A 56,281-nucleotide genomic window follows, 5' to 3' on the forward strand; every position below is an offset into this window, starting at 1 on the left:
GCAATGAAAAAAGCCCCCATCTGCTTTTCAGCTCGATGGAGGCTTTTCGCGGAATTCTGTGGTGCCCACGGAGGGACTCGAACCCCCACACCTTGCGGCACATGGACCTGAACCATGCGCGTCTACCAATTCCGCCACGTGGGCACTGTTACTGCTTTTCTGCTGCGTGTTCTGCAACAGAGGCCAGAATCATAGGGGAGCGGCGCGCGCTCGTCAAGGACGAAATGCTGATTTTTGAGAAAGATTGCAGAAAACCGCAGCGCGGATTTGCTGCTTGCTTGTTTGCTCACACTTTCGTAAGCTCCTGAGTGCTGGCCCCGTCATCTGAGACCAAGGAGGTAGGCCATGGATACATTGAGCAACTGGTTCGGAAGCCAGGGCTTCATGCCGCACGGCCACTGTTTTTTATGGACGCCGTCCATCCTCTGGATGAGCGTGATTTCCGATGGCTTGATCGCGCTGGCCTACCTGACCATCCCCGTCACGCTGCTGTACTTCATCCGCAAGCGCCGCGATATGCCGTTCGACTGGATGTTCATCGCCTTCGGCGCCTTCATCCTGGCCTGCGGCAGCACGCACCTGGCCGACATCTGGGTGATCTGGCATCCCGACTACTGGCTGTCGGTGATCCTGAAGGCGATCACCGCCGCCGCCTCGGTGGTCACGGCGCTGGTGCTGGTGCGGCTGGTGCCGGTGGCATTGCGCATTCCCAGTCCTGCGCAGCTGGCTGCCGTCAACGCCGAGCTGCAGAAGGTCAACAGCGAGCTGCGCGCCGCCATGGAGCGCGCGGAGGTGGCCAACCGCGCCAAGAGCGCCTTCCTGGCCTCGATGAGCCACGAGCTGCGCACGCCGCTCAACGCCATCCTCGGCTACACGCAAATCCTCAAGCGCGACAAGGGCTTGACGCCGGCGCAGCGCTCCGGCGTCGGCACGATACAGCAGGGCGGCCAGCACTTGCTGGCCCTGATCAACGACGTGCTCGACCTGTCGCGCGTGGAGGCGGGCCGGATGGAATTCCATCCCAGGCCGGTGCTGCTGGGCGACTTGCTGTCGGTGGTGGCCGACATCATGCGTGTGCGCGCCGAGCAGAAGCAGCTGCACTTCGAGCTGGAACTGGTGGCCGGGCTGCCGGTGGCGATCAGCATCGACGAGACCCGGCTGCGCCAGGTGCTGCTGAATTTGCTGGGCAACGCCGTCAAGTTCACCGATCGCGGCACCGTGCGCCTGCGCGTGATGCCCATGCCGGGCGCTCCGCCCGGCATGGCGGCGCTGCGTTTCGAAGTGCGCGACGACGGCATCGGCATCGCGCCCGATCATGTGGAGACCATCTTCCGGCCATTCGAACAGGTGGGCGACACGGCGCGGCGCGCCGGCGGCACCGGCCTGGGCCTGGCGATCAGCGGCCAGCTGGTGCGCCTGATGGGTGGCGAACTCAAGGTGGAAAGCACGCTGGGGCAGGGGAGCCGCTTCTGGTTCGACGTCTCCGCGCCGCTGGCGGAGGCGCCGGCCCCGGCCGGCAGCGACGGCCACAACGCCACGGGCTACCTGGGGCCGCGCAAGACCATCATGGTGGTGGACGACGTGGCCACCAATCGCGCCCTGCTGCGCGACCTGCTGGGCGCGCTGGACTTCCGCATGCTGGAGGCCGACAGCGGCGTCGCGGCGCTGCGCCAGATGCAGGCCAACTTGCCGGACATGGTACTGCTGGATATGGTGATGCCGGACATGGATGGCATCGAAACCACCCGCCGCCTGCGCGCCGACGCCCGCACCAGCCACATGCCGGTCGTGATAATTTCCGCCAGTTCGACGCCGGAAGAGGAGGAGCGTTCGCTGCAGGTGGGGGCCAACGCCTTCCTTGGCAAGCCGGTCGACGAGCACGAACTGCTGCGCGAGATCGGCGCCCAGCTCAAACTGGAGTGGAGCACGGCGCCGGCTTGACAATGAAAAAAGCCCCCATCTGCTTTTCAGCTCGATGGAGGCTTTTTTGCGGAATTTGTGGTGCCCACGGAGGGACTCGAACCCCCACACCTTGCGGCACATGGACCTGAACCATGCGCGTCTACCAATTCCGCCACGTGGGCACTGATGCTTCTTAACAACTCTGCTATTATAGCGACGGGGAGAGTTTCGCGCCAGATGAACTTTCGTTCCATACTGCACATCAACCCTGTCTAGCAGTTCCCGCTTTGCCACCGTTTTTCAACGTTGTCGCTGCGAGAGACCAAGATTATAGAGGAATTTTGCGGGATGTCAAATGGCCCGACCTGAAAAATCCACCGGAATCCGCAACGCGATCCGCAAATTAGTCAATCAGGGCGTTTCCAAGTACACTACGCCTGTCGTCGTGTCATATATATGCACCTGACGATTTTGCCAGGCCGGATTTCCTCTGAACACTGTCAATAATAACTACAGAAATACTTTTGAACCAATCTACCCATACCATTCCCAGCCGGGAGGAAATTCTCGGCATCTTCCGCAGCGCCAAGGCGCCGCTCGATCTGCGCGCACTGTCGAAGTCGCTGAAGGTCGCGACCGAGGCCCAGGCCGTCCTGTCGCGCCGCCTGAACGCCATGCAGCGCGACGGCCAGATCATCTCCGACGACAGCGGCCACTTCTCGCTGGCCACCGAAACCGGTTTCATCTCCGGCCGCGTCAGCAGCCACAAGGACGGCTTCGGTTTCGTGATCCCGGACGAGCCGGGCGAGGACCTGTTCCTGCCTGAGAAGGAAATGCAGAAAGTGCTGCATGGCGACCGCGTGCTGGCCAAGGTGGTCGGCGTCGACCGCCGCGGCCGCTCGGAAGGCACCATCGTCGAGGTGGTGCAGCGCGCTAACACCCACATCATCGGCCGCCTGTTGAACGAAAACGGCGCCTGGATCGTCGCGCCGGAAGACCAGCGCATCGCCCAGGACATCCTGGTCGAAGGCTCGATCGGCAAGGCCAAGTCGGGCCAGGTCGTCAGCGTCGAATTGACCGAGCAGCCGATGCGCTTCAAGCAACCGGTCGGTAAGATCGTTGAAATCCTGGGCTCGCTGGACGACCCCGGCATGGAAATTGAAATCGCCGTGCGCAAGTTCGGCGTGCCGCACGTGTTCTCGGACGGCGCGCTCAAGCAGGCCAACAAGCTGCCGGACCACGTGCGCGACGCCGACCTGGCCGACCGCGTCGACCTGCGCGACGTGCCGATGGTCACCATCGACGGCGAAGACGCGCGCGACTTCGATGACGCGGTCTACTGCGAACCGGTCAAGATCGGCCGCAGCAACGCCTACCGCCTGATCGTCGCGATCGCCGACGTCAGCCACTACGTCAAGCCGAACGACGCGCTTGACGCGGACGCGCTGGAGCGCAGCACCTCGGTCTACTTCCCGCGCCGCGTGATTCCGATGTTGCCGGAGAAGCTGTCCAACGGCCTGTGCTCGCTGAACCCGGCGGTCGACCGTTTGACGCTGGTGTGCGACGCCGTCGTCACCGCCAAGGGCGAGATCAAGGCTTACCAGTTCTATCCGGCCGTGATCCACTCGGCCGCGCGCCTGACCTACACCGAAGTTGCCGACATCCTCGGCAACACCAAGGGCCCCGAGGCCGCGCGCCGTCCAGGCATCGTGCCGCACCTGCTGAACCTGTCCGAGGTGTACCACGCGCTGCTGAAGGCGCGCACCGAGCGCGGCGCGATCGACTTCGAGACCACCGAGACCTACATCGTCTGCAACCCGTCGGGCAAGATCGAGAAGATCATTCCGCGCACCCGCAACGACGCCCACAAGCTGATCGAGGAATGCATGTTGACCGCCAACGTCTGCGCGGCCGACCTGCTGATCCGCCACAAGCATCCCGGCACCTACCGCATCCACGCCAGCCCGACCGCTGAAAAGCTCAAGCAGGTGCGCACCTTCCTCAAGCAGGTGGGCCTGAACCTGAACGGCGGCGACAAGCCGACCGCCGGCGACTACGCCGCGCTGATGAAGCAGGTCAAGGAGCGTCCGGACGCCTCGCTGCTGCAGACCATGCTGCTGCGCTCGATGCAGCAGGCGGTCTACTCGCCCGACAACATCGGCCACTTCGGCCTGGCGTACGAGGCCTATGCCCACTTCACCAGCCCGATCCGCCGCTACCCGGACTTGCTGACGCACCGCGCCATCAAGGCCATCCTGCTGGGTAAGAAGTACGAGCCGAAAGTGGCCAGCACCAGCGTGCTGAACACCAACGTCTCGAACGCCACCCGCAAGCAGCAGGCCAAGGACAAGGCCGAGGGCAAAGAGAAAAAAGCCGTCGACCTGACCGTGTGGGACGCGCTGGGCGTGCACTGCTCGGCCAACGAGCGCCGCGCCGATGAGGCGTCGCGCGATGTCGAAGCCTGGCTCAAGTGCTACTTCATGCAGGACAAGCTGGGCGAGGAATTCACCGGCATCATCACCGGCGTGACCACCTTCGGCATCTTCGTGCAGCTGGACCAATTGTTCGTTGAAGGCCTGGTGCACGTGACCGACCTCGGCGCCGATTACTTCCAGTACGACGACGCCCGCCACGAACTGCGCGGCGAACGCACCGGCAAGAAGTTCCAGCTGACCGACCGCGTCAGCGTGCAGGTGGTGCGCGTGGATCTGGAAGCGCGCAAGATCGACCTGCGCCTGGCCGGTGCCGATGCGCCGCCGCCACGCGCCGAGAAAGGCGACGCGCCGTCCAAGGACCGCAAGACCAACATCAAGCCTGGTCCGGCCGTGCCGAAAGCGCAGCCTGCCAAAGGCCAGTCCGACAGGACTGGCGCCAAGCCGGCCGCGGCCAAGCCCGCCGCCAAGTCGCGCGGCGGACGCAAGACTAATGCCGGGGCGGCTGCTCCGGTAGCACCCCGAGCAGCGAAGACTGTCTCAAAAAGTAAAAAGAAGCGATAAATGAGTAAGAATAAAATGATTTTTGGTTTCCACGCCGTGACCTCGCGTTTGCGTCATGAGGCCTCGTCCGTGGAAGAGATTTTTGTCGACATGGGTCGCGATGACCGCCGCATGAAGGACCTGATCGCCAACGCCAAGGCGGCCGGCGTGCGCGTGATGCCGGTTGACTCGGCCCGCCTCGACAAGATTGTCGGCACCCGCCGCCACCAGGGCGTGATCGCGTTTGCCTCGCAGCTCGCGCTGGCGCGCAACCTGGACGAACTGCTGGACGCCATCGAAGGCCCGCCGCTGCTGCTGGTCCTGGACGGCATCACCGATCCGCACAACCTGGGCGCCTGCCTGCGCGTGGCCGACGGCGTCGGCGCGCACGCGGTGATCGTGCCGAAGGACCGCGCGGTGGGCTTGAACGCCACCGCCGCCAAGGTCGCCAGCGGCGCGGCCGAGACCGTGCCATACATCACCGTCACCAACCTGGCGCGCACCTTGCGCGACCTGAAGGACCGCGACATCTGGCTGATCGGTACCTCCGACGACGGCGAGAAAGGCCTGTACGAAGCCGACTTCACCGGCCCGACCGCGCTGGTCATGGGTTCGGAAGGCGAGGGCATGCGCCGCCTGACGCGCGAGACCTGCGACATGCTGGTCAGCATTCCAATGTTTGGTTCGGTCGAAAGCCTGAACGTTTCCGTCGCATCCGGCGTCTGTCTGTACGAGGCACGCCGCCAGCGTATCGCCAAAGAGATCTAAGCGATACGACCAGCCGGCGGCCTGCTACGAGGGCCGCTGGTTTTCCCTCCCTGCAAGCCGCCTCCCAGCAACCACCGACCGAATACGCTACCATGAGCGTTTCAGTTGCAATATCGTACACCCCATGTTCCATCATCTGCGCCAAGACATCAACAGCATCATCGAACGCGACCCCGCGGCCCGCAACGCCTGGGAAGTGCTGACCTGCTACCCCGGCCTGCAAGCCATCGTCATGCACCGCTGGGCGCACTGGTGCTGGACGCGCAGGATGAAATGGCTGGGGCGCTTCATTTCCTACCTGGCGCGCATCGTCACCGGCATCGAGATCCACCCGGGCGCCAGCATCGGCCGTCGCGTGTTCATCGACCACGGCTTCGGCGTGGTGATCGGCGAGACCGCCGAAGTGGGCGACGACTGCACCATCTACCAGGGCGTGACCTTGGGCGGCACCTCGCTGCACACCGGCACCAAGCGCCATCCGACGCTGGCGCGCGGCGTCATCGTCGGCGCCGGCGCCAAGGTGCTGGGCGGCTTCACGGTGGGCGAATACGCCAAGGTCGGCTCCAACGCCGTGCTGTTGAAGCCGGTGCCGCCGGGCGCCACGGCGGTCGGCAATCCGGCGCACATCGTGCAGAAGGAGCCGGCCTCGGCGGTGAGCGCCACGGCCAACCTGTTCAGCGCCTACGGCGTCACGCCGAACGGCGACGATCCGCTGTCGAAGGCGCTGCACGGGTTGATCAACCACGCCGTCAAGCAGGAAGAACAGATCGAACGCATCCTCGCCACCATGAAGGCGGCGGGCTTGCACTGTCAGGGCGTGCCCGACTGTGATAAATTGAATCCAGACCAACTCAACAAACTCGTTGAATAAGGAAGCCGCATATGGAATCGTCGCCCGATGGCGTGGAAGTGCTGGACCCGTTTGAAATCCGCGTGCTGGCCGTGCTGGCCGAGAAGGAGGCGCTGACGCCGGATAACTATCCGTTGTCGCTGAATGCGCTGGTCAACGGCTGTAACCAGTTGTCGAGCCGGGATCCGGTGATGGCGCTGTCGGAAGAGACGGTGGCCGACGTGCTGCAGCGGCTGATGCAACGCAAGTACGTCAATGGCATCACGCAGGCGGGCGCGCGCGTGACCAAGTACGAGCACCGCATGCGCATCAAATGGTCGCTGGAGCAGGACAAGCTGGCCGTGCTGACCATCCTGATGCTGCGCGGCCTGCAGACCGCCGGCGAGATCCGCACCCGCACCGGCCGCCTGCACGACTTCAAGTCGGTGGGCGACGTCGAGCTGGCGCTGCAATTCCTGATCGACAAATATCCGCCGCTGGTCTCGCGGCTGGCGCTGGCGCCCGGCACCAAGGAGCCGCGCTACGGCCAGCTGCTGGGCGGCGAAGACGCGCTGGCGCGGGAAGAAACCGCAGCCAGCCTGGGCGGCTCGGTCAGCGCGGCGGGGCAGGGCGGCCGCGTGGCCGCGCTTGAGCACGAAGTCCAGCAACTGCGCCAGCAAGTCGAAGACTTGACCGCGCAGTTCGCTGAATTCCGCAAACAATTCGAATAAACAATTTGGGGTCAAGTCTGACATTCGGACACGAGCTCTGCTGTAGCGCGTCGCTACAGCAGAGCTCGTGTCCGAATGTCAGACTTGACCCCAGCGGGTTTACTCGTAGGTGAACTCGATCAGGGCATCGTTCGAGTAGGCTTTGTCGTTCAGCGGCACCGAGTAGTTTTTCCCATCCTCGCCGACTTTGAGCTCCAGCCTGTGCGCGCCATCCACCAGCGTGGCGCTGGCGATCGCGCGGTCGCTGCGCATGCTCATATCGAAGTCCTTGAACGAGCACCAGTCGGTGGTCAGCATGAGGGTGTTGATCGTCGCGCGCACCAGGAAGGGGATGTAGTTCTTCGCGATCGCGACCAGCACCCGGCACTCCAGCCGGATGTCGCCCAGGCGCCGCATGTCGGCCGGCACGCCGGCGCTGCGCACGTCCGGCATCCAGCCGTAGTAGCTCTTCTTCTGGTTCAGCACCACGTCGGCGTTGTCGCGTTCCGCCTCCGCGCTGCGCGGCAGCGTGAAGCTGTGGTCCTCCGCCAGCGGCACCGGGATGTCGGTCTCGTTGCCGGACAGGCGCACCACCAGGTTGTCGAAGCTGCCAGCGGGCGCCTTCTTCTTGGCGTGCAGGCGGAAGCGCAGTTGCTGCGCATTCGGCGCCAACGCGTGCTCGCTGTCGAAGGCGTCCAGGCCGGACAGCATGTAGCGGTAAGGCTGCATTTCCGGGCTGCGGCTGCCGTTGATGATGACAACCTGCTCCGATCCGGTGTCCGTTTCCGCCGCCGTGGCCGGCAGCGCCGCCACGGCGGCCGCCAGCAGCGCGGCGCTCAGGAAGTGTTTGTCTGCCACGCTCAACCCTCTTCGCGGCGGCGACGCATCCACACGGCGGTGGCGATCATCGCCACGCCGGCCGCGACGCCGAGCCATACGCTGATGCCGCCCAGCGTGGCCCACGAGCCGCGGAAGATGGTCTCCGGCACCGCCATCCGGTGCGCTTCAAGCTGCAGCGGCACATGGTCGGCCTCGAACATGATCCACGATCCGGGAATCGCGCCCAGCAGGATGCGGTCGACGATGCGGGTGACGAACCAGCTGGCGTTGATGCCGATGTGCAGCATCTTTTCCGCCCACACCAGCAACAGCGACGTCACCAGCGGCGTGCCCACCGCCCACAGGAACACCTTGGAACGCGCCATGCTCGACACCATCAGCAGCCAGCCCACCGTCGGCAAGGCCCACAGGATGTAGACCGGCAGCAGGCCGACCAGGCGCAGCGGGGTCAGGTAGAGGTCCGGCGACATCAACATGGCGCCGAACAGGTTGGTGCCATGCGCCAGCACCGCGCCGCAAGCGGCGAACAGGATCAGCAGCGACAGCACGGTGCCGATCCCGAACGTGATCAGCGGCGCCACCACCAGGGCCAAGGCCACCTTGGACAGCACGGTCGACAGGTCCGACACCGGCAGCGATTTCCAGAACAGGATGCTGCGGTCGCGCCGCTCGTCGTTGAGCGCGCCCAGGCAGTAGAAGAACACCACAAAGCTCAGCACCATCAGCACCGGCATCGCCGACACCATGTAGGCCTGCGACATGGTCTCCACGATGCGCGTGCGCGCCGTGCCTTCGATGGTGACGGAGCCGATCGAGAGCGGGTTGCTGTCATCGTTGAAGTTCAGGTGGTTGCCCATGATGATGGAGCCGAGCGCCAGCGCCGCGATCAGGGCGGCGATGACGGCGGGGGCCCAGACCAGCATGCCCTTGTGTTCCCACAGCTCGCGCTTGATCAGCCATTTCATCGTTTTCATGCGTAGGTCCCTTTCATCGTTGCGACAAACAGGTCGGCGACGCTGGGCGTGCGCAGTTCCCCGAAGGTCGACAGTTGCAGGCGCGGCACGCCATCGAACAGCATGATGGGCTTGCCGAACACGGTGCGCTGGCTCATCGGCTGCAGCGCGTTGGCGGCCGCCACGAACTGCGGCTCGACCATCACTTCGGTGAAGCGCTCGCCCACCTCGTCCATCGACGCCGCCAGCGAGATCCTGCCGTCCTGGATGAACATCAGGTCGGTGAGGATGTGCTCGACCTCTTCGATCTGGTGCGTGGTGATCAGGATGGTCTTGTTCTCGTCGAAGTAGTCTTCCAGCAGGTTCTGGTAGAACTGCTTGCGGTACAGGATGTCCAGCCCCAAGGTCGGTTCATCGAGCACCAGCAGCTTGGCGTCGATCGCCATCACCAGCGCCAGGTGCAGCTGCACCACCATGCCCTTGGACATGGCCTTGACCTTCATGTTCGGGCTGAGCTTGGTGTTGGCCAGGTATTTCTCGGCCTTGCTGCGGTCGAAGCGCGGATGCACGCCTTCCACAAAGTCGATCGCGTCCTTGACCTTGAGCCACTTCGGCAGGATGGCCACGTCGGCGATGAAGCAGACCTCGTTCATCAGCGCCTCGCGCTGGCTGCGGGGGTCCATGCCCAGCACCGTCAGCTCGCCCTCGAACTGGGTCAGGCCGAGGATGGCCTTGAGCGTGGTGGTCTTGCCGGAGCCGTTGGGGCCGATCAGGCCGACAATGCGGCCCGCCTCGACCGTGAAAGTGGCGCCGTTCAGCGCGGCCTGCTTGCCGTAGGTCTTGCTGAGGTTGCCAGCCGTGATGACCGCGCTCATGACGCACCTCCGGGGGCGATAGGCTTGAGCAGGGTTTCCAGTTCCAGGCCCAGGCGGCGGATGCGTTCGAGCATCAGCGGCCATTCTTCGTTCAGGAAGCGTTCGCGTTCAGTGGCCAGCAGTTTGTCGCGGGCGCCGTCAGTGACGTACATACCTAGTCCCCTTCTTTTTTCTACGAGCGTTTCGTCCACCAGTTCCTGGTAGGCGCGAGATACGGTGATCGGATTGAGTTGGTAATCGGCGGCCACCTGCCTTACGGAGGGCAGGGCGTCGCCGGGCTTGAGCAGGCCGTCGAGCACCATGCCGATGACCTTGTCCTTGAGCTGCCGATAAATCGGCGCATTGTCATTCCAGCCTATCGTGGACATACATGTGGTCCCCTTGATGTGTGTTGATGGAGTGGTGTTGTAGTGAACTATAACACTAAGATTTGAAAAAGCAAGCGCTGCATGTCTTATGTTGTTTTTTTCATCAGTGTCAGCGCGTTGGGCAGGGCGGCGCCGCTGGCGGTGTTGTCGAAGATGGCCCAGCCGTCCTTGCCGGCCAGGTAGGCGGCGACGCTGTCGAGGTATTCGTCCGAATACGACGAGTAGTACATGCGCGGACTGCCGTGCAGCCGGGCGTAGACCATGTCGCCGGTCGGCACGTGCGGACCGGGCTGGCCGGCGGGCGGATCGGCGATCACCCTGGCGGCGTTGTGGGCTTGCAGCAGCGCGGTGCCCGTCGCTGTGAACCAGCTCGGGTGGCGGGCCTCGCAGGCGATGGCGCAGCGGAACAGGGTGGCCAGGCGGGCGAACAGCGCGTCGGCCAGTTCGGTATCCAGCGCGAGGCTGGGCGGCAACTGCACCAGCACGCAGCCCAGCTTGGCGCCGAGGCCGCCGGCCTCTCCGGCAAAGCGCGCCAGCAGCTCATTGATGTCCTTGAGCCGGTGGTCGTGCGTGATGCTGCGCGGTAGCTTGACCGAGAAGCGGAAATCGTCCGGCACGTCGTCGGCCCAGCGCGCATAGGTCGAGGCCTGGTGCGGGCGGTAGAACGAGGAGTTGATCTCGACCGCGTTCATGACCCGCGCGTAGCGCTGCAGATGGCTGCCCTCGGAGGCAAAATACGGTGCCGACGCACGGTCGATACTCCAGCTGGCGCAGCCAATTCGTGTGTGGGTCATAATGTGGGCGATCCGCTATTTTCAGAAAGACGATATGACCGATCTTAAACGTTACGCCCGAATTGCCGCGCCGCTCATGCTGGCGGGGCTGCTGGCCGCCTGCTCGACGCTGATCGGCCCGCGCCAGGTGGAGCTGCCGCAGGCGCGCATGCAGCAGAACCTGGACCGCAAGTTCCCCGTGCGCCATCGCGTGCTGGGCGTGTTCGAGGTGGAGCTGAGCCATCCGCAGCTGGACATCCTGGCCGAGAACGACCGCGTGGCGCTGACCCTGGACGTGAACGTGGTGCCGCTGCTGGCGCGCCAGTCGTGGCATGGCAGCATGGCCGTGTCGGGCCGCCTGAAGGTGGACAATGTGCGCAACGTCATCTACATCAGCGATGCGCACGTGGACCGCTTCATGGTCGATGGCATGGATGAAGGCAAGCAGAACCAGATCGCCAGCGTGGCCAACCTGCTGGGCGAGAACACGCTCAAGGATGTGCCGGTCCACACCTTCCGGCCGGAAGACCTGCGCTACGCCGGCGTGCAGTTCGTGCTGACAGGAATCAGCACCAGGCCCGGCGCGCTGGTCGCCAACCTGCAGCCGGCGCAATAAGCGTCAGAAGAAGCCGAGGTTGCGCGCGCTGGCGTTGTAGTTGGCCAGGTTGGGCAGCATGGCCAGCAGGTCGGTGTTCGACACCCCCAGCCAACTGCCCAGCGTGGCCGCGTATTGCTCGATCGACGTGGTCGGCAGCAGCCGGCCCTGGCCGACATCGTCCGGGCCGTTGCTGGCCACCACCGGCGCCTTGCCGTAGTAGCGGCCGCCCTTGACGGCGCCGCCCAGCATGAAGTGCATGCTGCCCCAGCCGTGATCCGAACCGTCGTTGTTGCCGCTCAGCGTGCGGCCGAAGTCCGACGCGGTGAAGGCCGTCACCTGGTTGGCCACGCCCAGTTCCATCGTGCTCTGGTAGAAGGCCGCCATGGCGTCGGCCACGCTTTTCAGCAGGCCAGGGTGCACCTTGACCAGGCCGTCGTGCGTGTCGAAGCCGCCCATCGACACAAAGAACACCTGCCGCTTGGCGCCCAGCGTCGAGGCGCAGGAGATCATGCGCGCCACCATCTTCAGCTGGTCGCCCAGGTTGTTATTGGCGGGGAAGGCCGTGTTGATGACCGGCGCGCCGGCCAGTGCCGAGGTCAGCACGTCGTTGGCCGAGATGGCCCGCTGCGTCACGCGCGCGTAATCGGACTGCATCAGGTTGTTGTGCTGCTGCGTGATCAGCGTGCGCAGCGCGCTGCTGCAACTGGCCGAGCCGAACAGCGGGCTTTGCAAAGCGCTGAACGGCACCGAACCCTTGGTCGACACCTGGTACTGCACCGCTTCCTTGCCGGACAGGTACACCGCGTTGCCGGAGACGTTGACGCAGGTGAAGGTGGCGTTGCCGTTGCCCGACTCGAACAGGTCGCCCATGCGCCCGCCCCAGCCCGAGGTCGCGCCTTCCGGCATCGACGATTGCCATTCGGATTGCTGGTCGTTGTGCGAGAACAGCTTGGACGGCAGCGGCACGGATTTGGCCAGGTACTGCTGCTTGCTGGTCGGCTGCACCAGCGTGCCGACGTTGAGCAGCACGCCCATCTTGCCGGCGTTGAAGATCGGCAGCAGCGGCGCCAGTTCCGGCGCCAGCGCGTACTGGTGGGCCACGCCGTTGACGTCGACCGGCGGCGCGGAAGTGTTGAGCACGGTGCCCGACAGCGCGCTCTGCTGGTAGGCCAGCGTCGGGCGCAGCGCGTAGTAGGCGTTGTAGCTGGCGGCGTCGTACGGCACCAGCGTATTGGCGTAGTCGTTGCCGCCGTACAGGAACACGCAGACGATGGCCTTGTAGTCGCTGGCGGTGGCGGCCGAGGCTTCGGCCATCGCGGCCAGGTTGACGGCCAGCGGCGCGGCCACGCCGCTCATGGCCAGCATCGAGGCGCGTTGCAGGAAGGCGCGGCGGGAAGAGTTGGTGGTCATGGCGGCTCCCTATAATTGAACGAGGTATTCCGGCGCGGCCATGACCAGCGTCAGCGCGGCGTAGATGCGGTTGTGCAGCGCGGCGTCGGTCTTGGCGGACATGGTGTCGATGGCGCCGCGGATCAGGCCCACGCTGGCGCTGCTCAGCTGTCCGGCCGCCAGCACCACGTTGATTTCGTCGACCAGCGCCTGGCCGTTGGCCGCCAGCGGCAGCAGGCTGCCGTAGTCCGGCAGCACGTCGCCGACGCCCTTGCTGACCGCGCGCTGCATGTAGTTGACGTAGCCGACCACCGAGGTCTCATTGGTCAGCTGGAACTCCGGGGCCACCAGCCCCGCCTTGGACACGGCGCTGTTGGGCGGCACGTAGCCGGGCCGGTAAAAGTTGAACACCGACGGCGAGCGCAGCGGGCTCTGGCCCAGCCTGCTGGACGCATCGCTGGTGTTGCCGATGGCCCAGGCGTCCGTGGCGGAGCTGGCGTTGTACGCGCGCGCCCAGCCGATGAAGCGCAGCATGGGCTCGCGCAGCTTGCCGGCGCCGGGCACGTTCAGGCTGTCGCCGCGCGCCTCGGGATCGAGCAGCAGCGCCCGCACCACCGCCGCCAGGTTGCCCTTGACGCCACGGCTGTCGCTGTTGAACACGGCGGCCACGCGCGCCACGTAGGCCGGCGAGGGATTGCTGGTCACCAGTTTCTGGATCAGCTGGCGGCTGATGAAGGGCGCCACGTTGGGATGGGCGTAGATGATGTCCAGCGCCGCTTTCAGCGCGTCGGCGCCGGACAGGCCGGCCGGCACGGTGCTGCCGAGGAAGGTGGAGGCGCCGGTCTCGTGCCGCTTGGCCACCTGCGCCATCGGCCGGCGCAGGAAGTCGGGCGTGTTGGCGTCCAAACCGGCCATGTCGAAGTCCCAGCCGGTGAACACGCGGGCCAGGCCGGTGATGTCGCTCAGGCCGTAGGTTTCCTTGGGCACGCCGTTGCTGTCCAGCTTGGGCGTGCCGTCGAGGTTCAACTGGATCAGGCCGATGCTGAACAGCTGCATCAGCTCGCGCGCGTAGTTTTCGTCGGGCAGGGCGCCGGTGGTGGGGTTCTGCTTGACGTTGCCGCGGAAAGTCAGGTACTGGCCCATCGGCGCGCTGGTCGAGATCGCGCCCAGCAGCGCGCGGTAATTGCCGAAGGCGTAGCCTTCCAGCAGGTCCAGGTAGGCCGCCGCCGAGAACGCGCGCCAGCCGGCGCCGACCAGTCCGTCAATCGCCACCACGCAGATTTCCGACAGCGCCAGCGTGACCCGCTGGCGCAGCGTGTCCGGCGCGCTGATCAGCTTGCGCCACGCGCAGGCGTCGAAACCGTTCTCGGAGTTGCGGTTGGCGAGGGCGTTGTAGCCCTTGGCGACCAGCCAGTCCCAGCGGTTGCCGGAACGCGGCGCGGCCAGCTGCGCGTCGATCCAGCCGGCGTAGCCCAGCGATTGCACTTTGGCGATCTCGGCGCGGTTGGCTCCCATCGAGGCCTGCGCCAGGAAGCGGGCGGCGGCGGCCGCGGTCGGTGTCGGGGTCATGACTGTGATCTCCAGGAAGGGCTCAGACATTGCTGTGTGGTAATTTATTCCGAGTCCGCTTGTTGTGCCATCGAAATTTTGTAACGAAGCATTTCGCTGCAACGTTTGCTTGATGGGATGGACACACTTTGCTCAGCAGGCTTGACGCCGTTTTCATGCATTTCGCGCCGTTCTGACGCATTTCGTCGCATCGCGCTCCGCGCCGGCGCCGCGCCCGGCATAGTGGCACCACCTTAACCAGCCAAGCGGAGCGAATCATGATTGCGCAAATCGTCAGCCACACACCTACCTACGTCTGGGCCTTGCTGGCCTTCCTGCTGTACCGTGGCGCGCTGGCCAGCCGCGACCGCGAGCTGGCGATGCGGGCGCTGTTCGTCATCCCGGCGGTGATGATCGGCCTGTCCTTGTCGAGCATGAGCGGACACGGCGCGCTGGGCGGCGGTGTCTGGGCGGTGTGGCTGCTGGGCGTGCTGGCCGGCGCGGTGGTGACGTGGCGGCTGGGCAGCGGCATCCCCGTTGTGGTCGACCGCGCCGCCGGCACCGTACTCCAGCGCGGCAGCTGGGCACCGTTGCTGCTGATGATCGCCATCTTCTGCACCAAGTACGCGGTGGCGGTGACCACGGCCATGCATCCCGAGCTGGCGCAGAACCCGGCGTTCGCCACGGCGGTGACCTTGTTGTTCGGCTTGTTCAACGGTGTGTTCGTCGGCCGCCTGGCGCGCTACGTGGCAGCCTGGATGGCCCAGCCGGAACCCGTCGCGGCTTAATGAATTTGCAAGTTTCCTTGTGGTGCGGGACAAGAGCTTCTACAATTCGCGACATCGATGAAATGTTGGAGTTGGCCTCATGACCATATTTGGAATTGGATTGCACGTGCTGGTGGCGATATTCTTCGCCGTCCACGTGATCCGCAGCGGACAGCAGATGTACTGGCTGATGATCTTGTTCATGTTTCCCGGACTGGGCAGCATCGTCTACTTCCTCGCCATCTACCTGCCGGACTCCCGCCTGAAGCACGGCGCCCGCAAGGTGGTGACGGCGGCGGCCCGCACGCTCGATCCGGGCCGCGAACTGCGCGAGGCGCGCGACGCCTACGCCTACACGCCGACCGCGCAGAACCAGATGCGCCTGGCCACCGCGCTGCTCGAGGCGGGCAACGCCGACGAGGCGGCCGCCACCTACGAAGCCTGCCTGCAGGGGCCGTTCTCGGGCGACCTGGAAATCCGCTTTGGCGCCGCGCGCGCCACGATGGCTTGCGGCCGCGCCGCCGCCGCGGTCACGCACCTGCAAACCATCCGCGCCGCCGACGCCAATTTCCGTGGCGAGCAAGTGTCGCTGCTGCTGGCCCAGGCGCTGGCCGCGGCCGGCCGCCAGGACGAGGCGAGGGCGGAGTTCGAGTTCGCGCTGGGCCGCTACAACAGCTTTGCCGCGCAGGCCGAGTTCGCGATCTGGGCGGCCGGCGTTGGCGATGCGGCACGTGCCAACCAGCTGCATGCCGAACTGCAGCGCACGATGGAACGCTGGACCCGCCACACCCGCGAGCTGAACCAGGAATTGATACGCCGCCTGAACGCGGCGATGGCCAACGTCAAGCGCTGATCATTTTTGCCGGGCGCTGTGGCCCGGGTTGTAGGCGCCGCCGGTCGCGGCGATAGCCTGGTTGAGTTTGGCCATGGTCTCGGCTGGCACGTCCTTGCTGCACAGGATGTAGCGCTTCATCCCCGGCGGCATGTCGGGGAAATCGCGGCGCACCGCCGTCTGCGGCGTGGTTTCGCGCGCACGGAAATAGTCCCAATCCTCGCGGTCCACAAACATGAACGAGGCGCGGCCCACCGTGAGCATCCGCATCATCAGCGTGGCCTCCACCGTGCGGCTCATGATGCGGTTCTTGCTGCCCTTGATCATCTGGTCCAGCGCCGGGCCGTAGGACACGCCGTCCACCAGGCCCAGCGTCAGCTCGGGATCGTTCAGCAGCGAGCTCAGCGTGGGATGCGCGGCCACCTTGTCCACATAGGCCGGCGCGATCAGCACGCTTTGCGGCAGGTCTTCATGGATGGCGGCGGTGAACTGCGCGACCTCCTCGCGCTCGGGCAGCCGGTACCAGCTGATCGAGCAGTAGTTCCTGGCGCCGTGCTTGAAATTGGCCCAGATGCGCTTTTGCGGCTCGGTGATGAACTGCGCGGGGACGCCGGCGACATTGAAGATATTCTTCACGCGCTCCAGCAGGAATCCCTTGGGCTCGCCGTTCTCCTGGTAGTGATAGGGCGGCTTGTCGCGCCAGACCACCGTCAGCGGCTGCGGTGCGCACCAGGCGCTGCCGCCCGAAAGCACCGTCGCGGCAAGAAGACTACTTTGAAAAAAGGCACGGAAGGTCATGCGCCGATTATAGGGCCATCCGCTGTGCCAAAACCATAAGTGTGGCAAACTGTTGCTCCTTTGATAAATGGGAGACCCATGAACGCCTTGTTGCCCGCCTTTGTCGCCGCCAGCGACGTCATCGATTTTCACCATCCGGACGTGGAGCGCCTGGCGCGCTCGCTGCGGGCCGACACGCCGCGCGCGACGGCGCAGCGCTGCTTCGAATGGGTGCGCGACCGCATCGAGCACAGCATCGATTACCAGCGCGACGAGGTCAGCTGCGATGCATCCCAGGCGCTGGCGCTGGGCACCGGCCTGTGCATGGCCAAGAGCCATCTGCTGGTGGCGCTGTTGCGCGCCAACGGTATTCCGTCCGGCTTCTGCTACCAGCGGTTGACGCTGCGCGACGCCGGCTCGCCGTTCTGCACGCACGCCCTGGTGGCGGTCTGGCTGGAGGAGGGCGGCTGGTATCGCTGCGATGCGCGCGGCAACAAGGCAACCGTGCATTGCGAGTTCACGCCGGGCGCGGAGAACCTGGCCTTCCCGGTGGTGACGCCGGGCGAGCAGCTGTATCCGCAGGTGTGGGCGCAGCCCTGGCCCGAGCTGGTGCGCCGCATGCGCGAACTGCCGTCGATCGCGGCTTATTGCGCGGCGCCGATCGACGCCGCGCCGCCGCAAGACGGCGTGGCGATCACGCTGGGATGACGGCGCCGTCGAGGCCGTGGCGCGTGATGACGCCGTGGCTGTCGATGGCGATCCAGCCGCCGCGTGGCGGCGTGGCATCCGGCTCCCAGTCCGGCAGCACGTAGCGGCGCTTGCCATCGACGATGTGCAGGGCGGGGCGGTGGGTATGGCCGTGGATCATGACGTCGGTGCCGGTGGCGGCGAACACGTCGCGGATCGCCTGCGGCGTCACGTCCATGATCTCGTAGGACTTGGTGCCCTGGTCCTTGCGGCTGTTCTCGCGCATGCCGGCGATGATGGCCTTGCGCTGCGCCAGCGGCATTGCCACGAACTGCTGCTGCCACGCGGGCTGCCGGACCATGGCGCGGAATTCCATGTACTTGACGTCCTCGGTGCACTGGGCGTCGCCGTGCAGCACCACCAGGCGCTGGCCGCCGATCTCGGTCACGTGGGTTTCCGGCAGCAGGGTCAGGCCCGCCGCGGCGGCGAACTGCGCGCCGACCAGGAAATCGCGGTTGCCGGCGATCCAGTAGACGGCCACGCCCGCATCGCTCACGCTGCGCAGCGCGGCAATGATCCGTTGATGGAAGGGATCGCTGATGTCGTCGTCGCCGGCCCAGTATTCAAACAGGTCGCCAAGCAGGTACAACTGCTGCGCGCGCCGCGCGTGCCGCTCCAGGAAGTCGAAGAACGCCGTGCTGGTGGCGGGATGCGCGGGCTGCAGGTGCAGGTCGGAGATGAACAGCGCGCAGGCCTGGCCCGCGCGCATGTTGGCGTCGCTCATTAATTAAGCGGCCAGTTCGATCTTCTCGATGATGATGTCTTCCGCAGGCACGTCGGCGAACATGCCGCTGCGGGTGGTCTTGACCTTCTTGATGGCGTCAACCACTTCGGTGCCTTCGATGACTTTGCCGAACACGGCGTAGCCCCAGCCGTCCTGGCCTGGGTAGTCCAGGAAGGAGTTGTTCTTCACGTTGATGAAGAACTGGGCCGATGCCGAGTGCGGCGCCGAGGTGCGGGCCATGGCCAGCGTGTAGGTGTCGTTCTTCAGGCCGTTCTTGGCTTCGTTTTCGACGGTCTCGTCGGCTGGCTTCTGCTTCATGCCTGGCTCGAAACCGCCGCCCTGGATCATGAAGCCGTCGATCACGCGGTGGAAGATGGTGTTGGTGTAGTGGCCGGCTTCCATGTACTTCAGGAAGTTGGCTACCGATTTAGGCGCTTTCTCGTCGTTCAGTTCGACGGTCATGTTGCCCTTGTTGGTGGTGATGATTACGTTGGTCATGTTGTTATCCTGAGTAGTGGTAAAAATTACATCCGAAATACGGCAGGCCGCTATTTTACAGTTTTGGCTGGATTGGGGTCTTCAAAATCGTCGCCGACTTGATCACGACGGGGATCACCGGGATGTTCTGGAAGATGCCCTTGTCATCAACCAGCACGCCCTTGATCTTGTCAACCACCTCCTGGCCCTTGATCACCTTGCCGAACACCGTGTAGCCGAAGCCGTCGCGGCCGGGGTAGTTCAGGGCGTCGTTGTCGGCCACGTTGATGAAGAACTGCGAGGTCGCCGAGTTGGGATCGCCGGTGCGGGCCATGGCCAGCGTGTAGGTGTTGTTGGTCAGGCCGTTCTGCGATTCGATCGGCACCGGCGGGTTGGTTTTCTTTTGCTTGAGCTTCTCGTCGAAGCCGCCGCCCTGGATCATGAAGCCGTCGATCACGCGGTGGAAGATGGTGCCCTTGTAGAAGCCGGATTTCACGTAGGTCAGGAAGTTGTCGACCGACTTGGGCGCCTTGTCGTGGTTCAGCTCGACCACGATGTCGCCCATCGAGGTCTTGATTTCCACTTGCGGCGTGGGATTGGCCGGGGCCGGCGTGGCCGCCAGCGCGGCGCCGGACAGGGCGACGCCGGCAAATAAGGTCATCAGTTTGGCGAACAGTGATGGCTGGGTTTGGTGCATTGTTGCTTCCTCGTGGTGGTTTAAACTGGCTGACTTGCCAAAAATCCTCAGTCAGATTGGGTCTATGCTGTTTTTATCAATGCTATACTTGTTCATTCTACCCCTTAGAAGGTGGAAAGAATAACACCCGAGTGTCAGCCGGTCTCCAATGCGATACGACGAATGCCAGGTGCGCGCCCACTGCGCCGCGCCCGGTTCTCGTATTGCCCGGGGCCGCGGCACGCGCTTAAAAGAGAATACGCAAGAGCCCGATGAGCAATTTAAAGATTTACAACACGCTGGCGCGTGACAAGCAGACATTCGTACCCATCGAGGCAGGCAAAGTCCGCATGTACGTCTGCGGCATGACCATCTACGACTACTGCCACATCGGCCACGCCCGCATGATGATGGCGTTCGACGTGATGTACCGCTGGCTGATGGCCTCCGGCTACGAGGTCACGTACGCGCGCAACATCACCGACATCGACGACAAGATCATCAAGCGCGCGGTCGAGAACGGCGAGACCATCTCGCAGCTGACCACCCGCTTCACCCGCTACATGGACGAGGACACCGGCGCGCTGGGCATCCTGCCGGCCACGCTGGTGCCGCGCGCCACCGAATACGTGCCGCAGATGCTGGCGCTGATCGAGACGCTGGAATCGAAGGACCTGGCCTACCAGGGCGCGGACGGCGACGTCAACTACGCGGTGCGCAACTTCCCCAACTACGGCAAGCTGTCCGGCAAGTCGCTCGACGACCTGCGCGCCGGCGAGCGCGTCGACGTCAACACCGGCAAGCGCGATCCGCTGGACTTCGTGTTGTGGAAGGCCTCCAAGGAGTCCGAGCCGGACGAGGTCAAGTGGGATTCCAAGTGGGGCAAGGGCCGCCCGGGCTGGCACATCGAGTGCTCGGCCATGTGCTCGGCGCTGCTGGGCGAGCACTTCGACATCCACGGCGGCGGCGCGGACCTGCAGTTCCCGCACCACGAAAACGAGATCGCCCAGTCGGAAGGCGCGTTCGGCCACACCATGGTCAACTACTGGGTGCACAATGGCTTCGTGCGCGTGGATAACGAGAAGATGTCCAAATCGCTGGGCAACTTCTTCACCATCCGCGACGTGCTCAAGAAGTACGACGCCGAAGTGGTGCGCTTCTTCATCCTGCGCGCCCACTACCGCAGCCCGCTGAACTACTCGGACGCCCACCTGGACGACGCCCGCGTCGCGCTGACCCGCCTGTACACCGCGCTGGACGGCGTGGAAGGCGACGGCCTGCCGCTGGACTGGAGCGAGCCGTACGCGGTGCGCTTCGCCGAGGCGATGGACGACGACTTCAACACGCCGGTCGCGCTGGCCGTGCTGTTCGACCTGGCGAGCGAGCTCAATAAATCGAAATCGCCGGCCGTGGCGCGCCAGCTGAAGGCATTGGCCGGCGTGATCGGCCTGCTGGCCCGCACGCCGCAGCAGTTCCGCCAGGCCGCCGTCGGCGACACCGACGCCTCCGGCGACGCCGCCATCGACGAGCAGATCGCCAAGCGCATCGAAGCCAAGAAGGCGCGCAACTTCGCCGAATCGGACAAGATCCGCGCCGAGCTGCTGGCGGCCGGCATCATCCTCGAAGACAAGCCTGACGGCACGACCAACTGGCGCCGCGCATAATGGTCACCGCCAAGGATAACGAGGGCGCAGGCGGCCCGGTATCGGCCGTGCCGCCGTACTGGGAAGAGGCCAAGATCGAGCTCATGAAGCGGGACCGCATCATGAAAAAGCTGATCCCGCAATTTGGCGACCTGCACCTGGTCGGCCATGACGACCCGTTTACCACCTTGGCGCGTTCCATCGTCGGCCAGCAAGTGACCACCAAGGCGGCCGACACCGCCTGGAAAAAACTGCTCCAGGTCAGTCCGAAGTGCACGCCGGCGCAGATCATCAAGGCCGGCGCCGAGCAATTGGCGGGCTGCGGCCTGTCCAAGCGCAAGACCGAATACATCCTCGACCTGGCCGACCACTTCAAGAACAAGCGCGTCCACACCAGCCAGTGGGACCAGATGGATGACGAAGCCGTCATCGCCGAGCTGGTGCAGATCCGCGGCATCGGCCGCTGGACAGCCGAGATGTTTTTGATATTTAATCTGCTGCGGCCCAACGTTTTGCCGCTCGACGACCCCGGCCTGATCCAGGGCATCAGCCAGAATTATTTTTCCGGCGAACCTGTCTCCCGCAGCGATGCGCGCGAGGTGTCGGCCAATTGGGAGCCCTGGCGCACGGTCGCCACCTGGTACTTATGGCGTAGCCTGGACCCGGTTGCTGTAGAATAGATGCTCTAATCGCTGTGCGAGGCATTTTTGTGCCCGCATGGCTGAGAATAAACACGGAGGTACAATGACCAAAACGACTTTCCTCAACTTTGAGCAACCGATCGCCGAACTCGATGGCAAAATCGAAGAGCTGCGTTTCGTGCAGGACGATTCGGCTGTCGACATCTCTGAGGAGATCGACCGTCTGGCCAAAAAAAGCCAGCAACTGACCAAAGACATCTACGCCAAGCTGACCCCCTGGCAGGTCGCGCAGATCGCGCGCCACCCGCAGCGTCCATACACCATGGACTATGTGAATGAAATCTTCACCGACTTCCACGAACTGCACGGCGACCGCAGCTATGCGGACGACCTGTCCGTGGTGGGCGGCCTGGCGCGCTTCAACGGCCAGGCTTGCATGGTCATCGGCCACCAGAAGGGCCGCGACACCAAAGAACGCGCCATGCGCAACTTCGGCATGCCGAAGCCGGAAGGCTACCGCAAGGCCATGCGCCTGATGAAGCTGGCCGAGAAGTTCGGCATCCCGATCTTCACCTTTGTCGATACCCCGGGCGCGTTCCCCGGCATCGACGCGGAAGAGCGCGGCCAATCGGAAGCGATCGGCCACAACCTGTATGTGATGGCGGAACTGAAAGTGCCGCTGATCGCCACCATCATCGGCGAAGGCGGCTCCGGCGGCGCGCTGGCGATCGCGGTCGGCGATGCGGTGCTGATGCTGCAATACGCGACCTACTCGGTGATCTCGCCGGAAGGCTGCGCTTCGATCCTGTGGAAGACCTCCGAGCGCGCCGCCGATGCGGCCGAAGCGCTGGGCCTGACCGCGCACCGCCTGAAGGCCATGGGCCTGATCGACAAGATCGTCAGCGAGCCGCTGGGCGGCGCGCACCGCGATCCGAAGCAGATGGCCACGCTGCTCAAGCGCGCGCTGGCCGATTCGCTGCGCCAGTTCCACGGCATGAAGACCAAGGACCTGCTGGAAGCGCGTCACGAAAAGCTGATGAGCTACGGTAAGTTCAAAGAAACCACGCCGCAAGAGTAATCGCGCGCGGCACGACACCACGACCGGGGGCCCTTGCCCCCGGTTTGCATTTTGGAGCAGCAATTGAAGAAGCAACAGATCCCGACCTTGTCCTCAACCTTCGAACAGGCCGTCACGGCGGCGCTGGCGCAGCAGGGGCAGGGCGCTCCACGCATGGCCGTGGCCCTCAGCGGCGGCCTCGACTCGTCGGCGCTGCTCCACCTGGCGCAGGCCTACGCGCAGGCGCATGGCGTGGCCTTGTACGCCTTCCACGTCCACCACGGCCTCAGCGCCAATGCCGACGCCTGGCTGGCGCACTGCGAGCAAGCCTGCGCCGCGCTCGGTGTCACCTTCGAAGCGCGCCGCGTGCAGCTGGCCAACCAGCAGAAGAGCGGCACCGAGGCGGCTGCCCGCAAGGTGCGCTACGCCGCGCTGGGCGCGCTGTGCGCCGCGCACGAGGTCAAGCTGCTGCTGACCGCGCACCACCTCGACGACCAGGCCGAGACCGTGCTGCTGCAACTGCTGCGCGGCTCCGGCCCGGCTGGCCTGTCCGGCATGGATGCCGCCAACGCCGCGCCCGAGCTGCTGGCCAATCCCGGCCTGGTGATGGCGCGTCCGTTGCTGCCGGCCTCGCGCAAGCAACTGGCCGCGTATGTTGCCGAACACAACATCGCCTACATCAATGATGAATCCAACGACGACCCGCGCTTCGCCCGCAACGCGCTGCGCCACAAGGTGATGCCGGCGCTGGACGAGGCCTTCCCCGGCTACCAGGAACGCTTCGCGCGCAGCGCCCAGCACGCGCAATCGGCACAGCGCCTGCTGACCGAGCTGGCGCAGCAGGACCTGGCGCTGTGCCTGGTCGACGACTGCATCGACATCGCCAAGCTGCGCATGCTCAGCCTGGACCGCGGCTACAACATGCTGCGCCACTGGTTCGGCACCCGCCAGCTGCGCATGCCGAGCGCGGCGTGGCTGGCCGAGATGGTGGCCCAGCTGCTGGAAGCGCGCGACGGTGCTCAGCCGCTGGTCACCCATCCCGACTGCCACGTCCGCCGCCATCGCGACCGCCTGCACATCACGCCCAAGCTGGCCGACCTGGAGGGCACGCGCGAAGACGAGTTCGACAAGACGCCGGGCACCACCTTCCACTGGAACGGCGAAACCGAGCTGCCCTTTCCGGCCTACGGCGGCGTGTTGCATTTCGACCGCGCCGGCGAAGGCGAGGGCGGCCTGGACGCGGACTGGCTGCGCGGCCAGCCCCTGCTGATCGAATTCCGCAAGGGCGGCGAGCGCCTCAAGCCGGCCCACAACCGGCCGACGCGCGGACTCAAGTATCATTACCAGGCGCTGGACATTCCGGCCTGGGAGCGCTCGCGCCTGCCCGTGGTGAGCGCCGGCAAGCAAGTGCTGTTCGCGGCCGGGGTGGGCATGGACTGCAACCATCTGGTGGATGAAGGCGCTTCACGCTGGCGGCTGCGTTGGCAGGCTGTATAGACAATCGGGCTCATGTGCCGAATTTTGTATGTAGATATGTCTATTCGGTATGACATTATGAGTTTTTTGACTTGTTATTTTGCAGTGCGGCATGTAGAGTTAAGGGTTCCATTTACCTTTATTTGAGCGGAAAACTCACTGTTATGGCTTTAATCGTGCACAAATACGGCGGTACGTCGATGGGTTCGACGGACCGTATCAAGAACGTGGCGCGGCGTGTCGCCAAGTGGCATGACGCCGGGCACCGCATCGTCGTCGTACCGTCGGCCATGTCCGGCGAGACCAATCGCCTGATCGCGCTGGCCAAGGAAATCCAGGCCCAGCCGGATCCACGCGAGCTGGACATGATCGCCTCCACCGGCGAGCAAGTGTCGGTCGGCCTGCTGTCGATGGCGCTGCTGGCGATCGGCAAAAAGGCCGTGTCCTACGCCGGCTGGCAAGTCGCGATTAAAACCGATTCCGCTTTCACCAAGGCCCGCATCCAGTCGATCGACAACGAGAAGGTCAACCGCGACCTGGACGACGGCAAGATCGTCATCATCACCGGCTTCCAGGGCGTGGACGAGGACGGCAACATCGCCACCCTCGGCCGTGGCGGCTCGGACACCTCCGCCGTGGCGATCGCCGCCGCGATGAAGGCCGACGAATGCCTGATCTTCACCGACGTTGACGGCGTCTACACGACCGATCCGCGCGTGGTGTCGGAAGCGCGCCGCCTGAAGGCGATCACGTTCGAGGAAATGCTGGAACTGGCGTCGCTGGGCTCGAAAGTGCTGCAGACCCGCTCGGTGGAATTCGCCGGCAACTACCGCGTGCCGACCCGCGTCCTGTCGTCGCTGACCGACCCAATGCTGGACCTGGAAGTAGAAGCCAACTCGGGCACCCTGATTTCGTTTGAGGAAGACACACACATGGAACAAGCAGTCATCTCCGGTATCGCGTTCAACCGCGATGAGGCCAAAATCACCGTGCTGGGCGTGCCAGACCGTCCAGGCGTGGCGTACCACATCCTGGGCCCGGTGGCCGACGCCAACATCGAAGTCGACATGATCATACAGAATCAGTCGGTCGACGGTAAAACGGACTTCACCTTCACCGTCTCGCGCAACGACTACCAGCGCGCCATCGACGTGCTCAACAGCACCAAGGCGGAACTGGGCGCGGCCAGCATCACCGGCGACGCCAAGGTCTCGAAGATCTCGGTGGTGGGCGTGGGCATGCGCTCGCACGTGGGTGTGGCTTCGCAGATGTTCCGCACGCTGTCGGAAGAGGGCATCAACATCATGATGATCTCCACGTCCGAGATCAAGATTTCGGTGCTGATCGACGAAAAATACATGGAACTGGCCGTCCGCGCGCTGCACAAGGCGTTCGAACTGGAGAAGGCATAAATTTTTCGAAAAAATATCGTCAGGTAGCCTTGACCAAAGTGGTCTCGCTCTATACTATGACGGTCGTCTGCTCTAGCGCAGTTTGGTAGAAAAGACATAGTTGAGTAATCGACTAGGAGACGTGGCCGAGTGGCCGAAGGCACATCCCTGCTAAGGATGCATACGGCTTATACCTGTATCGTGGGTTCGAATCCCACCGTCTCCGCCAGAACAAGAAAAAGAGCCCCAGTGATGGGGCTCTTTTTTTTTGATTTGCATTCCCCATAGTGAGCTCGCTTGATTTCTGTCCGGTGGCCCGATAGGAAAAGCGACGCCGGTTGCCGTGATTACTCCTTAGGAAGCTGGGCGTTCAACATGATCACCTCGAGGCAGTCCGTCATGGCCGTCTGCACTCTTGCTGCCGGGTCCCAGTTCTTCGATTCGTAGGTGCGGTACTCCGGGCTTGGAGGCGCCGGCTCCGGTGTCCCCGGGGGCTGGTAAAACGTTGGGGGTAACACCGGGACCACACTTGTGTTGCCGACAAACTGTGCAACGGTTGCACCGGAAACGCAAGGGGTCCGGGAAAATCGCCATAAGATGAAGCCACCGCGCGGCGCGCCACTCGTGGTAGAGCTAACCGAAACCGATTGCAGACCGGGAGTGTCGGCGCCAACGTCTTCAGGCGAGTAAGTACATTGCCTCAAGGAGCCATATTCCGCGCAGTCCGATAGTAATAATTTCCGCGAGCTGTGTTGCTGCACGTGTTCCAGCGTGATCTCGCGTGGATGGGCTGCATAGTAGACGGCCGTCTTCAGCGCGTCCTCCGGCACGAATGCGGCGTGGTCTTCCTCGCCACCATAGACAGCCCCGTGCATCGATAAGAGCACCATAGCTCCACATGCGGAAGCGGATCGAATTATTCGCATAGAAAACTCTTAGCTGTAGTCGTTGATAAGAGTATAGACCTCATCATATTCGTGCTACCTGAGCGAGGGGCATGTCGAAGGTAGATAGGAACGTAGATAGACCTTCTTCTTTTGTCTTTTTCACTCTTGGGGGGGGGCGGACCCCGTCTCCGCCAGAATCAGACAAAAAGCCCTTGAGATTCAAGGGCTTTTTGTTTTTCCGGGCTGTTGGTGCACGCACTGTCCACAAACAGGCAGTTCCCTGCAAACCATCGCCCAGCGCCACCAAGTCCAGTTCTGCCTTGCGGGCCTTTGGGAACATTTCGGACTCTTCTTCTTTTACGTGATGATCGATCTGCTCGGATAGCACCTTGATTTTGGCGTCATATAAATCTTCGCCTGGCTTCGTGTTGAGGATGAGGAGACGCGGAGGTCCAGCCTCCGCGATGCAATTACTTGGACTTGGAACCGGGCGCAGGCTTGGCGGACGTGCTTTTGTTGCCCGACGATGTAGATTGGCTATTGCCAGAACTGGCGGACTTGTTGCCGGTGCTTTTTGCGCCTTTGGCTTCTTCCAATTTGCTGTTGCCGCCGTTTTTGCCGCCTTGGGTGGGTTTGCTCATGATGATCTCCAAAAGATTAAGTCGAACATTCGGCGCTAACTCTGCCTTGATTTCATCTTAGTTGACGCATCCAACGTTGGTGTAGGAGCACCTCTCATCGCGGTGTAGGTGGCTGGATGGCCGAAGCCGCTATCGAACGGAGTGTGCGAACTGATAAAAATTTCATTTTGACGGGCAATCATCCTACGCCGGCACCAGTGCGCGACTTATGACGATAGCGTCCGATTCCGCAAAGAATGGAACCACCGCCGAGCTGTAACACGCTGCGCGGCGGCCCCTACTACCGAGAGGAGATCATCATGACGGCATCAAATCAAAGCGGCAATAAAACGAGCGACACCAGCAAATCCCACACGGAGCAATCGGCCGCGTCCAAGCAGAGCGGTGCGAGCGGTTCCAAGGGCAGCGCCGAACTTGACAAGCAGGGAACCCAGTCCCGCTCGGCGGGGCACCGGCAGTCGCATAGCGGCGGCAACAGCCAGTCCGGCGGCAAGAACGATGGCGCCGACGGTCGCGGCACCGGATCGCGTTCGAAATAAGCGAGCGCCGGCGCCGCGCCTTGGCGGCCCTGGCTTTTATCCCGTCCGTCCGGCCGCCAGCCGGGCGGGTTTCTTGAGCCCTCTGGAGATCCCATGCGTGCACTAGTCTATCATTCCGCCCACGACGTGAAAGTCGATACCGTACCCGATCCGGTGCTGCAGCAACCGGACGACATCATCCTCAAGATCACCGCCACCGCGATCTGCGGCTCCGACCTCCACCTGTATCGAGGTAAGGTGCCCGGCATGAAAGAAGGCGATATCATGGGCCACGAATTCATGGGCGAGGTTGTCGAGGCCGGCCCCGGCGTCACCCACCTGAAAAAGGGCGATCGCGTGGTGGTGCCGTTTGTGATCGCCTGCGGCAGTTGCTTCTTCTGTGACATCAAACTCTATTCCGCCTGCGAGACGACCAATCCGGACCGCGGCACGATCATGAACAAGAAATCGCTCCTTTCCGGCGCGGCCCTGTTCGGGTTCAGCCATATGTATGGAGGCGTGCCGGGTGGCCAGGCGGAATTTGTGCGCGTGCCCAAGGCCAATGTCGGGCCGATCAGGATACCCGACACGCTGGAAGACGAAAAAGTACTTTTCCTGAGCGATATCCTGCCGACCGGCTACCAGGCCGTGCTGAACGCAGGCGTTGGTCCGGGCTCGAGCTTGGCCATTTTCGGCGCCGGCCCGGTGGGGCAGATGGCGGCCGCCAGCGCGCGTATGCTGGGTGCCGAGAAGATCTTCATGGTTGACCATCATGGCTATCGGCTTGATTTCGCTCGTCTCACCTACGGCGTTATCCCGATTAATTTCGACGACGTCGACGCGGCCGAGTTCATCATTGAAAACACCAACCATCGTGGTGTCGATGCGGTTGTCGATGCGGTCGGCTTCGAAGCGAAAGGCAGTGCGCTGGAAACCGCGTTGACGGCGATGAAGCTCGAAGGCAGCAGTGGCCAAGCGTTGCGCCAATGCATAGCGGCGGTCCGGCGTGGCGGCACCGTCAGCGTGCCGGGCGTCTACGCCGGCTTTATTCATGGCTTCCTGTTTGGTGATGCGTTCGAGAAGGGTATCGGTTTCAAAACCGGTCAGACACATGTGCAGCGCTTCATGCCAGAGTTGCTCAAGTTCATCGAGGAAGGCAAGCTCACGCCGGAGGCGATCATCTCGCACCGTATGACGCTTGAAAGCGCTGCTGAGGGCTACAAGATGTTCGATAAAAAAGAAGACGATTGCCGCAAGATTGTGCTGCTCCCTTGAGCCTGAAGGCTGACCTGGTTTTGACCATTGAGCGGCGCGTCGCCGTATTCGACCTCCGCGCCGTAGGCCATCGGGTACTCGAATTTGCCGTTCGGCCGCGGCAGGATTTCGGCACCCGCTTCCGTCACGCCGGGCAGATGGTCGTGGCCGGGCAGCCACGCTGATTGCTTCCCAGATTACCGACACGATCGAGGTTGGCTCTGGCTCGGTTTCGGGCCGCTTGGCGGCTTCGACCGCTGCGTTTGCGCGCCCCGAGGTGATGGTCTTCGCGAGCCACCAACGCGCGACAATGCCAACGTGTTCGTTGCTGGCAGGATTACCCCAGTCAGATTGACCCGCCCTCCATACCCTCGCGAACGCCGCGACCCTATCGTAAGACCCCTCGAACCCCAATTCCTTCAAGTCCTCGTGGATCTGTTTCAGCGTGCGCCAATGCTTGCGTGACTTGGCTGCCTCGGACTTGAGGAGCGCCGAAAGTTGGAAAGCGTATTTCTCGATTGCGCGGGTGGAACGCCGTTCGGCGCAGGCCGGCTCTATGGTGTCCGAGCGCAGATAGCGTCGGGCATGTTTCTGAAGATGCCCAAACGCCTGGCGATCTCTCTCAATGGGACTTGGTCGCGCGCCCCATCCTGCCCGCATAAAAAACGACAGAAAAATCCCCGCCGCTCTTTTTTTACGCGTTTATTTGTCTTTATGACCTAACTTTGGTACTCTGTACTAACAACTACTTCGTTAGGAGATCATATGGAAGACATGGCAACTGAACAGGAAGAGGCGCCTGACAAGGCGAAGCTCTCGCGCCGGGGTTTCCTCGGCATGGCGGCGTCGGTGACGGCGGGCGCGGCGGTGCTGCCCAGGATGGCCAGCGCAGCGCTGGCGGGCGATGAGCGCGATGTACTCGACGTCGCCATCATTGGCGCCGGACTGGCCGGACTCACGGCGGCCCGCGACCTGCGGCGCGCCGGCTGCGAATCCTTCGTCGTGCTGGAAGCGCGCGACCGCGTCGGCGGCCGCACGCTGAACCACGACCTCGGCAACGGCTATTTCTCGGAAGCGGGCGGGCAGTGGATCGGCCCGGGCCAGACGGCTGTCGCCGACCTGGCGCGCGAGCTGGGCGTTGGCACCTTCCTCACCTACTGGCAAGGCAAGATCGTCATGCTGGCGGGTGACGCGCGCGCCACCGTAGAATGCGACGGCGGCCTCAGCACGGATCCGAAATTGCGCAAGGAGCTGGAAGACCTGGCACGCGACGTGCCGACCGCCGCGCCGTGGACCTCGCCGCGCGCAGCCGAGTTTGACGCCATGTCGCTGGCTGACTGGCTGGCGAAAAAGAATCTCAGTCCGGAAGATCAACTCGGCTGGGCGCTGGGCGCGCAGCTGACGACCGGCACCACCCCAAACAAGCTCTCCTTGCTGCACTATCTCTCGCTGATCAATTCCGCCGGTTGCGATTACCGGAGGCTGGAGGCCGTCAAGGACGGCGCGCAGGAGAGCCGTATCGCCGGTGGTTCGCAGATCCTGTCCATCAAGATGGCCGAGGCGCTGAGCGACAAGCTGCGCATGTCCAGCCCGGTGCTGCGCATCGAGAACTGGCAAAACGGACCGGCCACCATCCACACCGCCAAAGGGGTGATCCGTGCGCGCAGCGTGATCGTGGCGCTCGGGCCGCCGCTGTGCCAGCAGATTGCCTTCGACCCTCCACTGCCGGAAAAACGCCGCGAAATGCAGCGCCGCTGGCCCGCGTTCGCGCCGATGCGCAAGACCGCGCACGTCTACAAGAAGGCGTTCTGGCGTGAGAAAGGCTACAACGGCGCTGTCATTCCAATGAATAGCCCGGTTCAATTTGCTTTCGATAACTCGCCGGAGGACGTCTCGTTTGGCGTGATCTCGGCCTTCATCAATCCCGGTGTGCTGCCGTCCGATAAAAAGGCGGCAGAGGCCGAGCTGTCGCGCATTTATGCCCGGGCTTTCGGTGATGAGGCGCTGCATCCCATCGCCTACCACGACCACGACTGGGGCAAGGCGGATCAATGGTCGCTGAGCTGCACCTCGCCGATCCCTCCCGGCTTTCTCACCAAGTACGGCGATGTGCTGCATCCTTCGATCGGCCGCCTGATCTGGGCGGGCACGGAAACCGCTGAAATCTGGATCACCACCATGGACGGCGCCATCCGCTCCGGCCATAAGGCGGCCTTGCAGGCGCTGCAAGCGGTGGCAGGGAGGAAGGCATGATGGCCAAGGCATCCCAACCGCGCAGCGTCGGCAAACGCATCCTGCTCCTGACGGGTGGCCTGCTGCTGGCTGCCACGGCGGCCGGCGCCATCTTCTACGGCCCGGAATTGCTGGGCCTGCTTCAGCTGAGCAAGCAGATCGATAAAATCGCCAGCGACAACACGCGCCTCGGCGGACCCTGGCCGCGCGCCAGCGAAGCCTGCGTGTCCTGCCACGGCTTCAATGGCAACGCGCAGGCGCAGACTTATCCGCGCCTGGCAGGGCAGCCGGAAGCCTATCTGAAGAAGCAGTTGCAGGCCTTCGTCAGCGGCGAGCGCAGCGATCCGACCATGACGCCGATGGCGCTGAGCATGTCGGAGCGTGAGCTCGACGGGCTGGCTGCGCATTTCTCCAGGATGCAGCGCTTGCCCAACGCGAGCTTCCGTGCCGATCCGGCGCAGGTGAAGCGCGGCGAGGCACTGGCCAAGGCCAACAACTGCGCGGCTTGCCACGGCCAGCAGCTGGAGGGCAAGGAAGCGTATCCGCGCCTGGCCGGACAGGGCTACGACTATTTGCAGACCCAGCTGACGCGCTTCAAGAGCGGAGCGCGGCGCGACGCCAGCGGCGCCATGCCGGCGGTGGTGGCGGCGCTGTCGACCCGGGATATCGACGATCTGGCGCAATTCATGGCTAGCCGATAAGGAAAAAGTAATGGACGATGACGTAACAACTCAAGGCGGGGGCGGGCGCATCAGCCGCCGCGGCTTTCTCGGCGTGGCCGCCTCCGTGACGGCGGCGGCGACCGCTGCGGTCCTGCCCGAAGCCGCCAGCGCCGCCGTGGCGGCCAGCGATGGGCGCGACGTGCTCGATGTCGCCATCATCGGCGCCGGCCTGGCCGGCCTGACGGCGGCGCGCGACTTGCGCCGCGCCGGCTGCGAATCCTTCGTGGTGCTGGAGGCGCGCGACCGCGTCGGCGGCCGCACGCTGAACCACGACCTGGGCAAAGGTTATTTCTCGGAAGCGGGCGGGCAATGGATCGGTCCCGGCCAGACCGCCGTTGCCGACCTGGCGCGCGAGCTCGGTGTCGGCACTTTCCCGACCTACTACCAGGGCAAGTCCACCATCCTGGCCAAGGGCGCGCGCGCAGCGGTCGATACCGAGGGAGGGTTCGGCACCGATCCCAAGATCGCGCACGAACTCGAACTGTTGGCCAGAAGCGTGCCGTCGGGCGCGCCGTGGAAATCGTCCCGTGCCGCCGAGTTCGACGGCATGTCGGTAGGCGATTGGCTGGCCAGGAAGAACATCGAACCGGCGGACCAGCTCGGCTGGTCGACCGGGCTGGCGATCACCGGCGGCGCCTCGCCAGCGCGGCTGTCGCTGCTGCACTGGCTGTCGATGGTCAATTCGGCCGAGTGCAATTACGACCGCCTGGAAGCCGTCAAGGGCGGCGCGCAGCAGACCCGCCTCTCGGGCGGCTCGCAAATCCTGTCGATCAAGATGGCCGAGGCGCTGGGCGACAAGATTCGCCTGTCGAGCCCGGTGCAGCGCATCGAGCAGTGGCAGAACGGGCCGGTGGCGATACAGACGGCGCAGGGCGTGATCCGCGCCCGCCACGTGATCATGGCGCTGTCGCCCGCGCTGTGCCAGCAGATCGCCTACGATCCGCCGCTGCCGGAACAGCGCCGCGAAATGCAGCGGCGCTGGCCGGCCTTCGCGCCGGGCCGCAAGACGGCGCACGTCTACAAGCGGCCGTTCTGGCGCGAGAAAGGGTTGAACGGCTGGATCTTCCAGCCGGGCGGGGCGGTGTTATGGGCTTACGACAATTCGCCGGAAGACCTGTCGTTTGGCGTGATCAACGCCTTCGTGCAAATCAGCATGCTGCCGTCCGACAAGAAGGCGGCCGAGGCTGAGCTGTCGCGCACCTACGCCCAGGCGTTCGGCGAGGAAGCGCTGCATCCGCTGTCCTACCATGAACACGACTGGCGCAAGGCCGACCCGTGGACGCTCAGCTGCGTCTCGCCGATGCCGCCGGGCTTCCTGACCAAATATGGCGAAGCCTTGCATCCGCCGGTGGGCCGCTTGATCTGGTCCGGCACCGAGACGGCCGATATCTGGGCCGGCTACATGGATGGCGCGGTGCGTTCCGGTCATAAGGCCGCGCTGCAGGCGCTGCGGGCCGTCGCCACGGGGAGGGCATGATGGGCAAGTTTCTGAAGCGCTCGTTCGTGCTGCTGGGCGGCGTGTTGCTGGCGGCGGGCGTGTACTACGGCCCGGATGTGTACGGCCTGCTGCGGGTGAGTCATGAGATCGACAGCGTTGCGCGTGACAACGCGCAACTGGCCGGGCCATGGCCGCGCTCCACCGACTCCTGCCTGTACTGCCACGACGGCCCGAAAGGCAATGCAGGCACGCAGCTGTATCCGCGCCTGGCGGGGCAGCAGGAAGCCTATCTGCGCAAGCAACTGAAAGCCTTTGCCAGCGGCGAACGCAACGATCCGACCATGACGCCATTTGCGCTGAGCCTGACGGACAAGGAGTTCGAGGCGATGGTGGCGAACTTCTCCCGGATGAAGGCGCAGCCGAATACCACTTTCCATGCCGACGCGGCGCGGGTGGCGCGCGGCGAAGCGCTGGCCAGGTCCAGCAATTGCGCGTCGTGCCACGGCCAGCAGCTGGAGGGCAAGGGCGAGTTTCCCCGCCTGGCCGGGCAGAGCTACAACTACCTGGTGGATCAGCTGACCAATTTCAAGACCGGCAAGCGCCGGGACGCGGCGGGCATGATGCCGGCGGTCGTCAGTGCGCTGTCGCCGGCCGATCTCGAGGACCTTGCGCAATTCCTCGCAAGCCGATAACAGAAGGAGCAGGAACATGACACACACAAGCAATGCAACGGACCCGCGCCGTTTTGTCGGCTGGCTGGCGGTGATCGGCGCGGTACTGGCCTGGCTGATGGCAGTCCTGGTGGCGGCCGCCGCAGGTTTTGATTCCGGCGTCCTGGATCGTCCGGCCATGATGGTGGCTTACCCGGCGGCGTCGCAAAACCTCTATCGCCTGTCGATGTGGGCCGACATCCTGGGCTGGTATGTGCCCTTCCTGGCCGTTGGCGGCTATCTGTGGCAGCCCATGCGCCAGCGTTTGGGCGCCGTGGCCGACATCGGCATGGCCGGGCTGGTGGTGTACGCGGTGCTGGGGATAGCCGGTGCGGGCTTGCTGAGCCTGACACTGACGCCCGTGGCGGAACTGGCTGCCCACGAGCCTTCGGCCAAAGCGACGGCCGAGGCCTTGTGGATCACCTTGCAAAGCGGCGCGCAAGGATTGTGGAACGCCGAGGCGCCGGTGCTGCTGCTGTGGGGAACCGCCACGGCACGCTTCCTGCGCGCGGAGAAGTGGGGCTACGGCCGCTTGCTCACGTTGGATCTTTGCCTGTTCGCGATTGAGTTCATTTTCAATCTTGGCGGCTGGCGCGACCTTGGCGAAACGGTCCAGATGGCCACGCTGGTGATTCATCCGCTGTGGCTGCTGCTGTTTGGCATCTCCCTGCTGCGCGCGTCCGCTCCGGTCCGGTTCGCCCATTATTCCGCTGCGCGCCAAGGATAAGGAGAGAAACCATGCATGCCAAAAGCTACGCCTTCTCGGTCGACGAAGCCAAAGCCAAGGCCGATCTGGAAAAGTACCGTACGCTGGGCGGCTGGGTGGAAAAGCCGGACGACCTGCAGGCGCCGCTGCAAGGCGCCGTCAGCGCGGACGTGGTCATCATTGGCGCCGGCTATGCCGGACTCTCCGCTGCACTGGAGCTGGCCCGCAAGGGCGCCCGGGTGGTCGTGCTGGAGCGCGAGTTCGCGGGCTATGGCGCCAGTGGCCGCAACGCCGGCTACCTGGCCGGCGCCATCGGGATTGAATACGAGATGTTCCATAAAAAGGTGGGCCGCGAGACGGGCGCCCAGATCGTCCGCTTCTATGAGGACGCGGTCACCTTTGTCGAAGGCAAGCTCAAGGAGTATCGCATCGATTGCGATTACCGGCAGTCGGGGATCATCCGCGCGGCCATCCATCCGGCCCAGGAGGGACGGTTGCGCAAGGGCATGCGGGTCGGTGCCGAACTGGGCTTCAAGTCCACCTTCCTGGACCAGGCCGCGATGGGCGCGCGCGGGATTCCACCGGCCTTCCTGTTTGGTGAATACACCGCGCATGGCGGCACGCTCCATCCCGGCAAGTATGTGATGGGATTGCGCCGCGCGGCGATCCGGGCCGGGGTGACGGTGTATGAAAACACCCCGATGCTGTCCTACACCGAAGGCCCGACGATCAGGGTGGAAACGCCACGCGGCAGCGTCAGCGCTCCGGCGATGCTGTTCGCCACCAACGCCTATACGCCTCAGAACGGGCTCCTCGCCGATAAAATCGTCCCGGTGCGGGTGTCGGCGATCGAGACCGAGCCGCTGTCGGCCGCGCAGCTGAAGTCCCTGGGCTGGCCGGGACGCGAAGGCATCATGACAGCGCACTGGGTCATGGAGAGCTTCCGGCTGACGCCGCACAACTCGCTGCTGGTGACCACCAAGCGGCTACAGTCCCCCTATGGTTCGAAAACGCCGAACGTGCCGGCCTACGACTCGTATGGCGAGCTCAGGGTCGCCCTGCATGACCGTCTGCCGGGCTTGAAAGACATCGCCGTGCGGGCCTGCTGGAGCGGCTATGTCAGCGCTGCCAACGATGCCCTGCCCATCGTCGGCGTGACCGGCGCGCATCAGAACGTCTACTACACCGCCGGCTGTTCCGGCCACGGACTGGCGCCGCAGTCGCTGGTCGGACACCTGCTGGCCGGGCGTATCCTCGGCGCCGACCACCCCTTCCTGGCGGCGCTGCAGCGCAAGGTCGCGCCGATTCTGCCGGAACCGCTGCAGTGGTGCGCGACCAGGGCGGCCCTGGGCCTGGTGGGCATGCTGGACGGTCGGGTGAACCGAAAGGCGAGGGCGGCGTAAGGGCGACATTGACTTTTGGGTATACATACCAAACAATCGTGTGTTTTCTTAATTCCTTACGACGATGACAAACACAAAAGAGCCCGACGAAAAGCCGGTGCGCAAAAAGCGCGGCACGGTCAGCCAGTCCGCCAGCGAGGCCGGGCAGGGTGGCCTGCGTGCCCAGGGCCTGCGCACCCGTAACGCGATTGTTGAAGTCGCCAAGGCGGTGCTGCTTGAAGGCGGCAGCCTGGAGTTCTCGCTGCGTGAGGTTGCGGCCCGGGCCGGGATCAGCATCAGCAACCTGCAGTACTATTTCCCGACCAGGATGGCGGTGCTGCGTGCCGTGGTTGAACCGGTGATTGAAAGCTATCTGAGCGAGTTGCGCAGTGCCGTGAACAGCAATCTGCCGCCCCAGCAAAGAATCGTCGCGCTTGCCGAACAGTCGGTGCGGGAAATCAAGAATCCCGAATCCTCGGCGCTGTGGTGGCACTTCGTATCGTTTGCCGTGATCGATGAGGAGTGTTCGCGGCTGCTCGATGATTGGTACGAGACCTTGACGCGCGAAGTGGCCCAGCTGATCCGCGCTGCGTATCCCGACTACAGCGCGGCGGACTGTCTGCACCGCGCCACCATCCTGATTGCCATCACCGACGGCCTGACCTATCAGCTCGGCGCCGGCCGCCGCAAGCGCGGTTACACGCGTGGCCTTGACGCGAAACTAATGGCGGCGCTCGATTGCCTGCTGAAGGCGCCGTTGACAGCGGATTCGTAAGCACAGCAGCCAAGCCGGCATCGCCACCAAGCGACAGGAAAACCCTGTCGCTTTTTTTTTCGCCCCGAAATACCACAGCCCCGTTGTTTTTCCATTTCACTGTTTGTCTCATTGACCTATATTTAGTATTATGACCTAACAATGACGCAGCAAGGGCCGGCTTGTTACCCGGCACTCAATCACAGGGAGACGAAGGTGGGCATCAAGATGACATTTTTCGGGACGGCGCTGTTGGTCAGCACAGCGCTCAGTGCAACCGCCGGCGAGCAGGAGGCAGCCAGGCTCGGCAAGGAATTGACGCCGGTGGGGGCTGAACGTGCGGGTAACAAGGAGGGGACGATCCCGGCGTGGACCGGCGGCGACATGGCGGTGCCGGCAGGATGGAAGCCGGGTGCCCTGCGTCCCGATCCCTATGCCGGCGACAAGCGCCAATTCTCGATCGACGCCTCCAACGTCGACCGTTACAAGGACAAGCTGGCGGCCGGCCAGGTCGAGATGATCAAGAACATCCCCGGCTACCGGATGGATGTTTACCCGGCCCATCGCTCCTGCGGCTACCCCGACTTCTTCTACGAGCGCACCAGGAAGAATGCGGTCAGCGCAAAGATGGCGCCCAACGGCCACGACATGGCCGAAGCCATCGGCGCCGCGGTACCGTTCCCGGTTCCGCACAGCGGCGCGGAAGCGATCTGGAACCACAAGCTGAGCTGGCGCGGGGAGGGCTTCCAGCAGCACTTCGCCACCTACATTCCGCCCAAGGGCAGCGACAGCATCGGCGAAGCGATTTCCCAGGACGAATGGGAGCTGGCGCCGATGTGGTCGCCGTCCAACAAGGGCATCGCCGACGCCCATGGCATTGAGTACCAGCTGCTCAATGTGTACACCAGCCCGCCGTCCATCGCGGGCGATGCCACGCTGGGGCAATACAACTTCGGCAAGCCGAACGACGTCTGGCTGTACTTTGCCAGCCAGCGCCGCGTGCGCCGCGCGCCGACCTACCAGTTCGACGCTCCGATCCTCAATACGGAAAACCTGCAGATCGTCGACCAGTACCTGCAGTTCAACGGCCCGCTGGACCGTTACGACTGGAAGCTGGCCGGCAAGAAGGAGCTCTACGTTCCCTACAACACCTACCGCCTGAATTCGCCGGCGAACAAGGTGGCCGATGTGGTCAAGCCGAAGTTCCTCAGCCGCGACCTGACCCGCTACGAACTGCACCGCATGTGGGTGGTGGAGGCGACGCTGAAGGAAGGCATGCGCCACATGTTCCCCAAGCGCACCTTCTACATCGACGAGGACAGCTGGACCATCCTGGTCGAGGACATGTATGACGCGCAGGGCAAGGTCTGGCGCACCACCGAGATGGGACCCTACATGGCATGGGAAGTTCCCGCCTGCGTATGGTCGGCCAACATCAGCTACGACCATGTGGCGGGCCGCGCCCTGATCGACCGCGTACAGGCCGGCGGCAAGGAAGCCGACTGGCTGGCTGCCCGCGAGGGCCGCCTGAAGGCGGGCACCTTCGAACCGGACGGCCTGCGCCGCGCCACGACGCGCTGACGAGGAGACGACTATGACAACGCGAGCAGCAGTGAATGGGCGCCTGGTCCCGAAGCGGACATGGCTGGCCGTGCTGGCCACACTGGGCGCCTGGACGGCGGCCGGAGCGGCGGAATGGCCGCTGGAGAACGGCTGGACGGTGAACCTGGATTCGACCGTGTCTATCGGCGCGGTGGTGCGTACCTCGAAGCCGGACTGCCGCAACATCGGCAACGACAATGGCGGCTGCGTGGGCGATGCGATCACGCCGCTGCAGGCGGGCAACCCGGCCGCCTACGCGACCAACCTGGACATCCTGCGCCTGAACCAGGACCTGGGGAACCTGCACTACAAGCGCGGGCAAGTGGTATCGGCCAACCTGCAATACACGGCCGACCTGTACGTGAAAGGCACTGATGGCTGGAGCGGTATCCTGCGCGGGGTCGTCAACCGGGACTTTGCCATCGACCGCACCAAGAACGGCCCGCTCGACCGCGACGCCAAGGACTTCGCGACCAGCAATCCGCGCTGGCTGGACGCTTATGTGACCAAGGAGTTCGACATCGGCGCGCAGCAGGCGCGGCTGCGCGTCGGCAACCAGGTGCTGAGCTGGGGCGAGGATTTATTCATCTCAGGCGGCGTGAATTCGATCAACCCGATCTACCTGCCCGCCGCGCACCAGCCGGGCACGCCACTGAAGAACCTGTTCATCCCGGCGCCCATGGTGTCGTTCAGCACCTCGCTGGGCCACGGCATGGGAATGGAGGCGTTCTACCAGTGGAAGTGGAACAGCTTTGTCTTCGACGCGCCTGGCACCTTCTTCTCGACCAATAACTTTGCCGGCAAGGGCGGCCGCGCCATTTACCTGCCCACCTCGGTGCTCAACGCCGGGGTCGCGCCGTACGGCATGGGACCTTTCCCGGCGGGGACGATCGGCAATACGGCCACCGTCATCACGGGATCCAATCCGGTCACCGGCCTGCCGTATGGCCGCCGCCTCGGCATAGACGAGCTGGGCGATCCAGCCGCCAATCCGGCGGGCGCCATGCTGGGCACGGGGAGCGTCATCCCGCGCGCCGGCGACCGCACGCCGCACAATGGCCAGGGCGGCATTGCGCTGCGCTACCACTTCCCCGACTCGGGCGACGAACTGGGCCTGTACTTCACCCGCTACGACGACAAGGTGCCGTTCGTCAGCTATCGGGTGAGCGGCACGGCGAGCAATCCCTTCGGCCTGGAGGGCTTGCTGGACTATGGCACCAACCGCAATCTGTTCGGCGTGTCGTACAACTTCCAGGCGGGCGAATGGGCCATCGGCACCGAGCTGTCGTTCCGTCCGCGCGACGGCGTCGCGATCGACCCGACCGCCGTCATCGATCCGCGCAATACCCATTATTGCAATGTCCTGGCGGATTTTTCGGCGGCGCCGGTGGGCTCGTATTGCCGCGGCTGGGTCGACACCCAGCACTATCAGCTGCACCTGACCGGCGTCCACATCCTGTCGCCATCGGGCTCGCTGGGCGGCGTGCTGCGCGCGCTGGGCGCCAGCGAGGGCAGCATCACGGCGGAGACGGCGGCGGCGTATTACCCCAAGCTCAAGCTCGACGGCAGCGTGCCATATGCCGCCACGGCGGATTACACGCTGCCCACCAGGGCGTCGTGGGGCGTGGTGGTGGCCGGTTCGCTGACCTATCCGAATGTGTTCGGCACGCGCGCATCGCTGTCGCCGGATATCGCGGTCTCGCAGGGCCTGTCCGGTGTGTCGGCCACGGCGCTGCCGGGCTTTGTCAAGGGTGCTGGCGCCGCCGTCGTGGGCGCCACCATCGACTTCAAGGTGAAGCCGGCGCTGAAGCTGCGCGTCGACTTCACACAGAACTGGGGCGGCGGCGCAAGCAATCTGCAGCGCGACCGTAATTTCATGTCCATCAGCCTGGCGTCGTCATTCTAATGCTCTCTCATCTCATTACCCGCCTGGAAACGGCCCTGTTCGGATACCGGCGGATCTTCCTCCTGACGCTGGCGGCGTTCACCGTCCTGATGGGCGTGCTCGCCAGCAGCTTGCACCTGGAGGCCGGCTTTGAAAAGCAGATGCCGCAAGGCCACGAGTACATCGAGACGTTTGAAAAGTACCGCGACCAGCTGTTCGGCGCCAACCGCTTGACCATTGCGGTCCATGCGCGCCAGGGCGACGTGTGGAACCAGGACGCGCTGACGCAGTTGCTGAAGGTGACCGACGCCGTCACCTATCTGCCCGGCGTGGAGCGCACCAGCGTGACTTCGCTGTGGACGCCCAACGTGTTTTTTACCGAGATCACGGAGGACGGCTTCCGCGCCGAGCCGGTGGCGGGCGGCGATATCGTGCCGGAAAAGCTGAACAGGGAGGTGATCGCGCAAATGCGCCAGCGCGCCACGGCGGGCGGCCATATCGGCACCCTGGTGGCGCGTGACCAGAGCAGTGCGCTGATCACCGCCGAACTGTCCGACACCGACCCGCGCACCGGCAAGAAGCTGGACTACATCCAGTTCAACCGGCTGCTGGAGGAAAAGATCCGGCGCCCGTTTGAAAACGCCAAGGTGGAAATCCAAATCATAGGTTTCGCCAAGCAGATCGGCGACATCGCCGACCGATCTGATGAAGTGACCCGGTTCTTTGCCGTGGCCTTCCTGCTGACCGGCCTGGCCGTGTACTGGTATTGCCGTTCGATCCGCCTGACCCTGCTGCCGCTGGCCTGTTCGCTGACTTCGCTGGTGTGGCAGTTCGGCACGCTGCGGTTGCTGGGCTTCGGGCTGGATCCGCTGGCGATCCTGGTGCCGTTCCTGGTGTTTGCCATCGGCGTATCGCACGGCATCCAGCAAATCAACTTCATCATCCGTGAGGTGGCCAACGGCGCCGATCCGGCGACCGCGGCGCGGCGCAGCTTTACCGGCTTGCTGATCCCGGGATCGCTGGCGCTGATCACGGCCCTGGTCAGTTTCATCACCCTGATCCTGATCCCGATTCCGATGATACGCGAGCTGGCCATCACGGCGGCCATCGGCGTGGGCTACAAGATCCTCACCAACCTGATGATGCTGCCGATTGCCGCCTCCTTCTTCCACTTCACCCCGGCCTTCGCGCGCGATGCGCTGGCGCGCCGGGAAAAGCACAACGGCTGGCTGCGGGCCGTGGCGCGCATCGCCAAGCCGCGCAACGCCTTGATGGTCACGCTGTTCGGCGCCGGCATTTTCGCCCTGGCGTTCTGGCAGAGCCAGGGCCGCCATATCGGCAGCCTGCAGCCCGGGGCGCCGGAGCTGCGCGCCGAGTCGCGCTATAACCGTGACGCTGCCGCCATCGTCGGCCGCTTCGACGTCGGCCTGGACTGGCTGACGGTGGTGTTCGAAGCCACGCCGGAGCACCAGGGCGAGGTCTGTTCGCGCGCCGGCCAGTTCCTGTACATCGACGAATTCACCTGGCTGATGCGCAGCGTGCCGGGCGTGGTGTCGGCCGATGCGCTGGCCGGACAGCTCAAGCTGTACAACGCGGGGCTGAACGAGGGCAATCCCAAGCTGGCCACGCTGACGCGCGACCCGCGCGGACTGGGCTCCCAGTTTGCCGGCGTGAACAACCGGATCGCGGGCCTGTCGTCCGGCGATTGCCGGGTGCAGGGCGTCAACCTGTACTTGCCGGACCATCGGGCCACGACCATCAAGAGCGTCGTGGATGCGGTGAAGGTGTTCCGCGATACCAACCATCTGGACGGTGTGAAGTTGCGCCTGGCCAGCGGCAACGCGGGCGTGCAGGCCGCCACCAACGAGGTGCTGGAGGCGTCGGAAACGCCGATGATGCTGTACGTGTACGCGGCCATCCTGTTGCTGGTGTTCCTGGTGTACCGCGACTGGCGCGCCATGATCGCCTGCTGCCTGCCGCTGACGGTGGCGACCTGGATCGGTTACTGGTTCATGAAGGAACTGGAAATCGGCCTGACGGTGGCGACCTTGCCGGTCATGGTGCTGGCGGTGGGGATAGGCGTCGATTATGCGTTCTACATTTACAACCGCCTGCAGGTGCAGCTGTCGCACGGCCTGCCATTTACCGAGGCGCTGGAGCTGGCCCTGACGGAAACCGGCCTGGCCACCGTATTCACCGCCATCACGCTGTCGGTGGGCGTCGCCACCTGGACCTTCTCCAGCCTGAAATTCCAGGCCGACATGGGTGCGCTGCTGACCTTCATGTTCCTGGTGAATATGGTGATGGCGATCACCTTGCTGCCTGCCTTTGCCGCCGTCCTGGAGTGGCTGATCCCGCGCACCGGGCCGGTGCGCATGCCCGCCGCCTTACAACACTAGAAGAGCCGCCATGACTTTATTCCGACAACTCATTCTGATCCTGATCGTACTGCGGGTCGCCTGCGGGGCGACAGCAGCCGAACCCCAGCGTTGGCCAACCCTGCTGCCGGCCCAGCGGGTGGCCAACGCGGCCGGGGCGCCGCTGCTGGCGGCGGCGCTGGCCGGCCGGCGCATCGTCGCGGTGGGCGATCACGGCGTCGTCCTGCTGTCCGACGATGGCGCGAACTTCCGCCAAGCCAGGGCGGTTCCTGTGCGCAGCATGCTGACCACCGTCCAGTTCATCGACGCGCGGCACGGTTATGCGGCGGGCCACGACGGCGTGGTGCTGGGCACGCAGGATGGCGGCGAGACCTGGAGCCTGCTGCGCGCGACGCCCGGCGTCGAGCAGCCCATCCTGTCGCTGCACTTTGTCACGCCGGATCATGGTTTTGCCGTCGGCCTGTATGGCTGGGCCATCGAAACCCATGACGGTGGACGCAGCTGGGCCGAACGCCACATCGGCAGCGGCGACGACGCCGACCGCCACCTGTACCACGTGTTTGCCTCGCCGCAGGGAACGCTGCTGGTGGCGGGGGAGGCCGGCACCCTGTACCGGTCCGGCGATGGCGGCGCGAGCTGGAACGTGATCGCCGTCGGCGGCAAGGGTTCGCTGTGGTACGGCACGGCGCTGGCGGACGGCACCTTGCTGGTGTGCGGCATGCGCGGCCATCTCTACCGCAGCCGCGATGACGGCCTGTCGTGGCAGGCGGTACGGGCGGACTCCACCCAGTCGCTGACCGGCATCACCCAGTTGGCGGACGGCAGCGTCGTGGTCGCAGGGATGGCCGGGACCGTCCTGAGCAGCAGCGACGGCGGCGCCACGTTCACGCCGGCGCAGCGGCCGGAGCGTGAGCCGCTCACCGCCGTGATCGCCGCGGGCGGCAAGCCGCCGGTGTTTCTGTCGCTGGCGGGGCTGGTGGCGCACTGAACTGCGCGTCGCCATTCAATGTTTCAATCACCTCAAACCAAATCATGAAAACAAAAACTCTCACCACACTGTTGACGCTTCCGCTTGTACTGTCGACCGCAAGGGCCGGGGACATGAGCGCTGCCGATGTCAAGGTCAGCGGCTTCGGCACCGGCGCGCTGACACGGACCAATACCAGCGACGTGCTGTTCTCGCGGCCGTTGCAGGCTGGCGGCGTGGGCACCAAGCCCCGGACCGGGGTCGATTCCAACGTCGGCCTGCAAGTCGATGCCGGCATCAATGGCTGGTTGTCCGTGACGGGGCAGGGCCTGGTGCGCAAGCTGGAAACCGATACCTACAATGCCACCGCAACGCTGGCCTTCGCCAAGGCCAGGCTGTCGGACAACGTGAGCGTGCGGGCCGGCCGCGTGCCGCTGGCCATCTTCCTCGTGTCCGACTACCGCAACGTCGGCTATGCCAACACCATGCTGCGGCCCTCGCAGGAAGTGTATGCGCAGGTGCCCAACGACAGCCTGGATGGCGCCGACATCGACTGGCGCCAGGATCTGGGCGCGTCCAGTCTGACCACCCAGTTCGCCTATGGCCGATCGAGCGCGAAGGTGGCCGGCGAGACCCTGACCTTTACCAATGCCCGGGTGCTGAACCTGATTCTCGACCAGGGCCCGTTCGCGGTGCGCCTGGGCCGCGCCGAGGCCACGCTGGCGCTGGAACAGGGCGGCTACGCGCTGCCGAAGGCCAAGGTGTCGTTCACGGCGCTGGGCTTGACGCTGGACTGGCGCAACGTCGTCGTCCAGTCCGAATTCACCAAGGCGCAGGCGCCGGGTGCCGACACCAAGGCCTGGTATGCCATGGGCGGCTACCGCTTCGGCAAGCTGCTGCCGTTCGTTAGCCATAGCAGGATGACGGGCGATATCACCCAGACCACCGACAGCGTCGGCCTGCGCTGGGATGCGTTCCGTTCGGCCGATATCAAGTTCCAGCTCGACCGTGTGAAACCGCGGGACGGCGGCCTGTTCAATCAGGCCGGACCCGCTTTCCGCGGCCCGGTCACTGTCGGCGCCATCGCCGTTGATTTTGTATTCTAAGGAGGCGGTCATGCGCAAATTCTTGCGTTCATCCGTGCTGGCCGCCATGGCTGGCATCGCAGGTTCGGCACAGGCCGAGGTGGCCGTCGTGGTCAACCTGAACGCGGCGGAGGCATCGCTGACGAAAGAGCAGGTGGCCCAGTACTTCCTGGGCAAGGCCGAGGCGTTCGCGCCGATCGACCAGCCCGAGAGCGCCGCCATCCGCTCGGAGTTCTACCAGAAGGTCGCCAACAAGGACCTGGCGCAGACGCGGGCGCTGTGGGCCAAACTGGTCTTCACGGGCAAGGCCATTCCGCCCAAGGAAGCGGCCGGCAACGCCGAGGTGAAGAAGGCCGTGGCGGCGAATCCGAAGGCGATCGGCTACATCGACAAGAGCGCCGTCGACGCCACAGTGAAGGTGATTTGCACACTTCCCTGATCCAGACCACCGTATTTCGAGACCATCATGAGCATCAAACGTACCATCTGGGCGCTGCCCGTCATTTCCATTCTTGTCCTTGGCCTCGGAGTCGGCGGCAGCGCGCTGATCGCGACCGGCGCCCTGCGGACCATAGACCGCACGGCCCGGGTGGACTATCCGCTGCTGGACCTGGTCAAGGATCTCCGGCAGGACATAGCAGGCATCACCGACGGCCTGCGCGATGCCGTCAATGAAGGCGAGCAGGGCCGCCTTGCCGCGATCGCGGAGCAGGCGGCCAGGATCCGCGGCCGGCTCGCCAAGCTGGCCGCGCTGGATGGGCAGGCTCCCGCCGCCGGCCGGCTGGACCGTGAGTTCGAGGGCTACTACCGGCCGGCGCTTGCGGCGACCCGGTTGATGCTCAAGCTGGACCAGGGCGATCTGCAAGCCTCGATGGCGGCGATGCAGAATGCACAAAGGCTGTTGCAGGCGGACCTGGTCCGGACGGGGGAGGAAGCGCAACGCCAGTTCCAGTCGGGGATCGAACGCAGCGGCGACGGTGTGCGACAGGTGCTGTGGACGATGCTGGCGGCCGCGCTGCTGGTCGCGGCAGGACTGGCACTGGCCTGCTGGGTGGTGGTCAGGCTGATATGGCGGCAACTGGGCGGCGAGCCGGAATACGCCCGCGCGATTGCGCAAGCCGTCGCCCGCGGCGACCTGTCGATGCAGATCCGCACCGACTGCGGCGACAGCGTCCTGGCCGCCCTGGGCGACATGCGCGAACGCCTGGCCACGCTGGTGGCCGGGATCAAGGGATCGGCCGAGACGATTGCCGCGGCCAGTGCCGACATTGCGCGCGGCAGTACCGAGCTGGCTGGCCGCACGCAGGCGCAGGCGGGGGATGTGGACTTCACCAACCGCTCGATGCGCGAGCTGACCTACACGGTGGAACAGAACATCCTGCACGTCGGCGACGCCAGCCAGTTGGCGGGCGATGCGACGCTGGTGGCAACGCGCGGTGGCGAGCTGGTCGACAGCGTCATTGTGACGATGGGCGCCATCAACGCCTCGGCGGCAAAGATCGTCGACATCATTTCCGTCATTGACGGCATAGCCTTTCAGACCAATATCCTGGCGTTGAACGCGGCGGTGGAAGCCGCGCGCGCCGGCGAGCAGGGGCGCGGCTTCGCGGTGGTGGCCAGCGAGGTGCGCAACCTGGCGCAGCGCAGCGCGGCCGCCGCGAAGGAGATCAAGGTCCTGATTGGCGATTCGGCAGCCAAAGTGGCGGCGGGCAGCGCCCTGGTGGACGAGGCCGGCGGCACGATGCGGCAGATCGTCGGCTCGATCCGCAAGGTGGAGACCATCATGGGCGACATCAGCGCAGCCGGGCAGCGCCAGGCCAGCGGCATCGAGCAGATCGGCCGGGCCATCGGCAGCATTGACGGGATGACGCAGCAGAATTCGGGGCTGGTCGAGGAGGCATCGGCCGCTGCCGGGGCGCTGTCGGACCTGACCGCGCAGTTGACCGAGACGCTGGCGGTGTTCCGGCTCGATGCGCGGATGTCGCTGGCCTCGGCCGCGCACCAGCCGGTGGCCCGGATTGAAGGTCCCGATGCAGCCTGACAAGCATGAGCGCACCCATGCCGCGATCATGCAGCAGGCGATAAGCGAGGCTTGCAAGAACGGGATGGAACGGCTCAGTTTCAGCGTGCTGGCGGAGCAGCTTGGCATGAGCAAGAGCGGCGTCTACGCGCACTTCGGTTCGGTGGACGCGCTGCACCTGCAGGTGGTCGAGGCCTATTGCCTGCGATTTGAACGGCAGACATTTGGCGCGGCGCTGGCGGTGCCGCCTGGCCTGCCGCGCTTGCGCGTCATCTTTGCCAACTGGTGCGGGCACATCGGCGCGGGCAACTGGCTGGAAGTCCCGCCGTTCGGCGGCGCCGGCGAGCCGGGGCAGGTGGCTGCACCGGCCAGGCAAAAGTGGATCAAGGCCTTGCTCGCCTGGCGCGCGCGGCTGGCTGCCTGCGTGAGTGACGCCATGGCGGCGCGGCAGCTGTCCGCCTGTACCAATCGGACACAACTGGCCGACGATATCTATGGCCTGATCGTCGTCCTGCACCATGAGATCAGGTTCTTCAACAACGCCGACGCCGTGCGCCGCGCGGTGGCGCGCTTCCGGTCGATGCTTAGTGCGGCCGGAGCGCGTGCCGAGCGGCGCCACGCTGCGGACCATCAAGGCGCCATCGCCCATTCGTGGATGGGGTTGCTGACAGATTAGGGCGCGAGCTGTCTTTTCAGGAACGCCAGTTGCAGCGCGATGCTTTGCCGGCAGACGGCTTCGCTGGCAAGGTGCAGCTCGAAGTGATTGCCGTCGACCAGGTGGAATTCGCAGTTCGCGATGCGCCTGGCGGCGCGCCGGGCGGCGGCGGCCGGGGTGACCGAGTCGCGTTTGCCGGCAATGATCAGGGTGGCCGCCTTCACCTTCCTTGCCGACCGGCCAGGGCTGTAGAAAGGCAGTTCCAGGAAAATGCGGGACAGCACCTTGTTCTCCCAGCTGTCTCCCGGAGGAATCAGGCGTGCATAGCCGTCCCAGCATTCCGCGCTGCACAGGGCCGCCACTTCACCGGGACGGCCGACAATGCGGCTGTAATGCGGTCGGCCAAAGGCACGGCCCAGCTGGTCGCGCAGCGCAGCCAGCATCAGGCAAAAGCTGATGTGCAGCGGCGCCTGCAGCACGCTGGCCACGCCGCTGACGTGGGGCACCTGGGCGATCACGGTGCGGATGCCGGGGTCGCGCGCGGCGGTTTCAATCACGTGGCCGCCGGAAAACGAGGTACCCCATAGAACGATCTTGTCGTGATCCACGTCCGGCAGGTGGCGGACGTGCCGGACCGCCGCCTTCCAGTCGGCCAGGTGCCGGCGCGGGCTGACCCAGTGCCGCGGTTGTCCTCCGCTGTCGCCGAAGTTACGGTAGTCGAACAGGTAGACCGCGTAGCCGTCCGCCACGAAATGCCGGGCGATGTCGGGCAAGGCGGCGGCACGGGTTCCGCCGAAGCCGTTGGCCATGACCACCACGGGCGGGCGCGACACCTGCGCCGGGAGCAGCAGCGTCCCGGCGCACAGGTCGCCCTCGCTGTCGAAAGGGGATTCGATGCTGTGCGGGTTCATGCTGCACGACGCGGCAGGGGGACAGCGTCGGATGGGGCGGGGCCGCGCAGTTCCAGCGTGGCGTCTGCGACTGGATCGTGCAGCAACATGGTGCGGTCGGCCTTCAGGTTGTTCACCACACGCCACGGCAGCGAACGGCCTTGGCGTGGCAGCAGATGCTGTCCGCGCTGGACGTAGCCCGATTGCATCGAGCCCAGGACGGATTCCTCCAGCTTTTCATCAGCGGGGGCGCGCGGCGTCATCATGTCGCTGCCCACGGCGTCCATGTGCCGCCACAGGCGGCACAGATAGTCCGCCGACATCTCGACCTTCAAGGTCCAGGGCGCGTTGGTGTAGCCGAACAGGTAGGCGAAATTCGGAATGTCCTGCAGCAGCACGCCCTTGTAGGTGAGGTGCTTGCTCGGTTCGACCTTTTGCCCGTCCACCGTCAGGACCATGCCGCCCAGCGATTGCAGTTCCAGGCCGGTGGCGGTGATGATGATGTCGGCTTCCAGGAGTTTGCCGGACTTCAGCAGGATGCCGTTTTCCGTGAAGGTCTTGATCTGATCGGTGACCACCGAGGCCTTGCCTTCGCGGATCACACGGAACAGGTCGCCATCCGGCACGGCGCACAGGCGCTCGTCCCATGGGTTGTACCTGGGAGTGAAGTGCTGCATGTCGACGTGCGGTCCGACCTGCTTTTGCACGTGGTTCAGCAGCCAGGAGCGGACCTGGCGCGGCCAGCGCCGGGCCGCCTTGTAAATCAGCTGCTGCAGGCGCAGGTTGCGCCAGCGCGCGAGGCCGTAGACCCAGCTCCGCGGCAGGAAGTAGCTGAGGAAGGCGGCAGGCTTGTCCCAGCCGGGCACCGTCATCACATAGCTAGGCGAGCGTTGCAGCATCGTGATATGGCCCGCCTGGCCGGCCATGGCGGGAATCAGCGTGACGGCGGTGGCGCCGCTGCCGATGACGACAATGCGCTTGCCGCGATAGTCGAGCTCCTCCGGCCACTGCTGGGGATGGACGAGCTGGCCCTTGTATTGTTCTTCACCGGGAAACTTGGGCCGGAAGCCCTGGTCGTGGTTGTAGTAGCCGGTACACGAGACCAGCTGCTTGCAGGTGAAGGTGAGCTTTTCGCCGGTGGTTTCATCGTGCGCGGCAACCGTCCAGCAACGCTGCTCGGTGGACCAGCTCGCCCCTTCGATCTTCGTGCCGTATCGGATCAGGCGGTCCACGCCGTGTTCGCGCGCCGTGTCTTCGATGTACTGGCGAATCGAGGGGCCGTCGGCCAGCACCTTGTGCTCACCCCAGGGCCGGAAGGAATAGCCGAAGGTGACCATGTCGGAGTCCGAGCGGATGCCGGGGTAGCGGAACAGGTCCCAAGTGCCGCCGATGGCCTGCCGCCGTTCAAGAATCGCTACGCGCTTGCGGGGGCATTCCTTGGACAGGTGGCAGGCCATGCCGATGCCGGACAGGCCTGCGCCAATGATCAATACGTCAAATTCGGGTGTCATGGACTATCTCCACTTTATTTATAGGTTGGGAATGCCGACTGTAGCGAGCGGAGGGAAAAGTTGCTTGACACGGCGAGACTATTTTTTTACATTTTAGGACATGAAACCAAACTTACGCGCAAGGGGATTGCATGGATATCAGGCGCTCATGCGCGAGCTTGGTTACGATCCCGCGCCACTGCTGCGCCGCTGTCACATAGACGAAGCGGCGCTGAGCCAGGACGATGCCCTGATCTCGCTGCGGGCCGCCACGCATCTGCTGGAGGCCAGCGCGGAACTGACCGGCCTGGGCGACTTCGGGCTGCGCATGTCTTCCCATCAAAGTATCGACGTACTGGGGCCGCTGAGTCTGGTCATTCGCAACGCGCCGACGGTACGTGATGCACTCCGTGATGTGATTCGCTATCTGTTCGTCCAGAGCCCGGGCATCGTTGTGTCGGTCGATGAGCGCTCGTCGCCGTTGGCCAATACGGTGGCCGTTTCCGTGGAAATTCGTCTGCCGGGCCAGGTTGTCGCGCACCAGAACAGCGACTTGTGTCTTGCGGATGCCCACAACTTCCTGCGCCTTTTCGCCGGGGCGGACTATGAGCTTTGCGCGGTCTCGCTGTCGCATCCGCCCATCGTCAGCCGCGCTGCTTACGAGCGCTTCTTTGGCGCCCGTCTGTTGGAGGAGCCTGGCGTGGCCACGCTGTTCATTTCGCGCAGGACCTTTGACGCCCATGTGCAGGGCGCCAACGCGTCGTTTCACCTGATGGCGGAAGACTACATTTTCCGCAACTTCGGGGTTGCCGAGCAAAGCGCGTCGGAGCGGGTGCGGCTGGCGTTGCGGCGCACGCTCGGGACATCGGACTGCGACAAGCCCAATATCGCCGCCTTGCTTGCGCTGCATCCGCGCACCCTGCAGCGCAGGCTGGAGGAAGAGGGCACCAGCTTCGGGGAAATCAAGGATGAAGTGCGCAAGCAGCTCGCGCTGGAATACTTGCGTGGCACCCGCATGGCGGTCGGACAGATATCCCTGATGCTGGGCTTCCCTGCGCAGTCGGCGTTGACGCGTGCCTGCCGTCTCTGGTTTGGCGCGACGCCGTTGGAACTGCGCGCGGAAAAGGCCGTCCCGTCCGACGATGCCTGATCCGGTTTTGTGGTGGAAATGAAACGGCAGGCCATTCCTGCCGTTTTTTTATTTTCTATATTTGGTTTGTTGTCCTAAATTTGGTAGGATGTACCTACTTTAGCAACGGCCCAAAAAACCTGCCATGGAATTGAAATATTACCTCTACTGTTTTGCCGATCTCGTGCTGATCGCGACATCTCTCATCTACGGCATCAAGTTCCTCAAGAAGGGCAATATCCTGCTCGGGGGAGAGTTGCTGGTTGTGACGTTCTCGGCGACCAACCTGCTGGTGAATGCCTTGACTGAAATACCGATGTACATGAACGTATCGCTGTTTTGCGATGCGTTCTCCCGGAGTTTCGGGATACCGGTCATTGGCATCGCCGGCTTGATGGCGGCGACGCACCGGTTCAAGCCTTCCACTTTCGTCGACGTGCTGCTGTTTGCGCTGGGCCTGGTGGTGACCGTGGTCGTCTGGGCCGGCGACTTCATGAAGGAACCCAAACCCTATCTCTATTTGGCGCTGTGGTCGGCGTTCTCGCTGTTCCTGGTGTACTTTGCCGTCAGGCTGGTGCGCGCGGGAGAGAAGGTCCAGGCACTGGGCGTCATCCTGGCCATGGCGTTTGCACAGGCTATCGCGAGCATCTACGACTTTTACCATATCCCGGGCGACGACGACCACGTGATTTTCTACACCTTCGCCTTGCTGGCCTGGTCTTTGTTGGGTGTTGCTATGTATCATGCATACTGCGCCTTGGAGCGCACCCAAAGCAGGCCGCAAACTCTCAGTTAATGGGTCTCCGCCATCCAGTCTCCGGATGGACTTCACCCAGCGGCCTGGAAGCTGCTGGGTTTTTTTATTGAGCGGAGAGATTATGAAAGTTAACTTTGCCGTGACGGCGGCGTGCGTACTCGGCATCCTGTATTTTTCCCAGAGTGTCATGCAGCCCATCGTGACCGCACTTGTGCTCAGTCTGGCGTTGGCGCCGTTGATACGCGCCATGGGCCGGGTGGGATTGTCGCGCGTGAATGCCACCTTTGCCGCGCTGGGGCTGGTGATCGTGGCCTTTGTCGGCGCCATGGCCGTGCTCGGCGCCAACGTGATGGCCTTGTCGTCCGACTTGCCGCAATACAGTGCCGAGATCCGCGCCAAGACCAAGCGGCTGGAAAAGATGGTGCAGCATCCGCTGGCACGCCTGGCGCCGACCCTGATGGACAGCGCACCTGCGGCGGCCGCGCCGGAAGCGGGGCCGCGTCCCTTGCCCGTCGAGATACGTGAACGCACCAGCACCCGGGACGCGATTGCCAAGGCGATCGGCGTGGTGTCCGGGCCCTTGGGCGAAGCGTTCCTGGTGCTGGTGCTGCTGATCTTCATCTTGCTGGACCGGGAAAACCTGCGCGACCGGCTGTTGCGCCTGGTCGGGCAACGCGACGTCAGCCGCACGATCCAGGGGCTGGAGGATGCGGCGGAAGGCGTGTCGCGGTTCTTCTTCACCCAGCTGGTGCTGAACCTGACGTTTGGCGTGGTCATCGGCCTGGCGCTCTGGCTGATCGGGATTCCCCACGCCGCGCTGTGGGGCAGTTTATGCGCGGCGCTGCGCTTCGTCCCCTACATCGGCGCGCTGATTGCGGGCGCGTCCATTGCGTTGTTTGCGGCGGCGGTGGATCCGGGATGGACACTGGCAGTCTATGCCATGGTGCTGTTCCTGATGCTGGAATTGCTGGTTGCCCATGTGATCGAGCCGCGGGTCTATGGGCAAAGTGTCGGCATGTCGCCCTTGGCGGTGATCGTGTCCGCCTTGTTCTGGGGCGCGATCTGGGGGCCGCTGGGCCTGCTGCTGTCGACGCCGTTGACGCTGTGTATTGTGGTCGCCGGCCGCTATATCAAGAGCCTGGAGCCCTTGAGCATCCTGTTTGCCGAGGCGCCGCATGCCGATGCGGCGCAGCGCTTCCACCACCGGGTGCTGAGCGGCGAGGCCGACGCCATCATTGACGACGCCCGCGTCTTCCTGCGCAAGGCGACGCTGGCGCGCTATTGCGACAAGGTGCTGTTGCCCGGCATGGCGCTGGCCAGCTCGGGCCTGCTCAGCAGACAGGTGGATCAGTTTCGCGCCACCGTCGCCATGGTCGCCGATACGCTGGCTGCCGGGCAGGCCAAGGGCAGTGGCCGTGGACGCAGGGTGTCCCTGTTGAATGAGAATATCGGCGCTCATCTGCGCCACCGGCGCGAGGAAAGGCTGGGGCGCTGGCAAGGGTCGCTGGACGTTCCCGCGCGGTCAGTCATCCTGTCGACGGCGCTGCCCGCCATGCGTGAAGAGTTCGTGAGCGAACTGCTGGTGCTGGTGTTTCGCGAGGCGGGCCTGGACGCGCGCAGCTATGTAATCAATCCCGGCGCGGGGCAGGACGACGACCCGGGCGCGGACCAGCTGATTTCCACGGTGTTCGTGTCCTATCCGGTGGAGAGCAGCCTTGATGCCTGGACCGCCGCGGTGGCCGAACTACGCTCCGCGCTGCCGGACGTCCCCCTGGCAACCGTTCGCCCGCGCCAGGACGTCAAGGTGGAGCAATCGCTGGTGGCCGCACAGGTGGATCTGGTGCTGCAAAGTTTTGAAGAGGCGCTGGCGTTCGTGGCGCCACGGCCTCCGGGTTGAAGGAACATCGGCCAGTCAGCACGGCCGCACGCAATTGCGCCCTGCGTGTTTCGCTTCATACAGGGCGGCGTCCGCGCGGGCGATGAGTTGCTCTCCCAGCAGTTCCGCGCTGGCTTGCGCGCTGTGGTCAAGGCTGGCAATGCCGATGCTGACGGTCCAGCGGATCGCTTCACCGTCGTCGCTGGCAAAGTGCATCGCCTCGACGTAAGCACGGATGCGCTCGGCCAGATGGGCCGCGCCCTCGGTGGTGGTGCCGGGCATGATGATGGCGAATTCCTCGCCGCCCAGGCGCGCCACCTCGTCGACGTCGCGCGCGTTGAGGGTGCAGGCGTCGGCCAGCGCCTTGATCGCCCGGTCCCCGGTCGGGTGTCCGTGGTTGTCGTTGATGCGTTTGAAATGGTCGATGTCCAGCATCAGCAGCGCGCACGGCTGGGACAGCCGCAGCAGGCGCGAAGTTTCACGCTGGAGCAGGTACTGGAAATGCCGCCGGTTGGCCACGCCCGTCATTGGATCCGTGTTGGACGCATCTTCCAGCGCCCGCTCGAGCAGGTAGCGCCGGTGGTAGCCCATGGCAAACGCCACGCAATTGCAGGCCAGGAAGATCGACGTGGGCCAGATGATCAGGCCGTACAGCTTGTCAGGAAATGGGTTCAGCCAGCCTGTCGACGCGAGCAGGAATGGGCTCAGCGTGACCAGCGCCAGCGCTGTCCAGTTGACGAACAGTGAGAATCCCAGGAAGAGCAAGGCCACCACCAGTGGATAGAACACAAAACTCATGATGGCGGTCGATAACCCGCCACTCAGCAGCCGCAGGATCGCGATATCGTGCAGTTGCGCCAGCACCAGGGCGATCAAGGCATACAGCGCCGCCCGCCGATGGCTGTCGGTGCGCCAGATGAACCAGGCGGGGATGAGCAGCCAGACGTAACATAGCCGCATCCAGATCAGGCCGGGCGCGGTTTGCGGATCGATGTTGAAATCGATCATCCATCCGCTGACACCCATGACCGCGGTGAGCAGAATGATCAGGCAAGTCTGGGGACGGTAGGCGAGGAATTTTCGTTGCAGGTATTCGCTGTCCCGGTTGTGCCGGAGGATTTCCGTCGCGTCTGTCATGCCGCTTCCTCAAGTGTTCTCCTTGCATGATCTTACCTCAATTCAACAGCGTGGCAGAATGTCTTCGCAAACCCGTCCAGCAGGGCATGACGCCGGCGCATTTCGGCCCGCTTTTTCGACGGGATCGCATCGAGGCAGGGCGCGCCGATCTCCTGGCACGCCAGGTCGAAGTCGCCATCGGCGCGGCGGCTGGCATGCAGTTCCTGCCACAGCTCGTCATAATCGGCATGCACCTTGCCTTGTCGCAGGGCGGCTTTCACGACGCGGTTTTGGTTGCCCACCATGCGCAGGCCCACGCAATGGTGCTGATGGGCCAGATGGCCAAGCAGGCGTACCAGCAAATTCTTGGGGCGCAAGCCGTGCAGCTCGCGGGTGGCTTCGCGGACCAGATGCAGTCCGTTCGCCCCTTTCGGTCCCTGCACGCAGCCGATGGCCAGCAGCATGCCCCGGTCTCCGGCGATGAAGGAGAAGGCACAACTGCTGACGACCATGTTCTCGTGCAGTAGCTGCAGTACGAGTTCGCCTTCGCGCTCCATCGGATCGACGGCGGCCAGCGCGAGCTGGAAGCGGCCGCCGGATTTTCCCGTGGTGGTGGCCAGGGTCGCGGGCACGCGTGCGGCGCGCAAGGTCAGTGGTCCCAGGCCGCTGGCAAACACAAAGCAGTAATGGTCGCGCAGGGCGGCCAGGCGCTGCCTTGGGGGCAGCGCCTGGCTCAGGTAAGGGCGGTAGACCTTGTAAATCAGCCGCGGCTTGACACGGGCAAGCTCGCGCAGCAGTGGTTGGGAGTTGAGCAACAGGAACCAGGCGCTGCTGGTGCTCCAGTTGCCGATGGCGCGCAGTGCCAGCTTGAGCAATTCGCGCACCCGCCGCAAGCCCGACAGGTCGGCGACAGCGGATCGGATGGTAATCTGGGTTGACATTTTTGTGCATGGGATAAAAAAAGGCAAGCGCCGGGCCGGAGCCCGGTGCTTGCCAAGGGGGAGGCGTGTGTCAGGCCGCGGGCGGGTATTCCGGCTTGCGCGGCGTACCAACGAGGCGGGCGGCCCAGCCGGCGATGCGGCCGTTGAACAGCAATTCGTAGAGGACCGGCACCAGGCCCAGGGTGATCAGCGTCCCCAGCAGCAGGCCGCCCATGATGGTGACGGCCATGCCGGTCCACAGGGTGCCCGCGAACAGCAGCAGCGGGATCAGGCCTGCGATGCAAGTCAGTTTGGTCATGATGATAGGCCGCAGCCGCGCAACGGCGGCGGCCACCACGGCTTCACGCATGGGCAGGCCAGCGGCCAGCTCCACTTCGATGCGCTCGAGCAGCAGCACCGCGTTGTTGACGATAATCCCGGCCAGCGACAGCAGGCCGAAGTTGGCCATGAAGCCGAGCGGCTCTCCGGCAATCACCAGTGCGGGGCCGGTACCAATCATGGCGAACGGGA

51 protein-coding genes, 3 tRNA genes and 1 pseudogene (1 of these 55 running past the window's edge) are annotated in these 56,281 nt (G+C 64.4%); 35 read left to right on the top strand and 20 right to left on the bottom strand.

Annotation, left to right across the window (positions count from 1 at the left end):
* Positions 1–59: 59 nt before the first annotated feature.
* Positions 60–144, bottom strand: a tRNA-Leu gene (locus GTP90_RS04695).
* Between the two features lie 201 nt (positions 145–345).
* On the opposite strand from GTP90_RS04695, the gene GTP90_RS04700 reads away from it, so the two are divergent.
* Positions 346–1,941: an ATP-binding protein gene (locus GTP90_RS04700; protein ID WP_161082403.1), complete on the top strand. Its 1,596-nt coding sequence runs from the start codon at positions 346–348 to the stop codon at positions 1,939–1,941.
* A 58-nt stretch (positions 1,942–1,999) separates the two neighbouring features.
* On the opposite strand, the gene GTP90_RS04705 is transcribed toward GTP90_RS04700, so the two are convergent.
* Positions 2,000–2,084, bottom strand: a tRNA-Leu gene (locus GTP90_RS04705).
* A 342-nt stretch (positions 2,085–2,426) separates the two neighbouring features.
* Here GTP90_RS04705 and rnr point away from each other — a divergent pair.
* The 4 genes from rnr (at position 2,427) to GTP90_RS04725 (ending at position 7,205) form a co-directional block, all read left to right on the top strand.
* A complete protein-coding gene (gene rnr / locus GTP90_RS04710; protein WP_161082404.1) occupies positions 2,427–4,898 on the top strand; it encodes a ribonuclease R in 2,472 nt (823 codons plus the stop codon).
* Positions 4,899–5,645, top strand: a complete 747-nt coding sequence (gene rlmB / locus GTP90_RS04715) for a 23S rRNA (guanosine(2251)-2'-O)-methyltransferase RlmB (RefSeq protein WP_117009938.1) — start codon at positions 4,899–4,901, stop codon at positions 5,643–5,645. It begins immediately after the preceding gene.
* A 124-nt stretch (positions 5,646–5,769) separates the two neighbouring features.
* Complete coding sequence (gene cysE, locus GTP90_RS04720) at positions 5,770–6,516, top strand: serine O-acetyltransferase (protein WP_161082405.1); 747 nt, start codon at positions 5,770–5,772, stop codon at positions 6,514–6,516.
* An 11-nt stretch (positions 6,517–6,527) separates the two neighbouring features.
* Entirely contained in the window at positions 6,528–7,205 is a 678-nt protein-coding gene (locus tag GTP90_RS04725; RefSeq protein ID WP_161082406.1) for a YceH family protein, read from the top strand.
* A gap of 99 nt (positions 7,206–7,304) precedes the next feature.
* On the opposite strand, the gene GTP90_RS04730 is transcribed toward GTP90_RS04725, so the two are convergent.
* The 5 genes from GTP90_RS04730 to GTP90_RS04750 all read right to left on the bottom strand — a co-directional run bounded on the left by GTP90_RS04730 (position 7,305) and on the right by GTP90_RS04750 (position 11,014).
* The gene (locus tag GTP90_RS04730) at positions 7,305–8,042 is read right to left on the bottom strand and encodes a hypothetical protein (RefSeq protein WP_161082407.1); all 738 of its coding nucleotides are present in this window, start codon (positions 8,040–8,042) and stop codon (positions 7,305–7,307) included.
* A 2-nt stretch (positions 8,043–8,044) separates the two neighbouring features.
* Positions 8,045–8,998 (bottom strand): hypothetical protein, encoded by a 954-nt coding sequence (locus GTP90_RS04735; RefSeq protein WP_161082408.1) that lies wholly within the window; start codon positions 8,996–8,998, stop codon positions 8,045–8,047.
* Positions 8,995–9,852, bottom strand: coding sequence for an ABC transporter ATP-binding protein (locus GTP90_RS04740; protein ID WP_161082409.1), 858 nt, complete (start codon positions 9,850–9,852; stop codon positions 8,995–8,997). The genes GTP90_RS04735 and GTP90_RS04740 overlap by 4 nt, the downstream gene beginning before the upstream one ends.
* Positions 9,849–10,220: a GntR family transcriptional regulator gene (locus tag GTP90_RS04745; RefSeq protein ID WP_161082410.1), complete on the bottom strand. Its 372-nt coding sequence runs from the start codon at positions 10,218–10,220 to the stop codon at positions 9,849–9,851. The genes GTP90_RS04740 and GTP90_RS04745 overlap by 4 nt, the downstream gene beginning before the upstream one ends.
* Positions 10,221–10,306: 86 nt before the next feature.
* Positions 10,307–11,014 (bottom strand): DUF72 domain-containing protein, encoded by a 708-nt coding sequence (locus GTP90_RS04750; protein ID WP_161082411.1) that lies wholly within the window; start codon positions 11,012–11,014, stop codon positions 10,307–10,309.
* A 34-nt stretch (positions 11,015–11,048) separates the two neighbouring features.
* Here GTP90_RS04750 and GTP90_RS04755 point away from each other — a divergent pair, with 34 nt between their 5' ends.
* Positions 11,049–11,609 (top strand): DUF1439 domain-containing protein, encoded by a 561-nt coding sequence (locus GTP90_RS04755; protein ID WP_161082412.1) that lies wholly within the window; start codon positions 11,049–11,051, stop codon positions 11,607–11,609.
* A 3-nt stretch (positions 11,610–11,612) separates the two neighbouring features.
* Here GTP90_RS04755 and GTP90_RS04760 read toward each other — a convergent pair whose 3' ends face one another.
* The gene (locus GTP90_RS04760) at positions 11,613–13,001 is read right to left on the bottom strand and encodes a DUF1501 domain-containing protein (protein WP_161082413.1); all 1,389 of its coding nucleotides are present in this window, start codon (positions 12,999–13,001) and stop codon (positions 11,613–11,615) included.
* Positions 13,002–13,010: 9 nt separating this feature from the next.
* The gene (locus tag GTP90_RS04765; protein WP_161082414.1) at positions 13,011–14,549 is read right to left on the bottom strand and encodes a DUF1800 domain-containing protein; all 1,539 of its coding nucleotides are present in this window, start codon (positions 14,547–14,549) and stop codon (positions 13,011–13,013) included.
* Positions 14,550–14,728: 179 nt separating this feature from the next.
* On the opposite strand from GTP90_RS04765, the gene GTP90_RS04770 reads away from it, so the two are divergent.
* Together GTP90_RS04770 and GTP90_RS04775 are read left to right on the top strand one after the other, a co-directional pair.
* Complete coding sequence (locus GTP90_RS04770) at positions 14,729–15,316, top strand: DUF6622 family protein (RefSeq protein WP_371875023.1); 588 nt, start codon at positions 14,729–14,731, stop codon at positions 15,314–15,316.
* A 79-nt stretch (positions 15,317–15,395) separates the two neighbouring features.
* Positions 15,396–16,148 carry a tetratricopeptide repeat protein gene (locus tag GTP90_RS04775; protein WP_161082415.1) on the top strand — a complete coding sequence of 251 codons (753 nt, stop codon included), beginning with the start codon at positions 15,396–15,398 and terminating at the stop codon, positions 16,146–16,148.
* Here the strand turns inward: GTP90_RS04775 and GTP90_RS04780 are convergent, their stop codons facing one another.
* Positions 16,149–16,925 (bottom strand): substrate-binding periplasmic protein, encoded by a 777-nt coding sequence (locus GTP90_RS04780; protein WP_161082416.1) that lies wholly within the window; start codon positions 16,923–16,925, stop codon positions 16,149–16,151. It abuts the gene before it with no gap.
* 78 nt (positions 16,926–17,003) lie between these two features.
* Between GTP90_RS04780 and GTP90_RS04785 the strand changes: the two genes are divergently transcribed.
* Positions 17,004–17,612: a transglutaminase-like domain-containing protein gene (locus GTP90_RS04785; RefSeq protein WP_161082417.1), complete on the top strand. Its 609-nt coding sequence runs from the start codon at positions 17,004–17,006 to the stop codon at positions 17,610–17,612.
* Here the strand turns inward: GTP90_RS04785 and GTP90_RS04790 are convergent.
* The 3 genes from GTP90_RS04790 to GTP90_RS04800 are packed head-to-tail and all read right to left on the bottom strand — an operon-like array spanning position 17,599 to position 19,549.
* Positions 17,599–18,375: a UDP-2,3-diacylglucosamine diphosphatase gene (locus tag GTP90_RS04790; RefSeq protein WP_161082418.1), complete on the bottom strand. Its 777-nt coding sequence runs from the start codon at positions 18,373–18,375 to the stop codon at positions 17,599–17,601. The genes GTP90_RS04785 and GTP90_RS04790 overlap by 14 nt on opposite strands.
* 3 nt (positions 18,376–18,378) lie before the next feature.
* The gene (locus tag GTP90_RS04795; protein ID WP_161082419.1) at positions 18,379–18,873 is read right to left on the bottom strand and encodes a peptidylprolyl isomerase; all 495 of its coding nucleotides are present in this window, start codon (positions 18,871–18,873) and stop codon (positions 18,379–18,381) included.
* Positions 18,874–18,928: 55 nt separating this feature from the next.
* Positions 18,929–19,549, bottom strand: a complete 621-nt coding sequence (locus GTP90_RS04800) for a peptidylprolyl isomerase (RefSeq protein WP_161082420.1) — start codon at positions 19,547–19,549, stop codon at positions 18,929–18,931.
* A 251-nt stretch (positions 19,550–19,800) separates the two neighbouring features.
* On the opposite strand from GTP90_RS04800, the gene cysS reads away from it, so the two are divergent.
* From cysS to GTP90_RS04830, 6 genes are all read left to right on the top strand, one after another.
* Positions 19,801–21,192 carry a cysteine--tRNA ligase gene (cysS, locus tag GTP90_RS04805; protein WP_161082421.1) on the top strand — a complete coding sequence of 464 codons (1,392 nt, stop codon included), beginning with the start codon at positions 19,801–19,803 and terminating at the stop codon, positions 21,190–21,192.
* Positions 21,192–21,851 (top strand): DNA-3-methyladenine glycosylase family protein, encoded by a 660-nt coding sequence (locus GTP90_RS04810; protein ID WP_117009955.1) that lies wholly within the window; start codon positions 21,192–21,194, stop codon positions 21,849–21,851. The genes cysS and GTP90_RS04810 overlap by 1 nt, the downstream gene beginning before the upstream one ends.
* Before the next feature lie 64 nt (positions 21,852–21,915).
* Positions 21,916–22,890: an acetyl-CoA carboxylase carboxyltransferase subunit alpha gene (locus GTP90_RS04815; protein ID WP_117009956.1), complete on the top strand. Its 975-nt coding sequence runs from the start codon at positions 21,916–21,918 to the stop codon at positions 22,888–22,890.
* Between the two features lie 63 nt (positions 22,891–22,953).
* Positions 22,954–24,366: a tRNA lysidine(34) synthetase TilS gene (gene tilS, locus GTP90_RS04820; protein WP_161082422.1), complete on the top strand. Its 1,413-nt coding sequence runs from the start codon at positions 22,954–22,956 to the stop codon at positions 24,364–24,366.
* Between the two features lie 143 nt (positions 24,367–24,509).
* On the top strand, positions 24,510–25,757 hold the full coding sequence (locus GTP90_RS04825) for an aspartate kinase (protein ID WP_161082423.1): 1,248 nt from the start codon (positions 24,510–24,512) through the stop codon (positions 25,755–25,757).
* A 115-nt stretch (positions 25,758–25,872) separates the two neighbouring features.
* Positions 25,873–25,965, top strand: a tRNA-Ser gene (locus GTP90_RS04830).
* A 740-nt stretch (positions 25,966–26,705) separates the two neighbouring features.
* On the opposite strand, the pseudogene GTP90_RS36805 reads toward GTP90_RS04830, so the two are convergent.
* A pseudogene (locus GTP90_RS36805) lies at positions 26,706–27,044 on the bottom strand (hypothetical protein); the annotation flags it as partial.
* Positions 27,045–27,093: 49 nt separating this feature from the next.
* Positions 27,094–27,264, bottom strand: coding sequence for a hypothetical protein (locus tag GTP90_RS04835; RefSeq protein WP_161082424.1), 171 nt, complete (start codon positions 27,262–27,264; stop codon positions 27,094–27,096).
* 299 nt (positions 27,265–27,563) lie between these two features.
* Here GTP90_RS04835 and GTP90_RS04840 point away from each other — a divergent pair, with 299 nt between their 5' ends.
* The 17 genes from GTP90_RS04840 to GTP90_RS04920 all read left to right on the top strand — a co-directional run bounded on the left by GTP90_RS04840 (position 27,564) and on the right by GTP90_RS04920 (position 47,593).
* Positions 27,564–27,803: a hypothetical protein gene (locus tag GTP90_RS04840; protein ID WP_161082425.1), complete on the top strand. Its 240-nt coding sequence runs from the start codon at positions 27,564–27,566 to the stop codon at positions 27,801–27,803.
* Positions 27,804–27,896: 93 nt separating this feature from the next.
* Positions 27,897–29,057 carry a zinc-dependent alcohol dehydrogenase gene (locus GTP90_RS04845; RefSeq protein ID WP_161082426.1) on the top strand — a complete coding sequence of 387 codons (1,161 nt, stop codon included), beginning with the start codon at positions 27,897–27,899 and terminating at the stop codon, positions 29,055–29,057.
* A gap of 744 nt (positions 29,058–29,801) precedes the next feature.
* Positions 29,802–31,289 (top strand): NAD(P)/FAD-dependent oxidoreductase, encoded by a 1,488-nt coding sequence (locus GTP90_RS04850; RefSeq protein ID WP_161082427.1) that lies wholly within the window; start codon positions 29,802–29,804, stop codon positions 31,287–31,289.
* On the top strand, positions 31,286–31,969 hold the full coding sequence (locus GTP90_RS04855) for a c-type cytochrome (protein ID WP_161082428.1): 684 nt from the start codon (positions 31,286–31,288) through the stop codon (positions 31,967–31,969). Before GTP90_RS04850 ends, GTP90_RS04855 begins: the two co-directional genes overlap by 4 nt.
* Before the next feature lie 10 nt (positions 31,970–31,979).
* The gene (locus GTP90_RS04860) at positions 31,980–33,467 is read left to right on the top strand and encodes a flavin monoamine oxidase family protein (protein WP_161082429.1); all 1,488 of its coding nucleotides are present in this window, start codon (positions 31,980–31,982) and stop codon (positions 33,465–33,467) included.
* Positions 33,464–34,120: a c-type cytochrome gene (locus tag GTP90_RS04865; protein ID WP_161082430.1), complete on the top strand. Its 657-nt coding sequence runs from the start codon at positions 33,464–33,466 to the stop codon at positions 34,118–34,120. Before GTP90_RS04860 ends, GTP90_RS04865 begins: the two co-directional genes overlap by 4 nt.
* Before the next feature lie 16 nt (positions 34,121–34,136).
* Positions 34,137–34,865: a hypothetical protein gene (locus GTP90_RS04870; RefSeq protein WP_161082431.1), complete on the top strand. Its 729-nt coding sequence runs from the start codon at positions 34,137–34,139 to the stop codon at positions 34,863–34,865.
* 11 nt (positions 34,866–34,876) lie between these two features.
* Positions 34,877–36,247 (top strand): NAD(P)/FAD-dependent oxidoreductase, encoded by a 1,371-nt coding sequence (locus tag GTP90_RS04875; protein WP_161082432.1) that lies wholly within the window; start codon positions 34,877–34,879, stop codon positions 36,245–36,247.
* Positions 36,248–36,311: 64 nt separating this feature from the next.
* A complete protein-coding gene (locus GTP90_RS04880; protein ID WP_161082433.1) occupies positions 36,312–37,001 on the top strand; it encodes a TetR/AcrR family transcriptional regulator in 690 nt (229 codons plus the stop codon).
* Between the two features lie 207 nt (positions 37,002–37,208).
* Complete coding sequence (locus GTP90_RS04885) at positions 37,209–38,561, top strand: DUF1329 domain-containing protein (protein ID WP_161082434.1); 1,353 nt, start codon at positions 37,209–37,211, stop codon at positions 38,559–38,561.
* A 13-nt stretch (positions 38,562–38,574) separates the two neighbouring features.
* Positions 38,575–40,488: a DUF1302 domain-containing protein gene (locus tag GTP90_RS04890; protein WP_161082435.1), complete on the top strand. Its 1,914-nt coding sequence runs from the start codon at positions 38,575–38,577 to the stop codon at positions 40,486–40,488.
* Positions 40,488–42,866 carry an efflux RND transporter permease subunit gene (locus tag GTP90_RS04895; RefSeq protein ID WP_161082436.1) on the top strand — a complete coding sequence of 793 codons (2,379 nt, stop codon included), beginning with the start codon at positions 40,488–40,490 and terminating at the stop codon, positions 42,864–42,866. Before GTP90_RS04890 ends, GTP90_RS04895 begins: the two co-directional genes overlap by 1 nt.
* 10 nt (positions 42,867–42,876) lie before the next feature.
* Entirely contained in the window at positions 42,877–43,833 is a 957-nt protein-coding gene (locus GTP90_RS04900) for a WD40/YVTN/BNR-like repeat-containing protein (protein WP_161082437.1), read from the top strand.
* A gap of 113 nt (positions 43,834–43,946) precedes the next feature.
* The gene (locus GTP90_RS04905) at positions 43,947–44,918 is read left to right on the top strand and encodes a hypothetical protein (RefSeq protein ID WP_254451730.1); all 972 of its coding nucleotides are present in this window, start codon (positions 43,947–43,949) and stop codon (positions 44,916–44,918) included.
* Between the two features lie 10 nt (positions 44,919–44,928).
* Entirely contained in the window at positions 44,929–45,336 is a 408-nt protein-coding gene (locus tag GTP90_RS04910; RefSeq protein ID WP_161082439.1) for a type 2 periplasmic-binding domain-containing protein, read from the top strand.
* 27 nt (positions 45,337–45,363) lie between these two features.
* Positions 45,364–46,938 (top strand): methyl-accepting chemotaxis protein, encoded by a 1,575-nt coding sequence (locus GTP90_RS04915; protein ID WP_161082440.1) that lies wholly within the window; start codon positions 45,364–45,366, stop codon positions 46,936–46,938.
* Positions 46,928–47,593, top strand: a complete 666-nt coding sequence (locus tag GTP90_RS04920; protein WP_161082441.1) for a TetR/AcrR family transcriptional regulator — start codon at positions 46,928–46,930, stop codon at positions 47,591–47,593. The genes GTP90_RS04915 and GTP90_RS04920 overlap by 11 nt, the downstream gene beginning before the upstream one ends.
* On the opposite strand, the gene GTP90_RS04925 is transcribed toward GTP90_RS04920, so the two are convergent.
* Positions 47,590–48,483 carry an alpha/beta hydrolase gene (locus GTP90_RS04925; RefSeq protein WP_161082442.1) on the bottom strand — a complete coding sequence of 298 codons (894 nt, stop codon included), beginning with the start codon at positions 48,481–48,483 and terminating at the stop codon, positions 47,590–47,592. The genes GTP90_RS04920 and GTP90_RS04925 overlap by 4 nt on opposite strands.
* Positions 48,480–49,973: a flavin-containing monooxygenase gene (locus GTP90_RS04930; protein WP_161082443.1), complete on the bottom strand. Its 1,494-nt coding sequence runs from the start codon at positions 49,971–49,973 to the stop codon at positions 48,480–48,482. The genes GTP90_RS04925 and GTP90_RS04930 overlap by 4 nt, the downstream gene beginning before the upstream one ends.
* Positions 49,974–50,121: 148 nt before the next feature.
* Here GTP90_RS04930 and GTP90_RS04935 point away from each other — a divergent pair, with 148 nt between their 5' ends.
* The 3 genes from GTP90_RS04935 to GTP90_RS04945 all read left to right on the top strand — a co-directional run bounded on the left by GTP90_RS04935 (position 50,122) and on the right by GTP90_RS04945 (position 53,735).
* Positions 50,122–51,102 carry an AraC family transcriptional regulator gene (locus tag GTP90_RS04935; RefSeq protein WP_254451731.1) on the top strand — a complete coding sequence of 327 codons (981 nt, stop codon included), beginning with the start codon at positions 50,122–50,124 and terminating at the stop codon, positions 51,100–51,102.
* Between the two features lie 124 nt (positions 51,103–51,226).
* A complete protein-coding gene (locus GTP90_RS04940; protein ID WP_161082445.1) occupies positions 51,227–51,877 on the top strand; it encodes a hypothetical protein in 651 nt (216 codons plus the stop codon).
* An 82-nt stretch (positions 51,878–51,959) separates the two neighbouring features.
* Positions 51,960–53,735 (top strand): AI-2E family transporter, encoded by a 1,776-nt coding sequence (locus GTP90_RS04945; RefSeq protein ID WP_161082446.1) that lies wholly within the window; start codon positions 51,960–51,962, stop codon positions 53,733–53,735.
* A gap of 15 nt (positions 53,736–53,750) precedes the next feature.
* On the opposite strand, the gene GTP90_RS04950 is transcribed toward GTP90_RS04945, so the two are convergent.
* The 3 genes from GTP90_RS04950 to GTP90_RS04960 form a co-directional block, all read right to left on the bottom strand.
* Entirely contained in the window at positions 53,751–54,851 is a 1,101-nt protein-coding gene (locus GTP90_RS04950; protein ID WP_161082447.1) for a GGDEF domain-containing protein, read from the bottom strand.
* 32 nt (positions 54,852–54,883) lie between these two features.
* The gene (locus tag GTP90_RS04955) at positions 54,884–55,771 is read right to left on the bottom strand and encodes a DUF535 family protein (RefSeq protein ID WP_161082448.1); all 888 of its coding nucleotides are present in this window, start codon (positions 55,769–55,771) and stop codon (positions 54,884–54,886) included.
* 70 nt (positions 55,772–55,841) lie between these two features.
* On the bottom strand, positions 55,842–56,281 hold the 3' portion of the coding sequence (locus GTP90_RS04960; protein WP_161082449.1) for an efflux RND transporter permease subunit. The gene runs 2,671 nt beyond the window's last position; only the last 440 of its 3,111 coding nucleotides appear in the window; the start codon falls outside the window, past its right edge — the gene reads right to left on this strand; it ends in the stop codon at positions 55,842–55,844.

This window comes from Duganella vulcania (assembly GCF_009857655.1).
Classification (GTDB): Bacteria; Pseudomonadota; Gammaproteobacteria; order Burkholderiales; family Burkholderiaceae_D; genus Rugamonas; species Rugamonas vulcania.

Excerpts from the sequence above, each read along its gene's own strand:
- GTP90_RS04700 (WP_161082403.1), top strand. The coding sequence starts at position 346 with ATGGATACATTGAGCAACTGGTTCGGAAGCCAGGGCTTCATGCCGCAC.
- rlmB (WP_117009938.1), top strand. The coding sequence starts at position 4,899 with ATGAGTAAGAATAAAATGATTTTTGGTTTCCACGCCGTGACCTCGCGT.
- cysE (WP_161082405.1), top strand. The coding sequence starts at position 5,770 with ATGTTCCATCATCTGCGCCAAGACATCAACAGCATCATCGAACGCGAC.
- GTP90_RS04725 (WP_161082406.1), top strand. The coding sequence starts at position 6,528 with ATGGAATCGTCGCCCGATGGCGTGGAAGTGCTGGACCCGTTTGAAATC.
- GTP90_RS04735 (WP_161082408.1), bottom strand. The coding sequence starts at position 8,998 with ATGAAAACGATGAAATGGCTGATCAAGCGCGAGCTGTGGGAACACAAG.
- GTP90_RS04740 (WP_161082409.1), bottom strand. The coding sequence starts at position 9,852 with ATGAGCGCGGTCATCACGGCTGGCAACCTCAGCAAGACCTACGGCAAG.
- GTP90_RS04745 (WP_161082410.1), bottom strand. The coding sequence starts at position 10,220 with ATGTCCACGATAGGCTGGAATGACAATGCGCCGATTTATCGGCAGCTC.
- GTP90_RS04750 (WP_161082411.1), bottom strand. The coding sequence starts at position 11,014 with ATGACCCACACACGAATTGGCTGCGCCAGCTGGAGTATCGACCGTGCG.
- GTP90_RS04755 (WP_161082412.1), top strand. The coding sequence starts at position 11,049 with ATGACCGATCTTAAACGTTACGCCCGAATTGCCGCGCCGCTCATGCTG.
- GTP90_RS04760 (WP_161082413.1), bottom strand. The coding sequence starts at position 13,001 with ATGACCACCAACTCTTCCCGCCGCGCCTTCCTGCAACGCGCCTCGATG.
- GTP90_RS04765 (WP_161082414.1), bottom strand. The coding sequence starts at position 14,549 with ATGACCCCGACACCGACCGCGGCCGCCGCCGCCCGCTTCCTGGCGCAG.
- GTP90_RS04775 (WP_161082415.1), top strand. The coding sequence starts at position 15,396 with ATGACCATATTTGGAATTGGATTGCACGTGCTGGTGGCGATATTCTTC.
- GTP90_RS04780 (WP_161082416.1), bottom strand. The coding sequence starts at position 16,925 with ATGACCTTCCGTGCCTTTTTTCAAAGTAGTCTTCTTGCCGCGACGGTG.
- GTP90_RS04785 (WP_161082417.1), top strand. The coding sequence starts at position 17,004 with ATGAACGCCTTGTTGCCCGCCTTTGTCGCCGCCAGCGACGTCATCGAT.
- GTP90_RS04790 (WP_161082418.1), bottom strand. The coding sequence starts at position 18,375 with ATGAGCGACGCCAACATGCGCGCGGGCCAGGCCTGCGCGCTGTTCATC.
- GTP90_RS04795 (WP_161082419.1), bottom strand. The coding sequence starts at position 18,873 with ATGACCAACGTAATCATCACCACCAACAAGGGCAACATGACCGTCGAA.
- GTP90_RS04800 (WP_161082420.1), bottom strand. The coding sequence starts at position 19,549 with ATGCACCAAACCCAGCCATCACTGTTCGCCAAACTGATGACCTTATTT.
- cysS (WP_161082421.1), top strand. The coding sequence starts at position 19,801 with ATGAGCAATTTAAAGATTTACAACACGCTGGCGCGTGACAAGCAGACA.
- GTP90_RS04810 (WP_117009955.1), top strand. The coding sequence starts at position 21,192 with ATGGTCACCGCCAAGGATAACGAGGGCGCAGGCGGCCCGGTATCGGCC.
- GTP90_RS04815 (WP_117009956.1), top strand. The coding sequence starts at position 21,916 with ATGACCAAAACGACTTTCCTCAACTTTGAGCAACCGATCGCCGAACTC.
- GTP90_RS04825 (WP_161082423.1), top strand. The coding sequence starts at position 24,510 with ATGGCTTTAATCGTGCACAAATACGGCGGTACGTCGATGGGTTCGACG.
- GTP90_RS04835 (WP_161082424.1), bottom strand. The coding sequence starts at position 27,264 with ATGAGCAAACCCACCCAAGGCGGCAAAAACGGCGGCAACAGCAAATTG.
- GTP90_RS04840 (WP_161082425.1), top strand. The coding sequence starts at position 27,564 with ATGACGGCATCAAATCAAAGCGGCAATAAAACGAGCGACACCAGCAAA.
- GTP90_RS04845 (WP_161082426.1), top strand. The coding sequence starts at position 27,897 with ATGCGTGCACTAGTCTATCATTCCGCCCACGACGTGAAAGTCGATACC.
- GTP90_RS04850 (WP_161082427.1), top strand. The coding sequence starts at position 29,802 with ATGGAAGACATGGCAACTGAACAGGAAGAGGCGCCTGACAAGGCGAAG.
- GTP90_RS04855 (WP_161082428.1), top strand. The coding sequence starts at position 31,286 with ATGATGGCCAAGGCATCCCAACCGCGCAGCGTCGGCAAACGCATCCTG.
- GTP90_RS04860 (WP_161082429.1), top strand. The coding sequence starts at position 31,980 with ATGGACGATGACGTAACAACTCAAGGCGGGGGCGGGCGCATCAGCCGC.
- GTP90_RS04865 (WP_161082430.1), top strand. The coding sequence starts at position 33,464 with ATGATGGGCAAGTTTCTGAAGCGCTCGTTCGTGCTGCTGGGCGGCGTG.
- GTP90_RS04870 (WP_161082431.1), top strand. The coding sequence starts at position 34,137 with ATGACACACACAAGCAATGCAACGGACCCGCGCCGTTTTGTCGGCTGG.
- GTP90_RS04875 (WP_161082432.1), top strand. The coding sequence starts at position 34,877 with ATGCATGCCAAAAGCTACGCCTTCTCGGTCGACGAAGCCAAAGCCAAG.
- GTP90_RS04880 (WP_161082433.1), top strand. The coding sequence starts at position 36,312 with ATGACAAACACAAAAGAGCCCGACGAAAAGCCGGTGCGCAAAAAGCGC.
- GTP90_RS04885 (WP_161082434.1), top strand. The coding sequence starts at position 37,209 with ATGACATTTTTCGGGACGGCGCTGTTGGTCAGCACAGCGCTCAGTGCA.
- GTP90_RS04890 (WP_161082435.1), top strand. The coding sequence starts at position 38,575 with ATGACAACGCGAGCAGCAGTGAATGGGCGCCTGGTCCCGAAGCGGACA.
- GTP90_RS04895 (WP_161082436.1), top strand. The coding sequence starts at position 40,488 with ATGCTCTCTCATCTCATTACCCGCCTGGAAACGGCCCTGTTCGGATAC.
- GTP90_RS04900 (WP_161082437.1), top strand. The coding sequence starts at position 42,877 with ATGACTTTATTCCGACAACTCATTCTGATCCTGATCGTACTGCGGGTC.
- GTP90_RS04905 (WP_254451730.1), top strand. The coding sequence starts at position 43,947 with ATGAGCGCTGCCGATGTCAAGGTCAGCGGCTTCGGCACCGGCGCGCTG.
- GTP90_RS04910 (WP_161082439.1), top strand. The coding sequence starts at position 44,929 with ATGCGCAAATTCTTGCGTTCATCCGTGCTGGCCGCCATGGCTGGCATC.
- GTP90_RS04915 (WP_161082440.1), top strand. The coding sequence starts at position 45,364 with ATGAGCATCAAACGTACCATCTGGGCGCTGCCCGTCATTTCCATTCTT.
- GTP90_RS04920 (WP_161082441.1), top strand. The coding sequence starts at position 46,928 with ATGCAGCCTGACAAGCATGAGCGCACCCATGCCGCGATCATGCAGCAG.
- GTP90_RS04925 (WP_161082442.1), bottom strand. The coding sequence starts at position 48,483 with ATGAACCCGCACAGCATCGAATCCCCTTTCGACAGCGAGGGCGACCTG.
- GTP90_RS04930 (WP_161082443.1), bottom strand. The coding sequence starts at position 49,973 with ATGACACCCGAATTTGACGTATTGATCATTGGCGCAGGCCTGTCCGGC.
- GTP90_RS04935 (WP_254451731.1), top strand. The coding sequence starts at position 50,122 with ATGCGCGAGCTTGGTTACGATCCCGCGCCACTGCTGCGCCGCTGTCAC.
- GTP90_RS04940 (WP_161082445.1), top strand. The coding sequence starts at position 51,227 with ATGGAATTGAAATATTACCTCTACTGTTTTGCCGATCTCGTGCTGATC.
- GTP90_RS04945 (WP_161082446.1), top strand. The coding sequence starts at position 51,960 with ATGAAAGTTAACTTTGCCGTGACGGCGGCGTGCGTACTCGGCATCCTG.
- GTP90_RS04950 (WP_161082447.1), bottom strand. The coding sequence starts at position 54,851 with ATGACAGACGCGACGGAAATCCTCCGGCACAACCGGGACAGCGAATAC.
- GTP90_RS04955 (WP_161082448.1), bottom strand. The coding sequence starts at position 55,771 with ATGTCAACCCAGATTACCATCCGATCCGCTGTCGCCGACCTGTCGGGC.